This is a genomic window from Bacillus sp. FSL K6-1000 (assembly GCF_038630785.1).
Taxonomy (GTDB): domain Bacteria; phylum Bacillota; class Bacilli; order Bacillales; family Bacillaceae; genus Bacillus; species Bacillus safensis.
Window position 1 is genome coordinate 230,687 of the sequence record NZ_CP152042.1, and the last position, 57,671, is coordinate 288,357.

57 protein-coding genes (2 of these 57 running past the window's edge) are annotated in these 57,671 nt (G+C 42.7%); 34 read left to right on the top strand and 23 right to left on the bottom strand.

Going from position 1 to position 57,671, the window contains the following annotated elements; all coding sequences use genetic code 11:
- From MHI46_RS01320 to MHI46_RS01340, 5 genes are all read left to right on the top strand, one after another.
- Positions 1 to 50 carry the 3' end of a MarR family transcriptional regulator gene (locus tag MHI46_RS01320; protein WP_251181468.1) on the top strand. Its footprint begins 409 nt before the window's first position, so the window shows 50 of its 459 coding nt (coding positions 410–459); its start codon lies beyond the left edge, outside the window; the stop codon is at positions 48 to 50.
- Between the two features lie 111 nt (positions 51 to 161).
- Positions 162 to 392, top strand: coding sequence for a hypothetical protein (locus tag MHI46_RS01325; RefSeq protein WP_251181467.1), 231 nt, complete (start codon positions 162 to 164; stop codon positions 390 to 392).
- Complete coding sequence (locus MHI46_RS01330; RefSeq protein WP_251181466.1) at positions 389 to 850, top strand: DUF523 domain-containing protein; 462 nt, start codon at positions 389 to 391, stop codon at positions 848 to 850. Before MHI46_RS01325 ends, MHI46_RS01330 begins: the two co-directional genes overlap by 4 nt.
- A gap of 29 nt (positions 851 to 879) precedes the next feature.
- Positions 880 to 1,296 carry a DUF5301 domain-containing protein gene (locus MHI46_RS01335; RefSeq protein WP_251181465.1) on the top strand — a complete coding sequence of 139 codons (417 nt, stop codon included), beginning with the start codon at positions 880 to 882 and terminating at the stop codon, positions 1,294 to 1,296.
- Positions 1,297 to 1,377: 81 nt separating this feature from the next.
- The gene (locus MHI46_RS01340; RefSeq protein WP_251181464.1) at positions 1,378 to 2,205 is read left to right on the top strand and encodes an aldo/keto reductase; all 828 of its coding nucleotides are present in this window, start codon (positions 1,378 to 1,380) and stop codon (positions 2,203 to 2,205) included.
- Between the two features lie 36 nt (positions 2,206 to 2,241).
- Here MHI46_RS01340 and MHI46_RS01345 read toward each other — a convergent pair whose 3' ends face one another.
- Positions 2,242 to 3,339 (bottom strand): iron-containing alcohol dehydrogenase family protein, encoded by a 1,098-nt coding sequence (locus MHI46_RS01345; RefSeq protein ID WP_251181463.1) that lies wholly within the window; start codon positions 3,337 to 3,339, stop codon positions 2,242 to 2,244.
- Between the two features lie 195 nt (positions 3,340 to 3,534).
- Between MHI46_RS01345 and MHI46_RS01350 the strand changes: the two genes are divergently transcribed.
- Both MHI46_RS01350 and MHI46_RS01355 read left to right on the top strand, forming a co-directional pair.
- Complete coding sequence (locus MHI46_RS01350) at positions 3,535 to 4,503, top strand: rhodanese-related sulfurtransferase (RefSeq protein ID WP_039176148.1); 969 nt, start codon at positions 3,535 to 3,537, stop codon at positions 4,501 to 4,503.
- 343 nt (positions 4,504 to 4,846) lie between these two features.
- Positions 4,847 to 6,466 carry an APC family permease gene (locus MHI46_RS01355; protein ID WP_058837237.1) on the top strand — a complete coding sequence of 540 codons (1,620 nt, stop codon included), beginning with the start codon at positions 4,847 to 4,849 and terminating at the stop codon, positions 6,464 to 6,466.
- Between the two features lie 35 nt (positions 6,467 to 6,501).
- Here MHI46_RS01355 and MHI46_RS01360 read toward each other — a convergent pair whose 3' ends face one another.
- Positions 6,502 to 6,702 (bottom strand): hypothetical protein, encoded by a 201-nt coding sequence (locus tag MHI46_RS01360; protein ID WP_144490673.1) that lies wholly within the window; start codon positions 6,700 to 6,702, stop codon positions 6,502 to 6,504.
- A 186-nt stretch (positions 6,703 to 6,888) separates the two neighbouring features.
- Here MHI46_RS01360 and MHI46_RS01365 point away from each other — a divergent pair, with 186 nt between their 5' ends.
- The 5 genes from MHI46_RS01365 (at position 6,889) to arr (ending at position 12,155) form a co-directional block, all read left to right on the top strand.
- A complete protein-coding gene (locus MHI46_RS01365; RefSeq protein ID WP_048238207.1) occupies positions 6,889 to 7,725 on the top strand; it encodes a PRD domain-containing protein in 837 nt (278 codons plus the stop codon).
- A gap of 235 nt (positions 7,726 to 7,960) precedes the next feature.
- Positions 7,961 to 9,820: a beta-glucoside-specific PTS transporter subunit IIABC gene (locus MHI46_RS01370; protein WP_047204102.1), complete on the top strand. Its 1,860-nt coding sequence runs from the start codon at positions 7,961 to 7,963 to the stop codon at positions 9,818 to 9,820.
- Positions 9,821 to 9,839: 19 nt separating this feature from the next.
- Positions 9,840 to 11,261 carry a glycoside hydrolase family 1 protein gene (locus MHI46_RS01375; protein ID WP_039176157.1) on the top strand — a complete coding sequence of 474 codons (1,422 nt, stop codon included), beginning with the start codon at positions 9,840 to 9,842 and terminating at the stop codon, positions 11,259 to 11,261.
- Between the two features lie 153 nt (positions 11,262 to 11,414).
- The gene (locus MHI46_RS01380) at positions 11,415 to 11,627 is read left to right on the top strand and encodes a hypothetical protein (RefSeq protein ID WP_058837241.1); all 213 of its coding nucleotides are present in this window, start codon (positions 11,415 to 11,417) and stop codon (positions 11,625 to 11,627) included.
- A 111-nt stretch (positions 11,628 to 11,738) separates the two neighbouring features.
- Positions 11,739 to 12,155, top strand: coding sequence for an NAD(+)--rifampin ADP-ribosyltransferase (arr, locus tag MHI46_RS01385; protein WP_260775229.1), 417 nt, complete (start codon positions 11,739 to 11,741; stop codon positions 12,153 to 12,155).
- Positions 12,156 to 12,217: 62 nt separating this feature from the next.
- Here arr and MHI46_RS01390 read toward each other — a convergent pair whose 3' ends face one another.
- From MHI46_RS01390 to MHI46_RS01415, 6 genes are read right to left on the bottom strand one after another with little or no spacing between them, the layout of a single operon-like run.
- Positions 12,218 to 14,137, bottom strand: a complete 1,920-nt coding sequence (locus tag MHI46_RS01390; protein WP_260775230.1) for a BglG family transcription antiterminator — start codon at positions 14,135 to 14,137, stop codon at positions 12,218 to 12,220.
- Positions 14,134 to 15,018 carry an ROK family protein gene (locus MHI46_RS01395; RefSeq protein WP_260775231.1) on the bottom strand — a complete coding sequence of 295 codons (885 nt, stop codon included), beginning with the start codon at positions 15,016 to 15,018 and terminating at the stop codon, positions 14,134 to 14,136. Before MHI46_RS01395 ends, MHI46_RS01390 begins: the two co-directional genes overlap by 4 nt.
- A gap of 57 nt (positions 15,019 to 15,075) precedes the next feature.
- Positions 15,076 to 17,739 carry a mannosylglycerate hydrolase gene (gene mngB, locus MHI46_RS01400; protein ID WP_260775232.1) on the bottom strand — a complete coding sequence of 888 codons (2,664 nt, stop codon included), beginning with the start codon at positions 17,737 to 17,739 and terminating at the stop codon, positions 15,076 to 15,078.
- 28 nt (positions 17,740 to 17,767) lie between these two features.
- A complete protein-coding gene (locus tag MHI46_RS01405) occupies positions 17,768 to 18,886 on the bottom strand; it encodes a PTS fructose transporter subunit IIC (protein WP_024424401.1) in 1,119 nt (372 codons plus the stop codon).
- Positions 18,887 to 18,921: 35 nt separating this feature from the next.
- Positions 18,922 to 19,251: a fructose PTS transporter subunit IIB gene (locus tag MHI46_RS01410; RefSeq protein ID WP_024424400.1), complete on the bottom strand. Its 330-nt coding sequence runs from the start codon at positions 19,249 to 19,251 to the stop codon at positions 18,922 to 18,924.
- On the bottom strand, positions 19,248 to 19,769 hold the full coding sequence (locus MHI46_RS01415; RefSeq protein WP_260775233.1) for a PTS sugar transporter subunit IIA: 522 nt from the start codon (positions 19,767 to 19,769) through the stop codon (positions 19,248 to 19,250). Before MHI46_RS01415 ends, MHI46_RS01410 begins: the two co-directional genes overlap by 4 nt.
- 179 nt (positions 19,770 to 19,948) lie before the next feature.
- Between MHI46_RS01415 and MHI46_RS01420 the strand changes: the two genes are divergently transcribed.
- Positions 19,949 to 22,615, top strand: a complete 2,667-nt coding sequence (locus tag MHI46_RS01420) for a S8 family peptidase (RefSeq protein WP_260775234.1) — start codon at positions 19,949 to 19,951, stop codon at positions 22,613 to 22,615.
- Positions 22,616 to 22,723: 108 nt separating this feature from the next.
- On the top strand, positions 22,724 to 23,206 hold the full coding sequence (locus MHI46_RS01425) for an Ig-like domain-containing protein (protein WP_260775235.1): 483 nt from the start codon (positions 22,724 to 22,726) through the stop codon (positions 23,204 to 23,206).
- Between the two features lie 308 nt (positions 23,207 to 23,514).
- On the opposite strand, the gene MHI46_RS01430 is transcribed toward MHI46_RS01425, so the two are convergent.
- From MHI46_RS01430 to mmuM, 3 genes are all read right to left on the bottom strand, one after another.
- Positions 23,515 to 24,135 (bottom strand): hypothetical protein, encoded by a 621-nt coding sequence (locus MHI46_RS01430; RefSeq protein WP_039176173.1) that lies wholly within the window; start codon positions 24,133 to 24,135, stop codon positions 23,515 to 23,517.
- Between the two features lie 122 nt (positions 24,136 to 24,257).
- On the bottom strand, positions 24,258 to 25,661 hold the full coding sequence (mmuP, locus tag MHI46_RS01435; protein WP_059374532.1) for an S-methylmethionine permease: 1,404 nt from the start codon (positions 25,659 to 25,661) through the stop codon (positions 24,258 to 24,260).
- Between the two features lie 38 nt (positions 25,662 to 25,699).
- On the bottom strand, positions 25,700 to 26,638 hold the full coding sequence (mmuM, locus tag MHI46_RS01440) for a homocysteine S-methyltransferase (protein ID WP_039182957.1): 939 nt from the start codon (positions 26,636 to 26,638) through the stop codon (positions 25,700 to 25,702).
- Positions 26,639 to 26,973: 335 nt separating this feature from the next.
- Here mmuM and MHI46_RS01445 point away from each other — a divergent pair, with 335 nt between their 5' ends.
- The 4 genes from MHI46_RS01445 to MHI46_RS01460 all read left to right on the top strand — a co-directional run bounded on the left by MHI46_RS01445 (position 26,974) and on the right by MHI46_RS01460 (position 28,985).
- Positions 26,974 to 27,804 (top strand): YitT family protein, encoded by an 831-nt coding sequence (locus MHI46_RS01445; RefSeq protein ID WP_024424393.1) that lies wholly within the window; start codon positions 26,974 to 26,976, stop codon positions 27,802 to 27,804.
- 116 nt (positions 27,805 to 27,920) lie between these two features.
- On the top strand, positions 27,921 to 28,238 hold the full coding sequence (locus MHI46_RS01450; protein WP_039176181.1) for a PadR family transcriptional regulator: 318 nt from the start codon (positions 27,921 to 27,923) through the stop codon (positions 28,236 to 28,238).
- Positions 28,231 to 28,818, top strand: coding sequence for a DUF1700 domain-containing protein (locus tag MHI46_RS01455; RefSeq protein ID WP_251181454.1), 588 nt, complete (start codon positions 28,231 to 28,233; stop codon positions 28,816 to 28,818). The genes MHI46_RS01450 and MHI46_RS01455 overlap by 8 nt, the downstream gene beginning before the upstream one ends.
- A complete protein-coding gene (locus tag MHI46_RS01460; RefSeq protein WP_165585035.1) occupies positions 28,815 to 28,985 on the top strand; it encodes a hypothetical protein in 171 nt (56 codons plus the stop codon). Before MHI46_RS01455 ends, MHI46_RS01460 begins: the two co-directional genes overlap by 4 nt.
- 68 nt (positions 28,986 to 29,053) lie before the next feature.
- Here the strand turns inward: MHI46_RS01460 and MHI46_RS01465 are convergent, their stop codons facing one another.
- Positions 29,054 to 30,271 carry a multidrug effflux MFS transporter gene (locus tag MHI46_RS01465; protein ID WP_342503054.1) on the bottom strand — a complete coding sequence of 406 codons (1,218 nt, stop codon included), beginning with the start codon at positions 30,269 to 30,271 and terminating at the stop codon, positions 29,054 to 29,056.
- Between the two features lie 213 nt (positions 30,272 to 30,484).
- Here MHI46_RS01465 and MHI46_RS01470 point away from each other — a divergent pair, with 213 nt between their 5' ends.
- Positions 30,485 to 31,021, top strand: a complete 537-nt coding sequence (locus MHI46_RS01470; protein WP_058837250.1) for a GNAT family N-acetyltransferase — start codon at positions 30,485 to 30,487, stop codon at positions 31,019 to 31,021.
- A 58-nt stretch (positions 31,022 to 31,079) separates the two neighbouring features.
- Here MHI46_RS01470 and MHI46_RS01475 read toward each other — a convergent pair whose 3' ends face one another.
- On the bottom strand, positions 31,080 to 31,283 hold the full coding sequence (locus MHI46_RS01475; protein ID WP_039176190.1) for a hypothetical protein: 204 nt from the start codon (positions 31,281 to 31,283) through the stop codon (positions 31,080 to 31,082).
- Between the two features lie 111 nt (positions 31,284 to 31,394).
- Between MHI46_RS01475 and MHI46_RS01480 the strand changes: the two genes are divergently transcribed.
- Positions 31,395 to 31,931 carry a DUF402 domain-containing protein gene (locus tag MHI46_RS01480; RefSeq protein ID WP_342503055.1) on the top strand — a complete coding sequence of 179 codons (537 nt, stop codon included), beginning with the start codon at positions 31,395 to 31,397 and terminating at the stop codon, positions 31,929 to 31,931.
- A 37-nt stretch (positions 31,932 to 31,968) separates the two neighbouring features.
- Here MHI46_RS01480 and MHI46_RS01485 read toward each other — a convergent pair whose 3' ends face one another.
- Entirely contained in the window at positions 31,969 to 33,582 is a 1,614-nt protein-coding gene (locus MHI46_RS01485) for a S8 family peptidase (RefSeq protein WP_039176194.1), read from the bottom strand.
- Positions 33,583 to 33,769: 187 nt separating this feature from the next.
- On the opposite strand from MHI46_RS01485, the gene MHI46_RS01490 reads away from it, so the two are divergent.
- The 4 genes from MHI46_RS01490 (at position 33,770) to MHI46_RS01505 (ending at position 38,256) form a co-directional block, all read left to right on the top strand.
- Positions 33,770 to 35,251 carry an amidase gene (locus MHI46_RS01490; RefSeq protein WP_342503056.1) on the top strand — a complete coding sequence of 494 codons (1,482 nt, stop codon included), beginning with the start codon at positions 33,770 to 33,772 and terminating at the stop codon, positions 35,249 to 35,251.
- Positions 35,252 to 35,288: 37 nt separating this feature from the next.
- Positions 35,289 to 35,861, top strand: coding sequence for a TetR/AcrR family transcriptional regulator (locus MHI46_RS01495; RefSeq protein WP_342503057.1), 573 nt, complete (start codon positions 35,289 to 35,291; stop codon positions 35,859 to 35,861).
- Between the two features lie 80 nt (positions 35,862 to 35,941).
- Positions 35,942 to 36,964 (top strand): quercetin 2,3-dioxygenase, encoded by a 1,023-nt coding sequence (locus MHI46_RS01500; RefSeq protein ID WP_058837254.1) that lies wholly within the window; start codon positions 35,942 to 35,944, stop codon positions 36,962 to 36,964.
- Between the two features lie 158 nt (positions 36,965 to 37,122).
- Complete coding sequence (locus MHI46_RS01505; RefSeq protein ID WP_047203435.1) at positions 37,123 to 38,256, top strand: zinc-dependent alcohol dehydrogenase; 1,134 nt, start codon at positions 37,123 to 37,125, stop codon at positions 38,254 to 38,256.
- A 191-nt stretch (positions 38,257 to 38,447) separates the two neighbouring features.
- Here the strand turns inward: MHI46_RS01505 and MHI46_RS01510 are convergent, their stop codons facing one another.
- On the bottom strand, positions 38,448 to 38,885 hold the full coding sequence (locus MHI46_RS01510; protein ID WP_039176203.1) for a MarR family transcriptional regulator: 438 nt from the start codon (positions 38,883 to 38,885) through the stop codon (positions 38,448 to 38,450).
- Positions 38,886 to 39,147: 262 nt separating this feature from the next.
- Here MHI46_RS01510 and MHI46_RS01515 point away from each other — a divergent pair, with 262 nt between their 5' ends.
- The 4 genes from MHI46_RS01515 (at position 39,148) to MHI46_RS01530 (ending at position 43,544) form a co-directional block, all read left to right on the top strand.
- Positions 39,148 to 40,656, top strand: a complete 1,509-nt coding sequence (locus MHI46_RS01515; protein ID WP_058837255.1) for an AMP-binding protein — start codon at positions 39,148 to 39,150, stop codon at positions 40,654 to 40,656.
- 66 nt (positions 40,657 to 40,722) lie between these two features.
- Positions 40,723 to 42,105, top strand: a complete 1,383-nt coding sequence (locus tag MHI46_RS01520) for an amino acid permease (RefSeq protein WP_039176209.1) — start codon at positions 40,723 to 40,725, stop codon at positions 42,103 to 42,105.
- Positions 42,106 to 42,205: 100 nt separating this feature from the next.
- Complete coding sequence (locus tag MHI46_RS01525) at positions 42,206 to 42,571, top strand: VOC family protein (protein ID WP_025092526.1); 366 nt, start codon at positions 42,206 to 42,208, stop codon at positions 42,569 to 42,571.
- Positions 42,572 to 42,683: 112 nt separating this feature from the next.
- The gene (locus MHI46_RS01530; RefSeq protein ID WP_064498766.1) at positions 42,684 to 43,544 is read left to right on the top strand and encodes an alpha/beta hydrolase; all 861 of its coding nucleotides are present in this window, start codon (positions 42,684 to 42,686) and stop codon (positions 43,542 to 43,544) included.
- A gap of 40 nt (positions 43,545 to 43,584) precedes the next feature.
- Here MHI46_RS01530 and MHI46_RS01535 read toward each other — a convergent pair whose 3' ends face one another.
- On the bottom strand, positions 43,585 to 45,012 hold the full coding sequence (locus MHI46_RS01535; protein WP_024427211.1) for an alanine/glycine:cation symporter family protein: 1,428 nt from the start codon (positions 45,010 to 45,012) through the stop codon (positions 43,585 to 43,587).
- Between the two features lie 33 nt (positions 45,013 to 45,045).
- Positions 45,046 to 46,026, bottom strand: a complete 981-nt coding sequence (locus tag MHI46_RS01540; RefSeq protein WP_008342152.1) for a glutaminase — start codon at positions 46,024 to 46,026, stop codon at positions 45,046 to 45,048.
- Between the two features lie 517 nt (positions 46,027 to 46,543).
- Here MHI46_RS01540 and MHI46_RS01545 point away from each other — a divergent pair.
- From MHI46_RS01545 to MHI46_RS01555, 3 genes are all read left to right on the top strand, one after another.
- Entirely contained in the window at positions 46,544 to 47,830 is a 1,287-nt protein-coding gene (locus MHI46_RS01545; protein ID WP_064498767.1) for a sensor histidine kinase, read from the top strand.
- 4 nt (positions 47,831 to 47,834) lie between these two features.
- Positions 47,835 to 48,773, top strand: coding sequence for a response regulator (locus MHI46_RS01550; protein ID WP_064498768.1), 939 nt, complete (start codon positions 47,835 to 47,837; stop codon positions 48,771 to 48,773).
- 191 nt (positions 48,774 to 48,964) lie between these two features.
- Positions 48,965 to 50,050, top strand: a complete 1,086-nt coding sequence (locus MHI46_RS01555; protein WP_039176224.1) for an SEC-C metal-binding domain-containing protein — start codon at positions 48,965 to 48,967, stop codon at positions 50,048 to 50,050.
- A 48-nt stretch (positions 50,051 to 50,098) separates the two neighbouring features.
- On the opposite strand, the gene MHI46_RS01560 is transcribed toward MHI46_RS01555, so the two are convergent.
- The 4 genes from MHI46_RS01560 to MHI46_RS01575 form a co-directional block, all read right to left on the bottom strand.
- Complete coding sequence (locus MHI46_RS01560) at positions 50,099 to 51,139, bottom strand: DUF4352 domain-containing protein (protein WP_260775245.1); 1,041 nt, start codon at positions 51,137 to 51,139, stop codon at positions 50,099 to 50,101.
- Between the two features lie 314 nt (positions 51,140 to 51,453).
- Positions 51,454 to 52,110, bottom strand: coding sequence for a response regulator transcription factor (locus MHI46_RS01565; RefSeq protein ID WP_260775246.1), 657 nt, complete (start codon positions 52,108 to 52,110; stop codon positions 51,454 to 51,456).
- A complete protein-coding gene (locus tag MHI46_RS01570) occupies positions 52,107 to 53,321 on the bottom strand; it encodes a sensor histidine kinase (RefSeq protein ID WP_144491695.1) in 1,215 nt (404 codons plus the stop codon). Before MHI46_RS01570 ends, MHI46_RS01565 begins: the two co-directional genes overlap by 4 nt.
- A gap of 22 nt (positions 53,322 to 53,343) precedes the next feature.
- Positions 53,344 to 53,805: a DUF1453 domain-containing protein gene (locus tag MHI46_RS01575; RefSeq protein WP_228280332.1), complete on the bottom strand. Its 462-nt coding sequence runs from the start codon at positions 53,803 to 53,805 to the stop codon at positions 53,344 to 53,346.
- Between the two features lie 159 nt (positions 53,806 to 53,964).
- Between MHI46_RS01575 and MHI46_RS01580 the strand changes: the two genes are divergently transcribed.
- A complete protein-coding gene (locus tag MHI46_RS01580; protein ID WP_260776049.1) occupies positions 53,965 to 54,894 on the top strand; it encodes an aldo/keto reductase in 930 nt (309 codons plus the stop codon).
- 33 nt (positions 54,895 to 54,927) lie between these two features.
- Here MHI46_RS01580 and MHI46_RS01585 read toward each other — a convergent pair whose 3' ends face one another.
- Together MHI46_RS01585 and MHI46_RS01590 are read right to left on the bottom strand one after the other, a co-directional pair.
- Complete coding sequence (locus MHI46_RS01585; protein ID WP_260775247.1) at positions 54,928 to 55,893, bottom strand: GHKL domain-containing protein; 966 nt, start codon at positions 55,891 to 55,893, stop codon at positions 54,928 to 54,930.
- 11 nt (positions 55,894 to 55,904) lie between these two features.
- Positions 55,905 to 56,606 carry a LytTR family DNA-binding domain-containing protein gene (locus tag MHI46_RS01590; protein ID WP_260775248.1) on the bottom strand — a complete coding sequence of 234 codons (702 nt, stop codon included), beginning with the start codon at positions 56,604 to 56,606 and terminating at the stop codon, positions 55,905 to 55,907.
- Between the two features lie 166 nt (positions 56,607 to 56,772).
- On the opposite strand from MHI46_RS01590, the gene MHI46_RS01595 reads away from it, so the two are divergent.
- The gene (locus MHI46_RS01595; protein WP_039176238.1) at positions 56,773 to 57,513 is read left to right on the top strand and encodes an ATP-binding cassette domain-containing protein; all 741 of its coding nucleotides are present in this window, start codon (positions 56,773 to 56,775) and stop codon (positions 57,511 to 57,513) included.
- Positions 57,513 to 57,671: the beginning of an ABC transporter permease gene (locus tag MHI46_RS01600; RefSeq protein ID WP_039176241.1), read on the top strand. Its footprint extends 1,017 nt past the window's final position; 159 of the gene's 1,176 nt are visible here — the first part of the coding sequence; its start codon is at positions 57,513 to 57,515; its stop codon lies off the right edge, out of view. Before MHI46_RS01595 ends, MHI46_RS01600 begins: the two co-directional genes overlap by 1 nt.

The following is a 57,671-nucleotide window of genomic DNA, read 5'->3' on the forward strand; positions in this document are numbered from 1 at the left end:
AATTACAAGTGATTGAGCGTTTCTTAAAGGCTTGGAAAGAAAAGATATAGATAAAAGATCGAAACCATCTCATAAAAGGAGATGATGGTTTCGGTTTTTTTATGGTAAAATTAACATATATTAACGTTGTTCTTGGCCATGATGAAAGGGAGGGAGCCTCATTGGAGAAAGAAATGATAGAAAATTATAAAAAATACGCATTCATCATGCCATTCGTGGGATTGTTTGTCAGCTTGCTATTATTTGTTTACTTTTTTGGCATCACAGGAGTTGAAGGATCAATTTGGGCTGCTGCTTTGTATTGTGCTCTGCCCTTTTTAGTGAATATGATATGTTTCTTGCCTGTATTTATTTATTTTAAAGTCAGCAAAAAAAGTGAGGAACATACATGATTGTCGTCAGTGCTTGTCTTGCTGGGTTGAAGGTTCGTTATAATGGCAGCCATCGATTAGATCAGCGTATTGAAGAGCTTGTTCAAAAGGGAAAGGCAGTCACGGTTTGTCCTGAGCTCCTTGGCGGCTTCTCCACGCCAAGACCTCCCGCAGAAATCATTGGCGGAGACGGACATGATGTATTAAAGGGCCTCGCCTCCGTGATTGATGTACATGGAACTGATGTCACAGAGATGTATGTAAAAGGTGCGAAAGTGGCGCTGGAGCAGATTCAGTCTCTGAAAGCGACAGCGGTTGTGTTAAAAGAGTACAGTCCCTCCTGCGGCAGCCGGATGATTTATCGCGGAGATTTTAACGGCAGAACAAAAGCTGGAGATGGTGTGACATCCGCCTTGCTCAAACAGCACGGAATTCAGGTATTCTCTGAGGAGGATGATTGGACTTCGTTGTTTTTATAGGTGTGGTGTGAATAGAAGGAGGAGTTAGGTTGAAAAAGTGGATGATTGGTTTAGTCGTCATTATTTTATTAGGAATTGGTATTTATTTTCTAATCAATGCAAAAACATACTCTTTTGATGATGTGGCCTCAATTGATCATAACAAGGTGACTTCGATTCAAATTGAGCATGATAATGAGCGTGTTATGGTGGAAAAGAAAGAGGATATTCAAAAGCTGCTGAAGGAATTTTCAGGTGTGAAATTAAAGAAAACGAATGAGGTTAAAAAAGCCTCAAAAGAGTCTTATTGGATTAGAGTGTATGAGAACGAAAAAGAAATTTATGGATTTGTCTTTTATGATCAAAGCTTTTTAGAGATATATGATTTTTCTAAAACAAAAGATCAAACCAGCGAATATCAAATCGTTGACGCCAATCAAGTTGATATGGGAAAATATATCAAATAACTCAGTCAGAATGTCATGCATGATCAATAGAAAATTCGGGTATAGTGCTTGGTAAGTAAAAAGGAAGCGGAGGTTTGTTTGATGAGTGGATTAACAGATACAGTCACATTAGCAAACGGAGTAAAAATGCCGAAGCTAGGCTTTGGTGTATGGCAGGTAAAAGATGGGGATGAGGCTGTAAATGCCGTCAAAGACGCTCTTGAAGCGGGCTACCGCAGCATTGATACAGCAGCAGCCTATCAAAATGAAGAAGGGGTAGGCAAAGCCATTCAGCAATCAGGCATCTCTCGCGATGATCTATTCATTACGACAAAGGTCTGGAATAATGATCAAGGCTATGAATCAGCACTCGAAGCCTTTGAAACAAGTATGAACAAGCTGGGACTAGATGTATTAGACCTTTATTTAATTCATTGGCCTGTTGAAGGCAAATATAAAGAAACATGGAAAGCGCTAGAAAAACTATATAAGGATGGACGCGTTCGAGCGATCGGAGTGTGTAATTTCCATCAGCATCATTTAGAGGATTTATTGGAAGAGGCAGAAGTTGTGCCGTTGGTGAATCAAATCGAGCTGCATCCGAAGCTGACGCAGGAGCCTTTACGAGACTACTGCAAATCGAAAGGAATTCATGTAGAGGCGTGGTCGCCATTAGGAAGCGGGAAGCTTCTAAACCATCCTGTTCTTCAGGATATCGCGAAAAAACATGACAAGTCAGTAGCGCAAGTGATTCTTCGCTGGGACTTGCAGCATGGCATTATCACCATTCCAAAATCTGTGACGAAGAGCCGAATCATCGAAAACACACAAGTCTTCGATTTCGAGCTGTCCACACGTGAGATGGGTGTCATTGATCAGCTCAATGAAGATGAGCGCACAGGTCCAGATCCAGATAACTTTAATTTTTAATCGAAAGAAAAGCACAGGTACGATGCCTGTGCTTTTTTATTTGCCTTCATGTGTAGATATTTTTTGAGGTTGAAAGGTCTCAATGATTTGAATGGCGTCGATAATCTTTTCTTTATCATAGTCTCCAATCAAACAAAAGGTTTCATCTTTACGTGCAGCATGGTTTGCCACTGTAAGTGCCGCCTCGTCCAGCTGAGTTGTAATACCAAGATCGCGCATATTTTTAGGTAATCCGAGTGTTTGGTAGAGTTCAAGTAATTCCTCTACCTCGGACATTCGGTTTTCTGCGGCAAGCTGGACAAGGATGCCATAAGCCACTTTTTGTCCATGTAACACATGATGCGTTTCTTCAATAAATGTCAATCCATTATGAACGGCATGGGCTCCTGCCATTCTTCCATAACGTCCCCCATAGCCTCCGACTGTTCCGGCTAACGTAATAATCGTATCTGTCACATCTGCAAATGCTTGTGAAAATTGACCTGTTTTTAAGCTGTTCACCGCTTCTTCACTATGAGAAAGAAGAATGTCTCGAATATATACCGCCTGCTTTAATGCAGCATGCACCATGAGCGGCAAGGCGCTTTTTGTGTTACGAATAATCGCTTCCGCTTCATACCATTTTGCGAGCGTATCACCAATTCCGCTTTGAAGGTAGGAAAGAGGAGAGGAAAGCAAAAATGTATGATCAATTACGGTGAGGTAGCTGGATCGTTTATGATAATCTACTCTCATGAAATTGCCCTTTTCATCATAAATGACGCTGAGTGGTGTAGAAGCAGCACAGGTGCCGGGAATCGTTGGTACCATGATAACTTCGATTTGAAGAGCGTCTGCAACTGATTTGGCGGTATCTAAAATCGTCCCGCCTCCGATGCCGATAATCACATCTGATTCGTTAAGCTCTTCTGCGATCCGTGTGACCGCATTGGGTGAACTGTATCCTTTGTGCTGAATGACAGGCCACTCGGCCGGCAGCTTTGTGTATTGTGAAAAAGCTTGGTATGAATCATATCCTGTCACCACAGCAGGTGACTGAAAAGCAGATACAAGGGAATCTAGTTCATGATATATTCCCTTTTGAGAAATAAATTGGTTAGGACCGCTTCTGACAATATCCTCTGGCTGGATCATGGATCATCATTGCTCCTTTACTACATCATATTATTCATAAATCATCTCATTTTACAGAAAGTTCTGTCAAATAAATATGAGAAGAAAGGCCCTTCCGTTTTATGGAATTAAGCCGCCGACATTGCCTTTAGGTATGTATTTCCTGTATGATAAAGAACGGTATGTTTTGATTAAATTTAAGAGGTGTTTATATAGATGGAAAAACAATATCGCGTTTTACTTTACTATCAATATGTCCCCATTGAGGATCCAGAGACGTTTACAGCAGAGCATTTAGCATTCTGTAAGGAGCTTGGTTTGTTAGGCCGTATCCTCGTGTCAGCAGAAGGCTTGAACGGAACGGTTTCTGGAACCATTGAGCAAACGGACAAGTACATGCAAGCGTTAAAAGAAGATCCACGCTTTGCGTCTATGCCGATCAAAATTGACGAAGCAGATGGTCATGCATTTAAGAAAATGCACGTCCGCCATCGGAATGAATTAGTGAACCTTAGCCTTGAGGATGACGTGAATCCGTTAGAATTAACGGGGAAACATCTTAGCCCGGTCGAATTTTACGAGCAAATGCAATCACCTGATACTGTTGTGATTGATGCACGTAATGATTACGAGTTTGATGTGGGTCACTTCAGAGGGGCAGTCCGTCCTGATATTGAGACATTCCGTGAATTACCTGAGTGGATTCGTGACAATAAAGAGATTCTTGAAGGGAAAAAAATCCTGACGTATTGCACAGGCGGCGTACGCTGTGAAAAATTCTCCGGCTGGTTAAAGCGTGAAGGCTTTGAAGATGTCTCTCAGCTTGACGGCGGAATTGTCACTTACGGAAAAGACCCAGAAGTACAAGGAAAGCTATGGGACGGTCAATGCTATGTGTTTGATAATCGCTTAACAGTACCAGTGAATCAAACAGAGCATGTGGTTGTCGGAAAAGATTTCTTCACTGGTGAGCCTTGCGAGCGTTATGTGAACTGTGCGAATCCTGCATGTAACCGCAAGATGATTGCCACTGAAGAGAGTGAGCATAAGTATATGCGCAGCTGCAGTCATGAATGCCGCACAAGCGAACGGAACCTGTATGTGAAACAGCACAATTTATCTGAAGAGGAAGTTCAAGAAAGACTAGCTGTCATTGAAAAAGAACAAGCGATTTCACAAGGATAGAGGGAACCCCCCTCTATCCTTTTTTTCTATACATGGCGGGGTTTAGAAGGGAGAGGAAGTCATTTCCTCTATCTTTTTTGTTTTGTTTTTTTCAAAATAAGGGTAAAGGTAGTTATTCAGTCTAATAGATTGAACAGTTAAAAAAGCGCTTTCTTTTGAAATAAGCATGTTCGACTATTTCAGAAAATGAAGAATTGAGAGATAATATAACAGGCGAAAAAATGAACAAGGGTAAAGGTTCATTAGAAGAAATATTTGCCAGTGAAATGAAAAGTGAGCTGCTTTGAAAGAGAGATGCTTGCTTGACACATGCTCTGTATTTTAATCGAAAGGTGTTATGAACATGAATCATTTGCATCGTAGGATGGGAACTTTCGCTTTAATGATGGTAGGTCTTGGCTCAATCATTGGTTCAGGATGGCTCTTCGGTGCTTGGCGAGCGGCTCAAATCGCCGGCCCTGCTGCTATTTTATCCTGGCTGATTGGGATGGTTGTGATTTTATTTATCGCTTTGTCTTATAGTGAACTCGGATCGATGTTTCCAGAGGCAGGCGGAATGGTGAAATATACGCAATATTCACACGGATCTTTTATTGGGTTTATTGCAGCTTGGGCGAACTGGATTGCCATCGTTTCTGTCATTCCTGTTGAGGCGGTTGCTTCTGTCCAGTACATGAGCTCGTGGCCTTGGGAGTGGGCAAAGTGGACAACCCATTTGGTTACAAAAGGGGTGTTGACGACAGAAGGGCTTATGGTTGCCAGTGTGCTTCTTGTGATTTACTTTCTGCTGAATTATTGGACAGTTGGGTTATTTTCAAAAGCGAATACATTCATTACCGTGTTTAAAATTGTCATTCCAGGATTAACAATTGGTGCGCTCTTATTCGTAGGTTTTCATAGTGAGAATTTTACTTCTGGAACAAGTATTGCTCCTAACGGCTGGGCGAGTGTGCTGACGGCTGTTGCGACATCAGGGATTGTGTTTGCCTTCAATGGCTTCCAAAGCCCGATTAATATGGCCGGTGAGGCAAAAAATCCAGGCCGGTCGATTCCAATCGCCATTGTCGGATCGATTTTTATTGCAACTGTGATTTATGTCCTTTTACAAGTCGCCTTTATCGGTGCTGTTGATCCATCTATGATTGTGAATGGATGGAGCCATTTGAATTTTAACTCGCCATTTGCGGACCTTGCCATTGCGCTTGGGATTAACTGGCTTGTTCTGATTTTATATGCGGATGCATTTGTGTCACCTTCTGGTACAGGCATTACGTATACCGCAACGACGTCTCGTATGATTTATGGAATGGAAAAAAACAAATACATGCCAAGTGTGCTTGGCCGTCTGCACCCTATTTACGGCGTGCCTCGTCCAGCAATGTTTTTTAACTTAGCCGTATCGTTTATCTTTCTGTTTTTATTTAGAGGCTGGGGTGTACTTGCTGAAATTATCTCTGTCGCAACGCTCATTTCTTATTTGACTGGACCAGTGACCGTCATGACGCTGAGAAAGACAGGGACAGATTTATATCGACCGCTTCGAATAAAAGGACTCAGCATCATTGCTCCTCTCGGTTTTATCTTTGCCTCATTGACGCTGTATTGGGCAAGATGGCCGTTAACAGGTCAGGTGCTGTTCATTATTCTCATCGGTCTCCCTATCTATTTTTACTATCAAGCAAAAGCGAAGTGGAAAGGCTTCGGCCGCAACTTTAAGGCGGGTGCTTGGATGGTTGTGTACCTGCTTGTGATGATGACGATTTCCTGCCTTGGCAGTGACAAATTCGGGGGCTATAACGTCATTCATTATGGCTGGGACATGGCACTGATTACAGTGGTTGCTCTGCTATTTTATATGTGGGCACTCAAAAGTGGATATGAAACAGAATTTTTAGAAGATGCGAAAAAAATTAATGATGAGCTGCGTGCTTCTCAGAAAGAAGCTGCGGCAACCAAAGAATAAAGAAACGGCTGCCTGAACATTGCGGGCAGCCGTTTTTATTTGGATGAATGATGCATCACATGCTGCTTCAGCCAAGTGGTGACGCCGCGCAAAACGGCAGCTGTGACAAGTGAAATGAGCACATATCTCCAAAGCTGACTTAAGCCTTGTCCACTCAGCCAGAACACGATGCCTAGAATGATGAGGGTGAACATGAGAAAGAATAAAAATGATGCAGACCAGAAAAAAGCCTTCATAGAAGGTCACCTCCTCTGGAGTAATGTATGCAGGCTGATGCACGATCAGACCAGTAATGATGAGGTAGAATAATTTATGAATTATATTGCAAAAGTCAGATAAAAACACCAAGTGATTTGACAGTTGTGTTAAGATGAGAGCATATTTTGAGTAAAGTTGTTGGTGATAGACGGAGGTGTTTGGAAATGCAGATTCAAAAGGTTCTAAACAATAATGTCATTAGTGTCATAGATGAACAAGGGAAAGAAATCGTCGTCATGGGCAGAGGCATTGCTTTCAAGCGACGTCCCGGCGACCCGGTGGACGAAGCGTTAATTGATAAAGTCTTCCGCCTAGAGGATCATTCCGTTCACGAGCGGATGAAAATGCTGCTTCAAGAGGTTCCGTATGATGTGGTCAAGGTGACGGAGGAAATGATCCAATATGCACATACAAAGCTGAACCGAAGATTAAATGAAAGTCTGCATGTATCGCTGGCAGACCATATTCATTACGCCATCGAACGGTTGAAGAAAAATCATCTGATTGAGAATTCGCTGATTTGGGAGATTAAACGCTTATACAAAGATGAATTTCTTGTGGCAAAGGACTGTCTTGAGATGATTGAAGAGCGTCTTCATATTGAACTGCCTGAGGATGAAGCAGGATTTATTGCGATGCATATCATTAACGCAGAGCTCAATGAGGATATGAATACGACGGTCAATATTACAAAGGAAGTCAATGCTATTCTCACCATTGTGAAATATCATCTCAACATGGAATTTGATGAAGACTCACTCAACTTTTATCGTTTTCTCACGCATTTGCGCTTTTTCGTTCAGCGTTTGATTAATGAAACACTGCTTGTCAGCGAAGATCAGGACTTATATCAGCTGATCAAAGTGAAATATCCGAAAGCATACGATTGCGCAAAGAAAATCGCAGAATATGTCTATCAAACCTATCACCGAGATCTCACATCAGAGGAGATGCTGTATCTATCAATTCATTTGAATCGACTGATCAAACGAGAAAAATAATGATAGATTTTAAAAGAAAGCGTTGACATGAGAAAAGGTGAGTGGTACTATTTGCTCATAAACATAAAAGAATACGGTTTCACAATGATCGTCTTAGAGGATTGTGACTGTTCGGCAGGCAAAACCTAAACGTTCACTGAAAAAGCGCAACAGCAAGCTGCGACTATTTTTGGTGCCCGTTTAGGTTTTTATTTTGCCCAAAAACGTATTTTTTTCAAAAAAAGGGGGTTTTTGTATGAGTCATCGTCAATTAGCAGAAGACATTATCAAACACATTGGCACAGAGAAAAACGTTCATTCATTGGTGCATTGCGCCACAAGACTTCGCTTCACTTTAAATGACAGATCAAAAGCAGATAAAGCGGCCATTGAAAAGTTAAATGGTGTCGTCACAGTCATGGAAAGCGGCGGCCAGTTTCAAGTGGTCATTGGCAATACCGTACCAGAGGTTTATCGAGAAATTGGAGAGTTTACGAATCTATTAGAGGATTCCTCTGCTTCATCTGCAAAATCAGGTGAAGAGAGCACAAGCCTTTTCGGAAAATTCGTCGACATTGTATCAGGGATTTTCACACCACTTCTCGGTGTCATGGCGGGTGCAGGTATTTTAAAAGGTCTCTTAGGCATTTGCATCAATGCAAAATGGTTATCTCCTGAAGATACGTCGTATCAAATTTTATTTGCTGCGTCTGACAGCTTGTTCTACTTCCTGCCATTATTGCTCGCATTCACTTCTGCCAGGAAGTTTAAAGCGAATCCGTTTGTCGCTGTGACGATTGCAGGTGCACTGATTTACCCAACTATTCAAGAATTGTCAAAAGGCGGCGGAGATGTGACCTTCTTCGGAATTCCAGTCGTCTTAATGTCTTATACATCTACGGTCATCCCAATCATTTTGGCAGTGTTTGTCATGGGATATATCGAACGTTTCTTTAACAAAGTCATTCATGAAAGTGTCAAAAACTTTATTACACCACTCATTTTACTTGTCACGGTTGTTCCGCTGACACTCATCGTATTTGGACCATTTGGTGTGTATGCAGGGAATGGCATTGCAGCTGTTTTGCTGAAAGTATTCTCCTTTAGTCCTACACTTGCAGGTGCTTTAATTGCGATGGCTTGGCAGATTCTTGTCATCTTCGGTATCCATTGGGGACTTGTGCCAGTGATTTTAAATAATATCGCAGTCCATGGGAAAGATCATATCAAGCCGGCAACTGCGCCAGCTGTATTCTCACAAGCAGGTGCTTCCATCGGTGTTATGCTGAAAACAAAGAATAAAAAGCTGAAATCCTTGGCTGGATCAACAGCAGTTTCTGCCGTGTTTGGGATCACAGAGCCAGCTGTATACGGGGTCACGCTTCGTTTGAAAAAACCATTTATTGCAGCTGTTATCTCTGCCGGAGTCGGTGGTGCAATCATCGGTTATTCACAAAGTATTGCGATTGCGTCAGGTCTTCCAAGTTTACTGACACTTCCGATCTTCTACGGTCAAGGCTTTACAGGGTTCATCATCGGAATCTCGGTCTCGTTCGTCCTTTCTATCATCCTAACCTATTTGATTGGATTTAAAGATCCGGTAGATGAAGATGAAACGCCGGCAGCAGGTACTGTGCCAGTTATTGAAAACGAACATGGAGTCAAAGCCGCTCATGTGAAAAGTCCTTTAAAGGGAGAGGTCATCAAGCTTGAGGAAGTACAGGATAAAGCATTCTCATCTGGAGCACTAGGAAAGGGCGCAGCCATCATTCCATCAGAAGGCAAGCTGTTTGCACCAGTGTCAGGAGTCGTGACAACGGTGTTCCCAACTGGACATGCGTACGGTCTTACCTCTGAAAGCGGAGCAGAAGTACTCATTCACATTGGGCTGGATACCGTACAATTAGGCGGAAAGCATTTTACCCCGAAGGTTACTCAGGGGCAAACCGTAACAGAAGGTGAACTGCTTGCTGAGTTTGATATTGAAGCTATCCAAGCAGCCGGTTTGTTAGTCACAACACCAGTGATTATTACCAATTCCGGTGAGTTTAGCGATATTATTGAAACAGAGGAGAAGCAAATTGCTCCGGGCCAGTCATTTTTACATCTAGTTTAATTATGAGGAGGAAGAAATTATGAGATATTCAACACTAGCACCATTTCCAAAGGACTTTTTCTGGGGCGGATCGACTTCCGCCTATCAAGTAGAAGGTGCGTGGAATGAGGATGGCAAAGGGCCTTCTGTCATTGACATGAGAGCCAGTTATCCTGAAGGTACAACGGATTTTAAAGTCGCAAGCGATCACTATCACCGCTATAAAGAGGACGTGAAGATGTTTGCAGAAATGGGCTTGAAGGCTTATCGCTTTTCCATTGCATGGACACGGATCATTCCAGATGGAGATGGGGAGATCAATCAAAAGGGGATTGAATTCTATCATTCACTCATCGATGAATTGCGCCGCTATGACATTGAACCAATCGTGACAATGTATCATTTTGATCTGCCTCATGCGCTTCAAGTAAAGGGCGGGTGGTCTAACCGCGGGACAGTGGATGCGTTTGAACGCTATGCAGAGGTGCTATTCAAGGAGTATGGTCAGAAGGTGAAATATTGGCTGACCATTAATGAACAAAACATGATGATCTTACATGGATCAGCGCTTGGTACACTTGATCCAAATTTAGAAAATCCAAAAAAAGAACTGTATCAGCAGAATCACCATATGCTCGTTGCACAGGCAAAAGCCATGACGCTCTGTCATCAAATGCTGCCTGAAGCGAAAATTGGACCAGCGCCAAACATCGCGCTCATTTATCCGGCTTCTCCAAAGCCTGAAGATGTGCTTGCTGCGGCGAATTACAATGCGATCCGCAACTGGCTTTATCTTGATATGGCGGTGTTCGGGCGTTATAACAACCTTGCTTGGGCGTACATGAAAGAAAAAGACATTCTTCCTGTCATCGAAGAGGGAGATATGGATATTTTGAAAAGCGCGAAGCCAGACTTTATTGCCTTTAACTACTATACCTCTCAAACGGTTGAAGCGAGTAAAGGAGATGGCAACGACGAATTTGCACGCGGCGGAGATCAGCATTTGAAATCCGGTGAAGATGGCGTCTACAAAGGCGGTAACAACCCATTCTTAAGCAAAAATGCGTTTGGCTGGGAGATTGACCCTGTCGGCTTCCGTTCAACGATGCGCGAGATTTATGACCGCTATCAGCTGCCGCTTATTATCACGGAAAACGGACTGGGTGCTTTCGACAAGTTAGAAGAAGATGGTTCAATCCAAGATGATTATCGAATTGATTATTTAGAAAAGCATATCGAACAAATCAAATGGGCGATCACAGATGGCGTCGAGGTATTCGGATACTGCCCGTGGTCAGCTATCGACTTAATCAGCACACACCAAGGATGCTCCAAGCGCTACGGGTTCATCTACGTCAATCGCGACGAATTTGACCTAAAAGACCTCAAGAGAATTCGCAAAAAGAGCTCTTATTGGTATGAAACCTTGATACAGCAAAATGGAGACAACATCGGGAAATAACGATAAAAAAGCCAATCACCTTATGCGGGTGTTTGGCTTTTTTTTGTTCACTTTATTGGCAAGATCATATTGTTCGAGTTGTTCTAACATGATAGTCTGATGATATATTGTAAAAATTGGTTAAATATCCATTATAAGAAAGGGGTTGTTTATATGATGACGATTCTTTATATGTTCTTCCTATTGTTTTTCATTTTTTATGGTTTGAATTATATAGGACAGAAATTAATTGCGAAGGAATATCCAATGAACCATGGAGTGATTGTGACTCTGTCAGCTGTGGAAGGTATTCTTGTTTTCGTCATTGTTGGTGTGAATGCGAAATTCCCATTTTTATTTACAGTATTTATGTCCGTTCACATCTAACTCTCTACTATCATTATACCCCGAATTTAATGAAATTTATAGACTGTTTTCCCCCCATATCTAGCCGTATACTGTTATACGCAAGTCAAAAATGATAAGGGGTGTGGCTGTATGAATGACAAGCAAAAGGTGTTAGATCCTGGGCCATTTTTTCATGGGACAAAAGCGGAATTGAAGATTGGGGATCTGCTTGAACCGCTGCATTTATCCAATTATCAGGATAAAAAATCGAACCATATTTATTTCACCGGAACACTAAACGCAGCCAAATGGGGTGCTGAATTAGCTAGGTCTGATGCAAAAGAAAGAATTTATATTGTAGAACCGTTAGGCGAGTTTGAAAATGATCCAAATGTGACGGAAAAAAGATTTCCCGGCAACCCAACACGTTCTTATCGATCGAAATCTCCGTTGAAAATAGTCGCAGAATTAGGTTCATGGGAAAGACATTCCGATGAAGAAATCAATCATATGCTAAGCTCCTTAAAAAAATTAAGTGAAGAAGGAAAAAATATCATCTACGATTGATGTTACGTATATCTAAATAACACAAAAGCCGCCTCATGAACTGGGCGGCCTTTTATTTGATCTTAATGGAACAACGCATCCATCAGCTCATCAAATGTTTTGGCTTGCTTGAGGGCGCGAATGCGGTCTGGATTGTCTAGTAAATCGACGGCCTGTTCAAAGAATTGGTTCATGCAGGCAGCGTCATCCTTATGAATCGCTAATAAAAAGACAATTGATACTTGGTCTCCCTGCCAGTCAATCGGCTGTTTTAAGTGTGCGATGGCTACAGAGGAAGTCCCTTCATTTGTGATGAGCGGATGCGGCATTGCAATACCGCTGCCAAGATAGGTAGACGACATTTGCTCACGCTCAAGCACCGAAGGCCGAAATGAAGACGATACTAGCTGATGCGCCTCTAAACGGCTGCATAATATATTTAATACCTCATCCTTGCTGCTTAGGTCAGCATTCATTAAAGTCAATCGCTCTTGAAAAAACGCCATCAGCTCTTTTGAGGGTGCCCCGTGTCCATTTAATAAATGAATGACTTCATTCACACGCTGTATATCATGCTGTTCAAAAAAGGCACTGACCTGAATGACTGGTTTCCCCTTTGATGTGAGTGGAACAGTTGTGATGATGACGTCACACGGCAAAGAGGAGCTCATGAGATAATCCTGATAGGAATAGAGCTCAACGATGTCAAGCTCGTGCTGAAAGGCTGACTTCAATTTAATTTCAAGGAGCCTTGCCGTCCCTAGTCCAGACCCGCACACGATAATGGCTTTCTTTTTTTGCGAGGTGTCGAGCTGACTTCTTTCAAATGAAGCAGCGATATGCAAGGCAACATATGCGGCCTCGTCTTCATTTGGTGTACGCACCAGCTGTAAGGCATTGAGTCCGCTGACAGCCAAATCAAACGGGTAAGGATAGGACGCTTTGATCTCATGCAAAAGCGGATTTTGTAAGGATACGCCATATTGGATTCGATTTAATAGCGGCTTCATATGAAGCATCAAGTCTTGCTGCAGAATGCTGTCATCAGCAAAACGATGGCCGCTTGTTTTTTCAATGTGCTGTAGAAAGACTGTAACCGCCTGTTGAACTTCCACTGTCGTTTGATGCTGGGCGGCTTCTTTCCACGTTTGATTTGCCAATAGATGCATGACTAAGTAATCTGTTTCATCCTCTGATAAGGTCACATAAAAAGTGTCACTCACCTGCTGTATGATTTTTTGTGCAATTCTCATTAAAACTGGTGATCTTTGTGTGCGGACAGTACTAGCGGATACCCGCTGGTTTTTTCGTGTTTGCTGAATCGCAATGGCTAAGTGAATGACTAAATTTTTTAAGGCAATGTCTTTAATGAGCAATGACTCTTGATGCAGGTTCGTCAACACAATAGATCGAATGGTTTCAAGAGAAATATCAGGAAAATGGAGCTGCTCCCGCTCGGTGATATGAGAGAGAGCAGGCTCTTCTTCAAGAAGTAAGTCTGCATAGCACGTTCTTTTTTGCAGCTCGTCTCCTTCAATCTTTAAACCAAATCCAGGCTTTGATACAAGGGTCATGCCGTAACGGGCTAACATCTCTCGTCCTTTTTTCAAATCACTGCTGACCGTCATGCGGCTGATAAACAGTTCTTCAGCCAGCTGGTCAATTTTTAAGTAATCTGATTGAAGCAGCAGCTTTCTCATTATAAATCGTACACGCTCTTCTGGCATGACGGGGACAAGAGAGCGGGCAGGAAGTTTTTGTTGATGAAGCCAAAGTAAGAAAGCGTCTTGGTCACTCGTTAAAAGAGTATATCCCTTTCCGCGAATCGTTTTAATCATGGCTCCAGCTTCCTTTAAATACTCATTTGCTTCCTTGATTAAATTGCGGATAGAGCGGTCAGATAAGCGAAAAGAGGCAGTGAGCTCCTCCAGCTTCACGAACCCCTTCGTTTCAAATAGCCGCTGAATCAGCTGATAGGTTCGAGGATCTGCCGTCATCATCATTGCGCGGCTCCTTGCGCCTGTAAGGCATCCGTTCCAAGAGCGATGGCGCCCATTAAACCAGATAATCCATCAAAGGATGGTTTTGTGATAATTTCATGTAAAGGCTTTGGCAGCTGCAAATAGCCGCGAAGCCGCTTGTCTGTTTCATCAAGAATAAGTGGCAGCATAGCTTGCTGTTTCATTACGCCTCCACCTAAAATGATGCGTTCTGGTGAAAGGGTGAGCAGCAGGTTAGCAGTCATCTGCCCGAGATAGTAAGCATGAAGTGACCAGGCAGGATGATCCTCTGGCAGCATCGGTGCCAGTGTATGATAGCGTCCTTCTATGGCAGGTCCAGATGCCAGTCCCTCTAAACAGTCATGATGTATAGGGCAGCAGCCTCCGTATGTGTCGTGAGGATGGCGCTGAACCGTGATATGACCCATTTCTGGATGCAGCAATCCGTGAATGAGGCGATGTTCAATATAGGCACCGCCGCCTATTCCAGTCCCAACGGTGATATAGATCAAGGAGGCAGGTTTTTCTGCTTCAGTTGAAAAACGAGCTTCCCCGAGTGCTGCACAGTTTACATCGGTATCAAGCTTCATCGGGATCCCGAGGGCTTGTTTTAAGGTAGAGAGGAAAGGGAATTGACGCCAGGCCGTTTTTGGTGTGTCTAAAATCGTCCCATAGCTTGGGCTTTGCTCTTTCACATCGACAGGACCGAATGCCCCAATTCCAATTGCATCGACAGGATGCTTTGTAAAATAATCGATCACTTGCCGGCATGTTTCATCTGGATTTCCTGTTGCAAAGGAAGTCATGTGTTCAATCGTTCCGTCTGTTGTTCCGTAGCCGCAGACAAATTTCGTTCCGCCTGCTTCAATGCCTCCAATTCTCATGATCAATGCCCTCCATTAAAGAGGGGCGGAATCCAAATGGATCCCGCCCCTACATGTTCATTTTTTCTTTACAATGTAGGTTTGTACCTGACAAGGTGTGAGCGGTTCAATGTGTAATGATCCATGCTGTGCTTTGAGTATATGTCCTTCAGGTGTTTCGCCTAAATTCGCTGTTTCTCCGTGTTGTAGAGATGAACTATTGATTGAAGCGGCTGTTTGACGCGTTAAATATGGATTGAAGAGACGAATAACAATGCCTGTTCCATGCTCCTCTTTTTTCAGAGCGCTTAGAATGGCTCCATCTGTCTCGATGTCAAGCAGGCTATAAGTAGATTGTAAGTCTTCTTTTTCATCTCGGAAAGAGAAAATTAAACGACCGTTTAAAAAATCTGCGCGCTCGTAGCATTGGACAGGGGTTGTATACCGTTTGGCAAGCTGCGCTAAGTGTCCCTCGCTGACTGCATCCTTGCTATAGTGCATACCAAATGAGAATGACAATGCACCTTGCAGCTGAGCGTCAGGTGTTTCCACAATTTTTTCCCCAGATGCGCGTCCTGGACGATAAAGGAGATTTTCTTTCCCCATTTTTCCGAAACAGCGGAAGAGCGTATACGCAATCGTTGTGTAACCTTCTCCTGTGATTTGGTATTCTCTCACGCAGTCGGTCAACAGTGCGGCACCATATGCTTCATCACGAAGTGCGACAAAGGATTGCATCGGTTCAATGGTGATCGGTTTTTCTTCCCAATGTTCATTGTTCCACCATTCAAGCTCTTGCGTGAGCTCTGTTGAGCGTTCGATTGTACCAAACTGTTGATCGCTTAGTGATACGTTTGATGCAATGCCTGTATCAAAAAGAACACGAAGGCGGTGATCTAATGCATGGTTATCGACATCTACATGAAAACGGATGACAGCATCGTTTTTGTTTAATGCCACCTTCGCTGTGATCGGAAGTGAAGTCGCAGCCGATTGCTGAGAGCGCGCCTCTAGGTCATAAGGGACAGTGAGCTGAAGCTTGATGGTCAGCTCCTCTTGCAGACCGCTTTTAGACACTGAGATGTCCGCTGATGAAAGATCTTTTGATGACACATACAGATCCTCACGCGGTGGTGAATAGTTGTAAGAATCCCCATCGTCTCCGTTGTCTTCAAAGATCATTTGCTCAGAGAAGGTCTTTCCTGTTTGTTTGTCTGTGATGTCCAGTGATCCGTTGTCATTTGCCGCAATGCGGTAATGCTTATTTTCGATCACGCGTCCTTCTGTTTGTTCCCATAGAGATTCGCTTGATTCATCGAAGACCATGCTGACCTGTGTATAACCAACTGACGGTAAATCGATGGCTTCAATCAGCAGCACGGCTTTCCATACTTGCTTTGGCATGTACACTTCTTTACTTGGATTAAGAGAAATTTGCTGTGCCAGCACATAATCTGTGACATCGGTTTTACTTTTCACTGTGTACTGAAGCGTTCGTCCATTTGCATCCTTTAGCGTAAATGGACGTTCCGTGATAAACGTCTCGACTTCAATGACTTCAGAACGCTTTGAAGGCAGTGTATTGAACAACGTGAACGTGATTTCCTGCTCTGTTTGCAGTCGAATAGCGATGAGACGCATGTGTAAGTCTACAAGATTCTCGGCGATTTCCTTTGCCTGTTTGTAGCGGAAGAAGACATCTTGGTTTGTCGTGTCACTATTACAGCCGCCAATGCTGTCATGCGCTGCATTTTCAAACATGAGGTACCAAATATCACGAACCGTGTCATGAGGGTAGTCATGTCCGAGTGAATAGCTGATCGTTAAGATTGGCTCCATCACATTGACGAGATAGTTTTCAATTTGATTGTTTAAGATTTTTAAATCAGCTCGTGTTGAAAAGATCGATTTGTGAATCCGCATATGCTTCGCGTGAATAAGCTCTCCTTGTAACGTCTCAAAAGATGTCCGCTCTTTTTTCACGGCTGCAATATAATCTTCTAAACTACTGATTTGATAGTGATGCTCGTCAAGCTCATTGGCTTTTTCTAATAAGTCAGGCAGGTTTTTACGGATCGGTGCCTGGTCAAAGCCATTTGGGAAATAGACATTCTTTGTGGTGGCCTTTGCTTGCAGCGCACCAATTTTTTCAGATAAAAAGGCTTGTAGGTCCTCATCTTTCTCAGGAATATTTCCGCCGTAGTAGTAGCCAAATGGCAGGTTCACAGCAAAGACTTCACTGCCGTCAGCGCCGCGCCAATTGAATTCAGTATGATTCGTCATATGGTCAGAAACACCGCGCCAAAATGCTGTATCGACAATACCGAAGCCGCGATAAATTTGAGGCATTTGCGCGGATTGACCGAAGGAATCAGGGACATAGCCGACTTTCATCACGTGGCCGAACTGCTGACAGCGTTCAATTCCATATTGCAGGTTCCGCACAATCGATTCACCTGAAATGACGAGCTGGTCGGTTTGGGTATACCATGGGCCGATGATGAGACGTTTCGCTGTGACGAGCTTCTTGATTCGATTCTCATCCTCTGGACGCCATTTCAAATAATCATCTAATAAGGAAGCCTGGGCATCGAGCATGAAGTAATGGAACCTTTCGTCTGTTTCAAGGGTATCTAAAATGTCCATTACGCTTTTCATTAAGTAGATACGGGAGCGGGAGGTGGTGAAATACCATTCCCGGTCCCAGTGAGTATGTGGAATCACATGTACATTGACAGTCATTGATCAACGACACCTTTCTTCGTTCAAATTATCCTTCTAGCACAAGGTCAAAATCGTCTTCTTCTTTTTGCTTCTGATCATGTTCCGGCGTTTTTGGCTCTTTTTTCTCAGAGAAATTCACAAGCAGGTTGGCGCCAATACCGATGACGAGTGCGCCAGTAAGGGCTCCGATTAAATAAGCCCACCAGTTTCCGACTGAGAAGAAGCCGTATAGCCCGCCAATTGGCGGCATGATGTCATGAACTCCTAATAATGCAGCAACCCCGCTTCCAACAGCACATGCGACAACATTGAGCGGAATCAATTTCAAAGGATTGACGAGGGTAAAAGGGATCGCCCCTTCCGTAATACCGATAATGCCCATAACAAGTCCGCCTCGTCCGGCTTCTCTAAAGGTTGGAGAGAAGTTGCGTTTTCGAATCAATGTCGCAAGCCCGTATCCAAGCGGTGGAATGACAATCGCAATATTGACAAGAATGGCAGGGAGGTAGACGCCTGATAGGAAGAGCGCGTTACCAGCCATCCACGCTGATTTATTCACCGGTCCGCCAAGATCGAAGCCAATCATCGCACCTAAAATGAGAGCGAGCGCGAGTGTGCTTGTTCCATCAGCGACCATGCCTTTAATCCATTCAATTAATGCCGTGTTCAAAGCGCCTAATGGTCCGCCTAGAAGAACTGACATTAGAAGTCCGGTTAAGCCAACGGTAATCAGCGGCAGGATGAGCAGAGGGACGAGCCCAGCTGCAGAGCCTTGAATTTGAATTTTTCTTTTCACAAAAAGAGCAACATATCCTGCGAAGAAGCCTGCAATGACGGCACCTATAAATCCGGCATTTGTTGAGCTGGCAAGGGCACCGCCGATAAAACCAGCCGCAAGACCTGATTTATCTGCAATGGAATAGGCGATAAATCCAGCGAGCAGGACGTTCATTAAGCCAATGCCTGTCCAGCCAACCTGCTCCATTAAATAGGCACCGTGCAGTATGCCGCCAGCATCCTTATAGGTGTTTAAATCTGAAACACCAAACCCTAACCCGACCAATTTTGCTAAACCAACGATAAGTGAAGCACCGATGATTACCGGAAGAATATAAGAAATACCGGTCATGAGATGGCCTTCAATGACTTTTAATTTTGCTTTCATTTTCTTTGCTCCTTTCTATATGGCATTGCTCATGTTTATTGAGATTCAGATTTTTTCTTTTCTACAAGTGCTACGGCTTTGGTGATAATTTGTTCAGCATTTTTTAAGGCACGTCCGATTTCGACACGTACAGTGGGAATGCCTGAGAAGCGTTCTGCATCGTTGATATGCTGATTTGAGGCAATGATGCAGAGGTCTGCCTGCTGTGCTTCTTCTGCTGTAATGCCGTTCACCTGTCCCATAATCCCTTGCTGTTCGATTTTGATCTCGTGTCCGAGCTGTTTACCCGCATTTTCTAACGCTTTTGCTGCCATTGGTGTATGAGCTAACCCTGCTGGACATGAAGTGACACCGACAATTTTCATTGTGTAATCCCCTCTTTCAATTGTTGTTCAATGACTTCGTAATAGTAATCAGCTGTTTGACCTGGTTGAATCTTTTCGATAAAAGCAGGTTCCATTAGGCTTGTCGCAATACCTGACAGTAATTTCAGATGTGTGACATTTGCTTCTTCTAGTGGAACAAGCAGTGTAAATAAATAGCTTGTGGGCAAATCATCGAAGCTTCCCCATTCAATGGGTTGTTCAAGTTCTAAAAAAAGAAGTGAAGCCGTTTTTACAGCGGAGCTTTTTGTATGTGGAATGGCGAAGCCTTGTTGAAGTCCTGTTGAGACTTCGTCTTCGCGTGTCAACAAATCTGCTAATAGCCCCGGCTGATCGTTTGTAATCTGAAGGTCTTCAGCTTTCTCGGAAATGTATTGTAAAATCTCATTCTTTGATCGTCCGTTTACTTGTGTGAAAACATGATCTTTTTGGAACAAGCTGATCCCTTCTCTCTTGTTTGTTAAGCGCTTACAAGTTGATTGTAATGTACTTTTCAGCATGGTTAAATAGCATCATTTTCCGTTTGAAATGGCAAAAAGTTTATGAAGCTACCCGTCTTGCTGACTGAATATCTCAAATCCTAGCTTAAAACGAGTTTAATTATATAAAAAACAGATTCTACTAAATGTATTTCTGTGATATTCTTCCAAGGTATCATAAAAGATAAGGGGGTCTTTTCATGTTCAAAAAGCAGGTCAAATCCTGTGTGGTCGTACTCATGGCCATCATTCTATGTATGGCAGCATTACCTGGATACGAGGCAGCAGCTGCCAGTCATGGAACAAGTGTCAATGAAGCCATTGGGTTAAAAAATGGTGAAGTCATCTCAGGTACATTACAGAATGAAAAGGAAGAGACATGGTATCAAATCACGCCATCTGCACAAGAAGTGGCAAAACATACACATATGCAAATTTCTGTGAAAAGTAAACAAGTGCTGTCCGTATCGGTCTATCCAAGTAAGGACAGAGCGATGAAGGATGACACCTATTCAAGGTATCGCGTGGACACAGCAAGCGGAGAGACAGAGATCAACTTCCCGCACGCATGGTCAGGTCCCTATTATGTCAAAGTGCTCTATTTAGGGTCAGAGGAAGACAGCCGTGATGAGGAAGAGGATGCAGCATATACAATCGGATATAAAGGAGCTAACCTTCCGCCTTCTGAACCCGTTTTCCCTGAAGAAGATGAGCCTGAAATCATCATTATTGAGAAAAAGTACGGGCGTGAAATTCTTCAATCGATTCGTACAATCGAAGATAAACGATTCAATGAAACAGCAGAAGGTCGGAAGCTTTCGCGTCTGCTCCAAAAAACAAAACCGTTTCTCAAATCGAAGCTCATCAAACATCAAAAAGAGCAGCAAAAGGTATACAACCATCTGCTCACATTAAAAACACTGCTAAGTAACGTAGAGAAAAATGGTGCATTTAGCGGTCATATCGTAACAGAAAAAGAACAGCAGGCGATCGGTTCCCTTTTTGATATGCTCAAAGAAGCAAGTCCGGCATATTTAAAAAAGGAATTAGAAGCTGTCAGTCAAAAAATTGGCATTGATCAGCTTGAAGGAAAATCAGCTGGTTATGTATTAGAGAAACAAAAGCTTGTAAAAGAAGAGAAGGTTAAAACGAATAAGATCATTTTTAAATTAAAGGATGGCCAAACACTTCAATCTGCGAAAAAGAAGATGAAAAGCTACGGTATCCAAGAAAACCGTGTGACATCACAGTCAGTCAGTCCTTTATTCAAAGGCATGTATGTCTATGATGTACCAGCAGGGCAAGAATCAGCTGGAAAGACACTAAAAGCAGGCAAAGCGGCCATCAAGAGCACGGCAAGAAAGCTCTCCAGCATGCCGAATGTTGAATTTGCAGAGCCTGTTCAAACCTATCGTGCGCTAAGCAACGACGCGCAGTATGATTATCAGTGGCCGCTGAAAAACAGTGCGCAAAACAGTGGGAAAAAAGGCGCTGACGTCAAATTTGAACAAATGAATACACTAATTGGCACAAGCAAAATGAAGCAAACATTAATTGCTGTTGTGGATACAGGTGTAGACAGCCGTTTGACAGATTTAAGCGGGACTGTTCGTACAGACTTAGGTGCGAATCTCATTGGACGCAACAAAGATGCGATTGATGACAATGGACACGGTACGCATGTGGCAGGCATCATTGCCGCAAAATCCGATAACCATTACTCAATGGCAGGTCTCAACCAACATACGGGTATCATTCCAGTGAAGGTGCTGGATGCTTATGGATTTGGAGATACAGAGCATATTGCACTTGGCATCAAGCATGCAGTGGACAAAGGTGCAAAGGTGATCAACATGAGCCTTGGCGGCTACTACAGCAGAGTGATTGAATATGCAATGAATTATGCTGCACAAAGAAATGTACTAGTCGTCGTGGCAAGTGGAAATGATGGCGTACCAGAAATGGGTTACCCTGCGACGTCAAAATACGCAATGGCGGTTGGCGCAAGCAACCGTATGGATATTGCCGCTGAGTTCTCAAGTTATGGCAAAGGACTGAGCATGTCAGCACCAGGTTCTGATATTCCGAGCTTAATGCCTGATGGGAACGTCTCATACCTTAGCGGGACTTCAATGGCGACACCATATGTGGCAGCAGCAGCAGGATTACTGCTTTCTAAAAATCCATCCTTGAAGCCAAATCAAGTGAGAAATCTTTTGCAAAGTACAGCAGATGACATCTCATTTAAATCTATTGATGGAAAAGACGACGTTTTCTATGATGAAAACGATGAACCAATTGTTGATCCGAAAATTCCAGGTGTCGATTGGATGACAGGACACGGCAGACTGAATGCATTTGCTGCATTAAGTGCTGTCGAATTGAATGCATCTGTGAGCAAAGTGGAGGATCAGCATCAAAAGGTGACAGGTAAAGCAAAAGCTGGCGCTGCTATTTCTGTGTATAGAGGAAAAACCCTGCTTGGAAAAGGCACAGCAGGCAAAAAAGGAACCTTTAGTGTGAAGATTAAACATCAGAACAAAAACAAGGTCCTTCACATTAAAATTTCAAAAGGAAAGGCCGCAACGACGCTCAAAACCGTCGTGAAAAAAGGCAAAGCACCAGCTAAGCCGAAAGTGAGCAAAGTAACAGTCAAAAGTAAAGCGGTCAAAGGGACTGCGGGTGCAGGCTTGACCATTAAAGTGAAAAACAAATCAAAGAAAGTCATCAAAACAGTCAAAACCAATAGCAAGGGCGCATTTACTGCCCAAATTAAACCACAAAAAGCCAAAACGGTTTTGTATGTGACCGCTTCAGATGTGAGAAAAAGAGAAAGCAAAGCAGTAAAAGTGGTTGTGAAAAAATAAAAGAAGAACTTCCCTTTCTAAAAAAAGGGAAGTTCTTTTGTTTTATACTGGAAAAATACCAATTCCTGTCGATAGTAATATAGTAGGAAATAAAAGGAGGATTTATCGATGAAAAAAATCATGTTTGCTTTCTTTCTATCATTGCTTCTCGTATTCCCAAGCTTTGCACATGCTGAAGAAACAGGTGCAGTACCAGCATCCGTACAAGTAACAAGTGTCACAGCGGCCGATAGTGGGATAGTGAATTACGGCTATGGCAGTAAATATCGCGTGGGATCTTATTATCCAGCTACGTTTAAAGGGACACTAAAAGATGCAAGCGGAAACCTCATGCCTAATCAGCCGATCCAGCTTTATTTTGAAGCAGCAATCAAATCATATGCTCAAACAGCGACAGGCTCAACAGACGAGAATGGACAGTTTTCACTCACGTTTCAAGTTCCTGCAGGTGCAGGCTACCAATCATACAATAATGCAGGCTGGTCAACACATTACTACGATATCGTTCCAGTGACGTTCACGTCAAACGACATCAAACTATCTTCAAATGTCACAAGTGTGTACCATTTGGCGTATACATCACGTTACTAATCTCATAGAAAAAAAGGATGTCATCAGGTGACATCCTTTTCTTTTTGTTAGCAAACCTGCTGGGCGGCAACCGAAAGAGTCAATAAACAAACACTCATCAGCCGTTACTCCCAGATTCGATCGAGCGTTTAACTTTTAATCTTAAGCTTTGATGGATAAGAACTTTTACACTTGAACTTTGATCCTTGAACGTTCAGCTTTGAGCTTTTATCAAGGATCATCCTAAGATGATCATCAGATGAGGAGGGAATGACCTTTCCCTCGGAGGTGTTTAGTTCTATCGATTTTCGGCTCACTAACAAAATCAATTAATCGATCTGTATTTTCGTCAGTGTATTGCTTTCAGACAAGGAAAAATCAACTTCCATTTGGAAATCTTCAATTTCTTTCGAAAGCTGTTCAATTTTTACTCGAAGGCGAAGCGGATCGATGATCACTGCCTCATTTTCAGCTAGAAAAGACTTCACGATCTCTTGGTTGGCAGCCGCTTGTGTCTTTCCATCTTTCCCAAACAAGGTTTCTAAATGCTGATCAAGTCTCCTTTTCACATCTTCATTCGTTTGTTCTGCTTTGTCGACCAGCTCTTTGTACACTTGTTTCATTTTCCGTAAATAACGAATATCGTAGTCTATCGACGTCTTACGTTCAATCGCCTCTGCCACCGTCATACGGACACCTGCCACATCAATCATTGTGGTTGCATTTGATACAACGATGGCTGATTTGATGGCATTCCGGCGTTTGATTAAAGCTTGAATCGATTGATCATCAGCCTTCGCCTTTTTTTCAACTTCTTCTTGATTCTGAAATCCGTGCTGTATATGTTTCCCGATCATCAATCCACCAAGTACGGCGTCATCAACGGTTCGGTTGATTCTTTTATCTAACATTTTCAGTTCACTTAATGCTCTTGTAATGGTCATTTCCATATTCACGACAACTCCCTTGGTTCATCCTGAAAATCATAGATTCCTATCATATACCAAAGTGTGCTTATTTTACTAGTGATATCCTTTTTTGTCAGCGGCTTTATATAGAAAAAACCTGATGTTTATACACCAGGTTTTTCTCGTTTTTTCTGAATCCAAGCTGTCGCATAATAGGCAGCATAGCAGAGCGCAATGAAAGGAATACCGCAGATGAGGGCAATCCGCTGATTTGGGTCAAAGGCAATGCCAATGACAGATGCAAGACATAGGAGGAAGGCAGCAATCGGAACCACTGGATAGAGCGGGGTTCGAAAGGATAAATCATGAAGCTGTCCGCCTTCCTGTAAAAATCTTTTCCGAAACATCAACTGTGAGGCAGCAATTCCCATCCATACAACCACAACGGCCAGTCCGGAGATTGACACAAGTACAAGGTATACTGTTTCTGGTGCGATCACACTGGATAGCAATGAAAGAATACCACCGATCATACTTAAAATGAGTGCATTCAAAGGAATTCCTTTTGATGTCAGTTTCGCCAGTTTTTTAGGAAGTGTCCGTTCTTCAGAAAGCGACCAAAGCATACGAGATGACGCGTATAATCCTGAGTTTGCGGCAGATAAGATCGCGGTCAGGATGACAAAATTCATGAAATCTGCAGCATAAGGAATTCCGATACGATCAAATACCACGACAAATGGGCTTTTGATCACCCCGGCTTCTTCTACTGGAATCAAGCCAGCCAAAACAACGATCGTTCCAACGAAAAACAGGACGAGACGCAGGACGGTTGTGCGAATGGCTCTTGGGATGGTCTCGTCAGGATTGACGCTTTCACCCGCAGCAATCCCAATCAACTCCGTCCCTGAAAAAGCAAAATTGACAGCAAGCATCGTCATTAAAATGGGTAAAAAGCCGTTTGGGAAAAGTCCGCCTTCGCCAGTGAAATTAGAAAAGAACGGAGCGGCCTCACCGCCCTTTAATGGAATCAAACCAAACATTGCTGCTCCACCAAGAATAATAAAGAGAATAATAGCCATCACTTTAATACTGGAAAACCAAAACTCTGATTCTGCAAAAAATTTGACTGTAAATGCATTCAGTAAAAAGATGAGAAGAGCAAAAACACCACTCCACATCCAAACCGAAGTGTCTGGAAACCAGCGCTGCATTAATAATCCTGCCGCTGTAAATTCCGAACCGAGAGCCACTGTCCATGTCAGCCAGTATAGCCAAGCGACCGTATAGCCTGTACCAGGTCCAATGTATTTTGTTGCGTACGTATGAAAAGCCCCTGTGACCGGCATAGCGACAGACAGCTCACCTAAACAAAGCATCACGAGGTAGACAATTAATGCCCCCACAAGATAGGCAAGAATGGTTCCCGCAGGTCCAGCCTGATTAATGGTATACCCAGAGCTTAAAAAGAGCCCTGTCCCAATGACGCCGCCTAGAGAAAGCATGAACAGGTGCCGGCTCGTCATTTTTCGTTGATATTGTTGTGACTGATCTTTTGCTTGTTCCATGTCTTCCCGCCCTTTTGCTTAGAAGTGTGTGTGATGATTCATGATGTGGTTCGTTTTAAGATGTCATTGATATCTTCTGGAGTCGTGCGGCAGCAGCCGCCGATGATATGCGCTCCGTCTTTGTACCATTGATACGCACATTCGCCAAAAGTAAGATGTGACGTATCACCGCTCCATACCTTTTCTTCAGGATCATATACTTCACCTGAGTTTGGATACACCACAATCGGTTTGCTTGTTCCTTTTTTCATCTCTTGAATGAGAGAAGTGATAAATTGCGGCGGCGTACAGTTCACGCCGACAGCAGCAATTTGTTCATAAGGCTCAAGCGCCTGTACACATTCCCGTATGGAGTCACCTTCACTAATGTGCAGGCCATCCTTTGCGCTGAATGTGATCCAAGCTGATACCCCGCTGAATTCATCCCGCAGCAGCTTTGCGATGGCTGTTGCTTCAATCAAACAAGGAATCGTTTCACATGCAAGGATATCTGCTCCCGCTTCTACTAATGCCTGAATTCTTGGTCTGTGAAAATCAATGAGAGCCTGCTCAGAGAGTCCGTAATTTCCCTTATATTCTGAACCATCAGACAAATAAGCGCCGAATGGCCCCACAGATCCAGCGACAAATGGTTTTGTCCGCCCTTCACGACGCGCTTCATCCTGCCAAAAAAGATCGCGTGCCTCTTTCGCTAAAGTGACAGAGCGTTTCATGAGTTCAAGCGCTTCTTCTTTTGTATAGCCTTTTTCAGCAAAGCCTTCAATCGTTGTTTGGTAGCTGGCGGTTGTGGCGCAGTCAGCACCTGATTGGAAGTAGTCCAAGTGTACTTGCTGAATCAATTGTGGCTGTTCAATAAGTATTTTGGCTGACCATAAACTGTCATTTAAGTTACAGCCCTTTCGTTCAAGCTCTGTTGCTAATGCACCGTCTAAAATCAAAGGTGCGTGAGCCTGTAAACGGCTTTGAATAGGATTCATCGGAATCAAACAGCCTCCTTTTTAGATCGGATTTGATGGGTATGATATGAGGCAGTAGTTTAAATGACTAAAGCGTTTTTGTCAAGGAGAGGAAAAAGCATATTAGGGCGCGAAAACCCTGAAAACATGCGGGTTTTGATGCATAAAAATGCAGTCAAAATAATAGAAAACCAAGTCATTGACAGCCTCTAAAAAGAGATATATATTATGGAAAGATTGATTTCAGAAAGCTTCATCAAAAGGCGCTGTCTTTTGATTTTTATGTTGTCCAACGACTGTCTTCTTTCGTGCAGAAAGAGGGTTTTTTATATGCTTAAAAAAGGAGGAAAGAAGAATTGAAAAAATGTGTAAAAGATATAGCGATGATTTTAGTTGGTTCTTTTTTATTTGCCGCAGCAGTGAACATGTTTGTCATTCCGCTTGAATTTGGTGAAGGCGGCGTAACGGGGCTGTCCATCATTTTTTATTATTTGTTTGAGATTGCACCGTGGCTGACGAACCTTGTGTTGAATGCGATCTTATTACTTGTGGGATATAAATACTTGGACAAGAAGACCACGATTTATACGGTGGTTGCCGTCGCAAGTAACTCTCTATTTTTACACTTGACCACAACATGGGTCGTGAATGTTCATGAATTGATCATTGGAGCGATTTTTGCAGGAATTATCATCGGTATTGGGATTGGTCTAGTGCTAAGAGCAGGTGGAACAACGGCGGGCTCTGCCATTCTCGGAAGAATTGCCAACAAGTATTTAGACTGGAACGTGAGCTATGCCATCTTGTTCTTTGATCTGATCGTTGTATTTGCTTCCTACTTTATTATTGGTGCGGAAAAATTAATGTTTACCATTGTGATGCTGTACGTGGCGACAAAGGTGATGGACTTCGTGATAGAAGGACTTAACACGAAAAAGGCAGTGACGATTATTTCTTCATGCAAAGATGATATTGCGGAAGAAATCAATCACACCTTGGACCGAGGCGTAACGATTTTAAACGGACGCGGTCATTATTCAAAGGAATCGAAGGAAATTCTTTACGCAGTCATTCAAAAGCAAGAGCTCATGCGCCTCAAGAAAATTATTAAGAAAATTGATCGAGACGCATTTGTGGTTGTCCATGACGTGCGCGATGTGTTCGGAGAAGGATTTGTGAATATATAAAAATGAAAAGAAGACAAAGAGCTAAAAGACCCTAAAAAGGGTCTTTTTTTATTCTCTATACCTCTTGTCACACAATACTATGTAATGTATAGTATAAAGAGTTAGGAGTTGTAAACATGAATGCACAATTAAAAAAAGGATTACTGGAATTTTGTGTACTGGCGGTATTAAAGAAAGGCGATTCCTATGGTTATCAAATCATTAAAGATATGTCCCGTTGTATTGAGATTTCAGAATCGACATTGTATCCGATTTTAAAGCGTTTAGAGCAAAACAATTATGTGGAGACCTATTCCCAGGAACATAACAGTCGATTAAGAAAATACTACCGCATGACAGAAAGCGGGCGGGAGCATATGGCGCAGTTTTTAGAGGAATGGGATCAGGTGATGGCGATTTACGACTTTATTTCTGGAGGACAGGGCAATGAATAAAAAAGAATTTTTAAGCAGCCTAAAGAAGCATCTGCATCTTCTAGGCGACAAAGATAGTGATCGGTTTATCGAATACTACGATGAAATGATTGAGGATTATCAGGAAGATGGCTACAGTGAACAGGAAGCGGTTCAACAAGTCGGGCAGCCTGCTATGATCGCTGAAGGGATTATGAAGGAACAAGGAATAAAAACCGTTCAGGTGCCGACGTTTGGAGAAAAAGCCACAAGACTCTCCATTCTCATTTTAGGCTTTCCGTTATGGGGCAGTATTCTAGCAACAGTCTTTCTGTTGATTCTTTCTGTGTATATGGTGATTTGGTGTATTCCACTCGTGACAGGTACAGTGACGCTGGTTGGTCTGCTAGGAGGTTTTTGGAGCATCATTGGTTCTCCATTTATCTTTCAGGACGGTTTACATGTGGTGGTGACGCAGATTGGCGTTGGTATTTTTTTATTAGGTGTCGGATTATTAAGCGGCATAGCCACGGCGTATTTGACAAAGCTATTTGTGCAAATAACTATTCAAACCACTAAGGCATTCATGGGAATGTTTAAAAAGAAGGTCGTGAGAGTATGAATGTGAACGATTTAAAAAAGCAAGTCATCAAATGGGGAATCATCTTCACCGTTGCCGGAGGAATTGTCATGGCAATTGGTTTTGGCATATCAGGCTTTGATCTAGATGCATATCACAACAATGACCAGAGCAACGTGTTCCGCACCATCAATTGGAGTAAGCCATAATAAATGAAAAAAGACAAAGAGCTAAAATCAAGATCATTTTAGCCCTTTGTCAACAGTCTGAAACCCGCTTATGCGGGTCTTTTTTTCGCTCGGGCCACAAAGAAGAAATAACAGCAAAGTGCGCCTAGATCACAAAGCATAATGATCAGACCCATTGGAAAGGCCGTTTGGCTTCCGGCTAGTCCGACAAGAGGTGTCATGCAAGCGCCTAGCAGCATTTGCGCCACACCGATCAGTGCAGCAGCACTTCCTGCATGTGCCCCGTGATGCTGCATCGCAAGAGACGGTGCAGAGGTGCCGACAATTCCAACGCTTGATACCACAAAAAACAGCGGAATGAGAATACCGTACAATCCTGCATCAATCGAGATCATGAAAAATAAAGTCACTCCCCCTAATGCAGCTGTCAGCAATCCAATGCGAAGGACTTTCTCTTCACCGATTTTCGCAGCGACTCGGGCAAATACTTGTCCAGCCGTGATGATTCCAAGACTATTTACCGCAAATGCTGCACTAAAGCCTTGTGGAGAAAGGTTAAAAATATCCTGGAGCACAAACGGTGAACCTGAAATATACGCAAACATCGCTGCGAATACAAGACCTTGTGAGAGTGCATATCCAACAAAGAGACGATCACTGGCTAAAATTTTCATCGCGCTTGCAATCTGTTGAAAGCCCCCGGTCTGTCTACGCTCCGCAGGTAAGCTTTCTTGCAGTGAAAAGATGGATCTCAGCAGCATCAATGCCCCGAGAATTCCGAGTAGGACAAATACCCCCTGCCATGTCGTGAAGCGTAAAATCTGTCCGCCCGCAATAGGTGCTGCTGCCGGAGCCACCCCGTTGACTAACATCAGAAGTGCGAAGAATTTCGTCATTTCTGCCCCTTCATAATGATCTCGCACGATAGCTCGTGCAATGACAATGCCTGCTGAACCAGCAAGTCCTTGAATCAATCTAAGAAGAATGAATGTCCAAATCGATGTGACTACTGTACAAAGAAGTGAAGCAGCTATAAAGATAATCAAGCCAATCATCAGCGGTTTTCTTCTGCCGATCGTATCGCTGATCGGGCCTGCAATCAGCTGGCCAAGCGCCAGTCCAATGAGACAAGCCATGAGACTTAATTGGGACAACGCCGTACTTGCCTCAAAATCACGAGCAATATGAGGCAATGCAGGTAAATACATATCCATTGCCAGCGGAGCAAGGGCTGTTAAAGATCCAAGCAATGCGGCAAGGAGAAATCGATTTTTTTTCGATTCTTGGGGATAAGATAAAGAACTCATATGATGACAACACTCCTCGTATACTTCCTCAACACAGCATAATGAATCAAGCGTTCCTTTTCAATGAAAAATTTTCAAAGATGTTTCCGTGCAAAATGATTGATCTTTCGAATGAGACTCTTTACATTGAATGAGTAGAGAAAAGAGTAAGGCTATCACATGCAGTGATTGCATGATACGTATATCCACTAATAGAGAGCAGGAGGTGCTGACATGAAGCAGCAAGAGCTAATCATTCGTCAAGCAGTCAAAGAAGATCATGAGGCCATCAGGAGCGTGCTGATCAAATCCTATGCACAGTATGCGCCTCAATTTACAGAGGAAGGCTGGCAAGATTATTCTGCCGCGCTTGCAGCAGCTGTAGATAATCCGAACATGGAGCTGATGCTGGTGGCGGAGCTTGATGGCAAGGTTGTGGGGACGCTTCAAATGTTCCGTTCATCAGAGCAAGCATATGACAATCCAGAAATGGGCATTACATCAGCCATCGTCCGGTTTTTAGGAGTAGATCCCGATGTGAGGGGAAAAGGAATTGCAGAGTCCTTGCTGCGTAAAAGTATTGAACTAACGCAATCATGGGGCGAAAATGTCCTGTATCTGCATACATCTGATAAAATGCAGGCCGCCATTCGCCTATATGAAAGAATGGGCTTTGAGCGTGCGCTTGATAAAGATTTTGTGAGCTCGAGTGGGACGCATGTCAAGAGCTATCAATATGTGATCAAGAAAGAACAGCCAGCAGGTTCATAATATAACGTGCAGCAAAAGGAAGAGCTTACGTCCATGGGCAGCTCTTCCTTTTTTCAATTTACGCCCATAGTGCCAGCGCCCAATATGATACCCCCCATGAGATGAAACCGAACATGACAAAGAATTTTAACATGCGCTCATAAGGAGACAGCTTTCGTTCTCTCTTCGTTTTCACTAGCTGCCAATAAAGGGCAAAGCCGCAAATCATGAGGATAATTTGTCCAAGCTGTGTAAAGTTTTCAAGAATCGTGATTCCGTTCATTTCTTTTCACCTCATTATTCATCTTCCAGAAGTAAAAGCGCAATCCTTTATTTCTTCAAAAAAAATCGGTGTATACTAGAAAGAAACGAGTGTTAGAGGGAGTTGTGCATATTGTTTTCGCAGCATGCGGATCGTTGGGATGAAGTCATCGAGAGAAAAATCAAATACGATCAAAAAGTTGTGGAACATACCTGTCAGCTGTTAGACGCACAGAAGCAGCAGGCTGTGCTGTTTCACAAGATTGAAGACCCGTTTACGATGAGGGCAGGTGATGGTACTCTGACCATTCCAAAAGGGAGCTATACGACCGCTTATTATTGGAAGGATCGTCCTTACAACATATATTTCTGGAGAGATGATCAAGGAAAGGAACTAGGGTCTTATCTTAATATGGTGGGAGACACTCAATTCAACGGCCAGCTGGTCATGTTTGAAGACCTCATTATTGATCTCCTCGTTCTTCCGAATGGTGATGTCTTTGTGCTGGATGAAGATGAATTGCCGGAGAGTTTAGCGGATTTTGAACACGGTTCGGTGCATCGGGCATTAAAGGGCGTGATGGCTTCGTTAGAAAGCATTCTCGATCAAGTGAGGGCAGATGCCGAAGGAAAATATCATCACAGTTTGTTTGAGCCGATGTTGAAATAGAAAAAACGATTCCTCGCTGAAAGGAATCGTTTTTTTGTTAAACCTTAATACGGTTTAATCGTTTTTGTAAATTGGTTTTTGTTTTGGAGGCTTTTAGCTGTTTGACAGCGCTTTGGGCCGCTGCTTTTGTTTTCTTTGTTCGTTTCGCTTCCGCTTTTTTGACCTTTTGTTTAGCGTCTGTCACTTTCTTTTGATAAGCGACTTGTTTTTTGACTTTGTCGAGCCGGTTTTGCAGGCTTGTTTTTTCTTTGCCTTTGTTTAGTTTTTTGATGGCCGTTTGAGCACTTTTAATAGCGCCCTGTGTTTTGTTTTTTTCGGCTGTTTTGACCTTTGCACGTGCCGAGCGGATATCAATGGCTGCTTGGACTTTCTTCACCCGTTCTGTGAGTGCTGTTTTTTGTTTGCTTGCAGTGAGCCGGCCAATTCTTGTTTTGGCTTGATTGACATCTTCCTGCTTTTTAGATGTTTCGGCTTTTTTAACAGCACTGGCAGCAGCCTTTAAAAAGGAGGATTGCGGCACATATTGCACGCGGCCATAGCCGAATTGTGGATCCCTCCCTTTTGCACCAAGATCCACTGTATAGCTGCGCAATAAAGTGCGAAGCTGTGCATTTGTTTTCTTCGGATGAAGCTGCTTTAACAGTGCCAGCATTCCTGTGACATGCGGTGCAGCTTGTGATGTACCCGTTGCATACCAATATTCATTTTTTAAATAAGTGCTGATGACGTTCTGGCCAGGGGCAGAAAATTCAATCCCTTTCCCTGTATTCGAGATAGACGCGAGTTTGTCTTTGTCAGTCGTTGCAGATACGGCAATGACGCTATTGTAAGCGGCAGGGTAGCTAATATGATTCTTTTTCCCATCATTTCCGCTTGCAGCGACTACAAGTAGTCCTTTTTTATAGGCTTCATCCACTGCTGAACGCAAGATGGGGATATTGTCTTCAAAGCCTAAACTTAAATTAATAATGTCCATCTTGTTGGTAATCGCCCAATCGATGCCTCGAAGCAGACTATATAGATCGCCTTCTCCCGTTTTATCTAACACTTTCACAGCATACAGCTTCACACCAGAAGCGACGCCAACTGTTCCATAATCGTTATTAAGCGCACCAATCGTGCCGGCGACATGTGTGCCATGTCCTTCATCATCTTTATAAGAGGATGTGTAGTTCACGAATGATTTACCGCCGGCTACCTTTAAATCCTCGTGTGAGAAAATGCCAGTATCTAAAACGGCTACTTTTACATTTTTACCAGTGACGCCTTCTTTTATTGCTTGTTTTATATTGAGTTTTTGCAGGTTGTAAGATTTTTGTACCAATGCATCCTGATTAGTAGCAGCGGCTGTTTTCTTCACAGTAGAAGCTGCGAGTTTAACCTTTACGTTTTTTGAGACGTAAGCGATGTTTGGGTCTTTTTTGAGTGAGGTGACCGCTTGTTCATCTGCTGTCACAGCGACCGCGGGAAGATGTATGTACTGTGCGTTCACTTTCTCACTTTCCTCAATAGCTGTTTGTTTCCCTTTTTGATTTTTATAGACGATGATAACATCTGTTTCTTTTGACGGTGCAGCTGCCTGCGAATGGAAGGGCAAAGCAGTTGTCAGCGCAAGAAGAAACGCGATGACGATCAATATTTTCCTTTTCAAGGCGTGGCTCCTCTCATCCGATGATCTCGGTCTTTTTTTCTCTATTATATCGGAGAAAGCAGAGGGATGGGATAGTAGAATTGTCGTCTTGTTGAGAAAGTTATTTTTACTAGTAACCTGAAATTGAAATTCATAGAATTCTAGTAGACAATAGAGACATCAAGATAAGAGAAAGAAGGACATGCTGATGAACGTAAAAGAGTATATGACATATGATGCGACTGGCTTAGCAGCACTTGTGCGGAATAGGCAGGTAACGCCCGAGGAGCTTATGCAGGCTGCATTTAATAGATTGAATGAGGTCAATCCAGAACTAAACGCTGTGATACAGACGAGACAAGATCAAGTTTTAAAAGATATCAAGGAGTTACATGAGTATCAGCCATTTGCAGGCGTTCCGTTTGTGCTGAAAAATATATCACAAGGGATTAAAAACGAACCGCTGACAGCAGGCGCTTTGCTGTTAAAGGATGTAAAAGCCAACTCGGATTCGCACTTTGTTGATCGATTGAAGCAGGCTGGTTTTCTCATGATTGGGCATACAAATACACCGGAATTCGGTTTAAGAAATGTGACGGAACCTGCGTTACATGGGCCAACGAGAAATCCTTGGAATACGGACTATTCTCCAGGCGGCTCAAGCGGCGGGACAGCAGCAGCTGTTGCAAGCGGCATTGTACCTGCTGGGGGAGCAAGTGATGGCGGTGGTTCCATTCGGATTCCAGCCTCCTTTACCGGTTTGTTCGGTCTTAAGCCTACGCGGGGAAGAACGCCGGTAGGCCCAGGCGCAGGAAGGCAGTGGCAAGGGGCTTCCATCGACTTTACACTCACAAAAACCGTGCGGGACAGTGCAGCCCTTCTTGATCTTCTTCAAGTCATTCAGCCCGAAGCTGCTTTCCAAACTCCGTTATACGAGGGCAGTTACCAAGAGGATCTGGTGAAACGTACATCTTCTATGCGAATTGCTTACAGTGTAGAATCTCCAGTTGGCACGAAGGTCAGTGAGGAAGCGAAGCAGGCGGTTCAGCAAACAGTGAAATGGCTGAGTGAGCAAGGTCATCAAGTAGAAGAAGCCAAGCCGGAAATTGATGGGGTTCATCTCATGCAGCAATATTACGTGATGAACAGTGGAGAAATGTCTGCGTTATTCACTTCCTTGGCTCGTTCCTTAGGGCGTCCAGTAAAGCCGGAGGAAACGGACATCGTGGCATGGGTGCTGGCGGAGGCTGGCAAGAATGTGACCGCAGCTGCTTATACAGAAAGTCTTGATGCGTGGGATCGGGCTGCTGCACAAATGGCGTCATTTCATCAAACCTACGATCTCTATGTGACACCAGCTACTGCCTATTCAGCTCCAAAGGTTGGTGAGCTTATGCATTCAGATCAGGAAACAGCCGAACTTTTACGTGTGTCATCTCTTTCAATGCAAGCGCAGCAGGATCTTATTTATGATATGTTCCTCAAGAGCTTGACCTACACCCCATTTACACAGCTTGCCAACTTAACAGGTCAGCCATCAATGAGTGTACCTGTTCATCTCACTAGCGCGGGCATGCCTTTAGGGGTACAGGTGACAGCGCCTAAAGGGAAAGAGGACTGGCTGCTCAGGCTTGCGGCGGAAATGGAGACATCCTCGATTTGGAAAGGAACTAGTCAATTAAATCGATAACGCATGATAAGCGACTTTGGTCTATGGAGGGAAAAGAGTGTCACACGTGAGTACGAAGGATAAAATCATTCAAACGGCAGCACTTCTTTTACGTAAACAGGGATACCATGCGACAGGATTGAATCAAATTATCAGAGAGAGCGGCACACCTAAAGGCTCTCTTTATTATTACTTTCCAAATGGAAAAGAAGAGCTGGCCATTGCATCTGTTGAATACATTAGTCAAAAGGTCATCAATCAAATTGAAGAAGGCTTTGCTTATTCGGATGATCCGTATATCGCCATCGATCGTTTTATGACAAACATCATTCGAGGATTTATGGAGAAAGAAAGTGAAAGAGGGATTCCAATTGTCTTGCTGGCGGCAGAGTCAATGCCGGAAAACACGCAGCTCCATGCCGCATGCAAACAAGAAATGATCCGCTGGCAGGAGCTTGTAAAAGAAAAGCTAATGAACAGCGGGTATGAAGAAAACAAAGCGGATGAGCTGGCTTCTCTCCTTCACTCAATGGTAATCGGTGGTCTATCGATGACCACTGCACTCAAACAAACGACCCCTTTAGAACACGTAAAAAGTTACCTTAGACACTTATTTATGCGAGAAGAGTAAAATCTCTCGCATATTGTCTATCTATTATATCAATTGGTCTATATAATATAGATAGTCAATTCGTCATGAGGAGTGATGGGATGTCGGAGCAACCGCAATCGATCAAGCAATCCGAAGGTACCTCTTTTTATACCATGTCTGGTTCAGGAAAACTGTATGGGCTGGAGAATCAGCTTGTTCAAATGCTGGCAGAAGCAAATCAAACGAATCAGCTGTTTGAGCTTGCCTTAATCACAGGTGGGAAAGGAGCTTATTTCCCGCTGCACTGTCATGAGCACTTATTTGAAACCATTTTTGTGCTGGAAGGAAAGCTTGAAGTGATGCTGGACGGTAAAAAATACATGGTAACTGCCTTTGATTATATTCATATCCCGCCCAAAACGATTCATGGCTACAGAATGCATAGTCATAAAACAAGATTTATTTCATATACGCTGGGCGGAAAAATGACAGATGTCTATCAGCAAATTGGGAAGAGGCTTTTTCAGAATGAATGTTCTATGATGAATCATGCTTTCGATGCAGCCAGTTTTCAGCAGGCTGAAAAAGAAAGCGATATCATCCTGATGCATGGAATCAGAGAACTGTCCAATACAACGAGGCCCTCCGTTTTATTTCATAGTCAGCTCCCTCAAAAGGTGCAGCCTTATGTATTAGAGGCTGGTGAAGGGAAGCAATACATCATTGATGGTCAGATTCATGAGCTGATTGCAACAGTAGAAACAACAGGGGGCGGATTCAGTCATTTTGTGATTGAAGGAGCGAAGGAGAAATATTTCCCGCCGCATTATCATCAAGTTCATACTGAAGCGCTCTATTGTGTTGAAGGGAAAATGAACCTTCATTTGAATGGAGAAGATATTTGCTTGATGCCGGGTGACTTTGCCTATATCCCGCCTGATACGATTCACTCTTATGAATTTATGTCTCATTCAAATAAAATGTTGGTTTTGCTGCTACCAGGAGAAATTGAGCAGGTGTATGAGCAGTTTGAAGAATCTCCAAGACAAAGTATATGTCCCTATTTTATTCAAGAAGGGAATTTCATGTTCAATCGGGAGACTTCAACTCAATATGATTTGTTTTTTGTCGAAAAGGAATAAGTGTGTAACGCGTTACACAACATTATGAGTCTGTCGAAACAATCGACAGGCTTTTTTTGTTTTTTGCCTCCTCCACATAAATTTCTCATTTGATGAATGAAGCATTCATTCAAGGTGAAGCTATGTAAAGATGACTTGAGCTAAAGGAGGAAATGCATGTGAGAGCCGTTACTTATCAAGGGAAAAATAGCATTGCAGTGAAAAAAGTAGATGCACCGTCGATTCAAGATCGAGAAGATGTGATTATACGGATAACATCGACATCAATTTGTGGATCAGATTTACATTTGTATCAGGGGAATTTCCCGCTTCCAATCGGCTATGTGATTGGGCATGAACCAATGGGGATTGTGGAGGAAGTTGGCCCGGATGTCACAGCTGTAAAAAAGGGAGACCGTGTCGTCATTCCATTTACAGTTGCATGTGGTAAATGCCAATATTGCGATCATCACTTAGAAAGCCAATGCGACAACTCAAACCCGCACTACGACTCGGGTGGACTTTTTGGCTATAGCGAGAAATATGGGAATTATCCCGGAGGACAGGCAGAGTATTTACGCGTACCTTTTGGAAATTACACCCCGTTTAAGATCCCAGAGGATTGTGAGCTGGAGGATGAACAATTACTGTTCTTATCAGATGTCCTGCCAACCGCCTATTGGAGCGTAGAGCACGCAGGTGTGAAAAAAGGCGATACGGTCATCGTGCTAGGCTGCGGACCTGTTGGGTTAATGGCACAGCAATTTGCTTGGCAAAAAGGGGCGGAACGTGTGATAGCTGTGGATTACATCGATTACCGCCTGCGGCATGCAAAACGGATGAGCGGCGTGGAGGTTTTTGACTTTACAGAAGATCCCGACATGGGAGAAACGTTAAAGGAGCTCACCAAGGGCGGGGCCGATGTTGTGATTGATTGTGTGGGAATGGACGGGAAGAAGTCGCCGCTTGAAAAAATTGAGCAAAAGCTCAAGCTGCAAGGCGGAACGATCGGACCCATTCAAATTGCCACAAAAGCCGTTCGCAAGTGCGGAACAGTGCAGATGACGGGTGTGTACGGCGGCCTGTACAATATGTTCCCATTAGGTGCTTTTTTCGCAAGAAACGTCACCTTGAAAATGGGCCAAGCCCCTGCTCGAGGATACATGTCAAAACTCTATCAAAAAGTGACAAGCGGTGAAATCGATCCAAGAGCCATTATCACACACAAATTGCCATTAGATGAAGCTGCTCATGCGTACCACATCTTCAATGACAAACAGGATGATTGTATAAAGGTCGTCTTAAAGCCATAAAAAGAAGGCTTAGGACGTATAGACAAACCCTCGCATTCGGTGTCAGGTCTGCGTGCCGGTGCTCACGAATGTTTAATTCGCTCCGCTCCAGTACTCGTCCTTCCTAGGGCTGCAAAGGTTTTCTATGACGCTGAAAAGAAGACAAAGGGCTTTTAGCCCTTTGTCAAAAATCTAAAGGCTTAGGAGTATTCCTAAGCCTTTAATGTGTGCTCGTCCATCATTTTTTCGATTAATTCAAAAAATGTTTTTTTATCTTCCTCTGAAAGGTGGTTGAACAATTGATTCACAAGCAGCTGGCGATTGTCGATCATTTGTTTAGCAATTTGTTCACCCAATTCAGAGAGTTCAATCCATACAGTACGGCGGTCATTATTATTTCGAGAGCGGATAATCAGCCCTTCGTCTTCTAAGTGATTGAGAGCGGTGGTTGTTGCAGAGGGAGATAATGAAACTTCCTGAAGAATATTTTTCACAGTACATGATTGATGGCGGTAGATGATACGTAAAATAAATCCTTTAACATTCGTGACGTTTTTCGGAATATTTTCTTCATCTAATTGTTTCGTCGCCTTTAAATACTTTGTCAGTGCATGGTCTAACAAACTTGCCTCTAGCTCGAAATGTTGCATTCTCCATACCTCTTTTCCTATTGCATTCGCATTTTCCGATCAATTACTAGGTCTATCTTATCATAATAATCATCATGATTTAAACCAAAATGGAAGACGGCTATAAAATTACCTATATTATCAATTAATAAAAAGAACAATTCCAAAATGAAATGATTTTACTTTCAGCTGTTTTTATTTTAGAATGTGAATGAGATAAAATCTGCCAACCCAATTCGCTGGAAATTGGCTATTGGAAATCAAACGTTTGGAGATGAAGATATTGAATACTTTACAGGCATTACTAAACGACAGAATGGAACGCTCTTCACAAATTGAGGCGGTAACTGGCGGAGGTGTGTCTTATACATTTGAAGAATATGCAAAACGCATCGACCAGCTCGCTCATTACTTACATCAAAAAGGAATTCGAAAAGGCGATCGCGTTTGCTTTATTTGTCAAAACCATCATCACTTTTCAACGATTATGCTGGCAGCCATTAAAGCAGGTGCAGTCGCAGTTCCGCTTAGCTGGCAGCTTACTTCTTTTGAGCTGGAAGGGATTTTGAAAAAAGCAGAGCCAAAGGCTTTATTCTTTGACCGAGAATTCCGTGACATTATTGCTGCGGTGGATGTGTCTTTAGACAACTGTCTCATGGTAGAATCTGGTGTGAATGCAAAAACAACGCAGCTGTTTGAAGATATATTGGCTTCAAATGATGGCAGTGATCTTGCAGAAGAGGTATCAGAGGAGGATCTAGCGATGATCTTATTTACCTCTGGGACAACGGGTAATCCAAAAGGCTGTATGGTTGGACATGGACGAATCTATCAATTTTTAACAAGACGTGGGAATCGAGGATTTGACTTGAAAGGAAAGCGGTACTTAGCGAGTCACCCTCTGTATCATATGAGTTCAATTAATCACCTGATCGCCGCTGCGATTGAAGGGTATACGCTTGTTTTCTTACATGAGGCAACACCGAAGCGCATTTTAGAAACAATTGAAAAAGAAAGAATTACGTTCATGATGGCTTTCCCTTCAGCTTATACGTACATGTTGGAAGAAATGAAGCGTGGTTCGTATGATCTTTCATCCTTTGAAATTGCGATTTCTGGCGGTACGAAGGTGCCGGTCCGTTTGATTAAGGACTACAAAGAAGCAGGCATTCAGATGATGCATGGCTACGGAAGCACGGAAGCATGGGTTGTCAGTGCGTGGCATCCTGCGATGGGCGAGGATAAAATGGGCTCTGCTGGTAAAGTGGATCCAGATGTAGAAGTGAAAATCGTTCATCCTGAGACAGAGGAAACACTGCCAGCTGGAGAAATTGGCGAAGTCGTCATGAGAAGTCCGTTTTATTTCTTAGGCTATTATCATCAGCCTGACGCAACTGCGAAGGTACTCAAAGATGGATGGTTCCATATGGGAGATGCAGGCTATCTAGACGAAGACGGTTTTCTATTTATCACAGGCAGATACAAAGATGTGATTTTATACGGCGGAGATAATATCTACCCAGATCAAGTAGAAGAAGTCATTGAACAAATTCCGGGTGTGATTGAATCAGCTGTCATCGGGGTGCCGGACGAATTATATGGTGAAGTACCAAGTGCATATATCATAAAAGACGAATCCGCAGATTTCTGCGAAGAAGATGTGGTGAACTATTGTCAGGAACGTTTGGCAGATTACAAAGTGCCATCCATTCATTTCATCAGTGAACTGCCAAAAAACAAGCTTGGTAAAATCATGAAGAAAGATTTACGTGAATTGGTTGTGAATGCTTAGTACCTATTCTGCTATAATGAAATTTGAATGATTTTTTGTTTTTCTAACGTTTTGGAGGGAAAGGGTTTGCGACATATTCTTCGTAAGAAACACATTCACGATTTGTTGGAACAGAGCAGACAGCAAAAGGTAAAGAAAACGCTGGGCGGGCTTGATCTCACGCTTCTTGGTATAGGGGCGGTGATTGGTACAGGGGTTATGGTATTAACTGGAATTACAGCAGCTAAGGATGCTGGACCGGCTGTCATTTTCTCTTTTGCGATTGCAGCCATTGTGTGCAGTTTGGCAGCACTTTGCTATGCAGAAATGGCGTCAGCGCTCCCTGTATTCGGCAGTGCATACATTTATTCATATACAACCATGGGCGAGCTTGTAGGCCATTTGATGGGCTGGACCTTATTATCTGTTTATATGCTGACAGCTTCAGCTGTCGCCAGCGGCTGGTCGAGTTATTTCAACAGCCTGCTTGAGGGATTTGGAATTTCGATTCCGCATCAATTCTTAGCGGGGCCAGAGCAAGGCGGGTATATGAATCTGCCGGCGATTATCATTGCTTTACTGATTGCGTGGATCTTATCTAGAGGAACGAAGGAAAGTAAAAAATTTAATAATATCATGGTGTTTGTGAAACTCGGTATTATTGTTCTTTTCATTGTAGTAGGCGGCTTTTATGTACAGCCAGCCAATTGGCAGCCATTTATGCCGTTTGGCGCAGAAGGCGTTATTGCCGGTGCTGCTGCTGTATTTTTTGCCTTTTTAGGATTTGATGCGATTTCTGCTTCAGCAGAAGAGGTGAAAAATCCGCAGCGGAACCTGCCAATTGGGATCATAGGTTCATTACTTATTTGTACGGTCATTTACATTGTCGTTTGTTTGGTCATGACAGGCATGGTGCATTATACAAAGCTTAATGTTACAGAAGCTATGTCCTATGTCCTGCAAAGTGTACATCAAAATAGCGTGGCTGGTATTATTTCTGTTGGTGCGGTCATTGGATTGATGGCTGTGATTTTCGCCAATAATTATGCGGCAACTCGAATTGCCTATGCGATGGGCCGAGACGGACTTTTGCCTAAAGTGTTTTCAAAAACAAACAAAAGCGATACGCCTGTTGCTAGCATATGGATGATTGGCGGAATGACAGCTGTTATTTCAGGCTTTATTGATTTGAAGGATCTGTCCAACTTAGCGAATATCGGTGCGTTATTAACGTTTGCCATGGTCAGTTTATCTGTGCTTATTTTGAGAAAGACACATCAGCAGCTTGAGAGGGGCTTCAGGGTTCCTTTTGTGCCGGTTCTGCCGATTATATCAATGGGCTGCTGCTTGTTCCTTATGCTCAACTTACCAGGCAGGACATGGCTTTACTTTGGGGTTTGGCTGTTAATCGGCGTCGTCATGTACGCAGCGTATTCAAACAAACACAGTGAATTAGCGAAATCTTCATGAGAAAAAGGTGCAAATCCGTTGACGATTTGTGCCTTTTTTCATACGATTTGGGATAAGCTATAAAAGAGATAATGGACGGAACAAGAGGAGGATGAGGGATATGATTAGTGTTAGTCCTTATATTGTTGTAGAAGATGTGAAAGAATCTCTTCAATATTATCAAGGGATTTTTGGTGGGGATATTCAAATCTTAAATGAACATCAAGACCGTGTCCTGCATGCTGAATTGCATCTTGGGGAATCGCTGCTTCATTTTTCAGATACGTTTGGACGCACGCCAAAGCCAGAGAATCTCAGATTGATCATGCAGTTTGACAATGAAGAAGAACTAAAGGCTGTCTATGAAGCACTGGAAGCTGATGGAGATGTACTGGTTGAATTACAGGATACCTTCTTTGGCGCACTTCACGGACAAGTACAGGACCGGAAAAACGGGTTAATCTGGGTTCTGAATTATATGAAATAGACTAAGACCTTCACCAGTGTGAAGGTTTTTTTGTGAGTGTTTTTATTTTCTGAAAAATGGAAAATATGCTATGTTGGAAGAATAAAAGGACAAGGAGAAGGGTGGCAAAGGAATGGAACAAATTGAGTTTCAATCAATCCAAACAAATGGTATAACACTTCATACAGCAATGGCTGGACCGGAAAATGGCCCGCTGCTTGTACTGCTCCACGGGTTTCCTGAGTTTTGGTACGGCTGGAAAAATCAAATCATCCCCTTGGCTAAGGCGGGCTATCGTGTTGTCGTTCCTGATCAAAGAGGCTACCACCTAAGTGACAAGCCAGAAGGAGTCGAATCCTACGTATTAGATAAATTGAGAGATGATATTGTGGGTTTGATCAAGACGCTGAGCCCGAACCAAAAGGCGATTGTCGGAGGACATGACTGGGGCGGGGCTGTTGCTTGGCATTTGGCTTCGACCCGTTCTCAATATGTCGAGAAATTAATCATTGTGAATATGCCGCATCCGCGGGTGATGATGAGGGTTCTTCCTTTTTATCCGCCGCAGTGGAAGAAAAGCTCTTATATCGCTTTTTTTCAGCTCCCAAATGTTCCAGAGGCAGCACTTCAAGAAAATCACTTTCAAAAGCTGGATGAAGCCATTGGGCTGACTGCAAGACCACATTTGTTCACGAAGGAAGATGTCTCAAGCTACAAGCTCGCTTGGACGCAGCCAGGCGCCTTGACCTCAATGCTGAATTGGTACCGAGCCATTAAAAAAGGCGGCTTTGAAAAGCCAATTTCAAAACGAATTCTCGTTCCTGTTCGCATGATCTGGGGGATGGAGGACAAATTTTTAAGCAGAAAGCTGGCGAAGGAAACGATTAAGATCTGTCCAAATGGCCAGCTGATCTTTGTCGATGATGCCTCTCATTGGATCAATCATGAAAAACCAGAAGTCGTCAACAAACTCATACTCGAATTCTTGACATAAAGAAAAAAGCTCTGATCAGAGGACCAGAGCTTTTTTTGATTTATCCAATTTGATTCTTTTTCAATGCAGCAGGTTCGTCGTCCCAGCATTCAATTTTCTCATTGTTTGGAACGGCATTTTTATAGAAAACAGGATCTTTGCCTTCTTTTTTCTGTCTCGTGTAATCCTTCAGTGCTGCGAAGGCGACCTTAGACAGCATGGTAATAGCGATGAGGTTGACGATGACCATGAGTCCCATAAAGAGATCGGCTAGACCCCAAACAAGAGGAACAGTGGCAACCGCACCGAACAGAACCATTCCAATAACGGCAATTCGATAGATGTTAAGCCAAATTTTGTTCGCTCCAAGGAATTCAATGTTCGTTTCCCCATAGTAATAGTTACCAATCAATGTACTAAACGCGAATAGGAAAATCATGATGGCAAGGAATCCAGATGCCCATGGTCCAATGTGCTGACTGAGAGAAGCCTGTGTTAATTCAATTCCTTGCAAATTTGTTGTTTTATACGCATCAGAAAACAGAACAAGGAAGGCTGTGCTTGTACAAATAATTAACGTATCTGTTAACACGCCGAATGCTTGGATTAATCCTTGTTTAACAGGGTGGCTCGTGACAGCCGTTGCTGCTGCGTTAGGTGCACTACCCATACCAGCCTCATTCGAGAAGAGACCGCGTTTAATCCCTTGTAATAAAGCACCGCCCAGCGTACCGCCAGCGAACTGTTCAAACCCGAAGGCGTGTTTCACAATCGTGCTGATGACACCAGGAAGTTCCGTGATATTTGTGACAATGACAAAGAACGCAATACCGATGTAAGCAACTGCAAGCACAACAACAATGTATTCAGAAGCCTTTGCAATCGCTTGGATACCTTTGAAAATGATCGCTGCAAAAATGACTGCCATCACAATACCGACGGTTAAACGGTCTAAACCAAAGGAATTTTTAAAAGCGACAGTGATCGTATTGGATTGAACCGCGTTAAAGACGATTCCAAAAGAAATCGTAATCAGGATCGCAAATAAAATCCCCATCCAGCGCTTGTTTAACCCTTTTTCCATGTAATAAGCAGGTCCACCTCGGAAGCCTGTTTTGTCTTTTACTTTATATACTTGAGCTAGTGTACTTTCAACGAAACTTGAAGCAGATCCGATAATGGCTACGATCCACATCCAAAAGATGGCACCAGGGCCACCAATGGCAATAGCGATGGCAATCCCTGTGATATTCCCTGTTCCTACGCGTGCTGCCATACTGATCGCAAATGCTTGGAACGGTGATATTCCCTCTTTTTCTTTTCTTCCTTCTTTCAGGACACGCAGCATTTCTTTGATCATTCTCACTTGCAGGAAGCGTGTTCTATATGTGAAGTACACCCCAACACCAAGTAACAGAGCAATCACAATATAAGTCCAAATAAAATCATTTGTATGTGTTAAATAAGATAGCAAAGCTTTTTCGTTCATAACATCACCTCTTCGAATTCATCACTGTTCTTTTTAAAAAATACTGAGATCCCACTCTTTAGCGAGCTTTTTCAGCATCATGACACCGGTAATACTATTTCCACAATCGTCAATGGCAGGACCGTAAATGCCAATACCACAGCCTGTCTGAAACGGGAACTCTCTTCTTGCGCTTGGCGGAACGCAAGCCATAATTCCTCCAGACACACCACTTTTGGCTGGAACGCCTACGAAAGCAGCAAAATTCCCAGACGCATTATACATGCCGCATGTCAGCATCAATGCCTTTGTTAGTCTGGCGATATCCTTTGGGATGACTTGGACTTGTTTAAAGGGATGGTAGCCATCACTTGATATAATCAGTCCAATCAAGGCGATGTCCTCTGTTGTGACCTCGATGGAACATTGCTTTAAATACACTTCTAACGTGTCCTCGACATCCGATTCTAAATAATTGGTTTCTTTTAAATAATAAGCAAGTGCCCGGTTGCGATGCGCAGTTGCCCATTCTGATTGATAAACCTCTTCATTAACAGAAGGACGCTTACCTATTAAGTTTTCGATTAAATCGAAAATATATGCTAGCTTTTCTGTAGAAGTCTTTCCGGGAAGGATGGAGGATACGGTAATAGCTCCAGCATTAATCATTGGATTAAAGGGCTTCCCTGGTTTATGCATCTCAAGACGGTAGATGGAATTAAATGCATCACCAGTTGGCTCTACATCTACCCGATCCAAGACGTAAGGTACGCCTCTTCCTAAACAGGCAGCTATAAAGCTGATGACTTTTGAGATACTTTGCAGGGTAAAGGGAACGTCCCAATCACCATATCGTACAGATGATCCATCTGGGCCTATCACGCTGATACCAAGTTGAGAGGAATTCACTTTTCCGAGTGCTGGAATGTAGCCAGCATTCTGCCCGTTCTTGTAATACGGACGTATTTCTTCTGCCCATTGATCAACAGAAGACTGGCATGCGTGTTGTGTATTATTAGAAATTGCTGTTTTCATACGATTCCTCCAATCAAAAATCAAAAAGTACCCTATTGAATTGGCGGATGACAAAAAATGCGATCAAATAGGCACGAAAACATGTTACACATCTTCAAAGAACTTGTCATGCGCTGCTTGCACCACTCCTTTACACCTAAATATATGTACAAATGAAGGCATTGTCGGCGGAAAAACAAAAAGGGTTTTTAGTGAAAATTAAGAAAACGCTTACATCTAGTTTCACTAAAATTATTCATTCAATTTATCTTGGAAACTACACAATCTGACGTAAATCTACAGAAAAACTTACAAATAAAAATCAGTCTGTCGACTTTTGTCTAAACAATTCCTATTATTGTCGTCAATGATCAAAACACTGAATAGCTGAAAGGTCACCTTGCTGCCCCGGAGAATAGTCATAAAAAAGGATTTTGGAGATAAAAAGAGCGGTGAAAATTATTTTTTTGCACATTGTGGAGAAAAGAGTCTCCTTGTATACTGTGGCTATGCAAACAGGGGAAGGGATGTCAGTCATTTGAGTTTAAATCAGCTTGTCAAAAAGGACGCATTCATTTTAATTTTTATGATGGTCATTGTGCCGCTTGCAGGAGAGCTGAAGTTTTATCCTGTGAATGAGACGTTTCGCATCAGCTTTGGTGCGCCTGCGTTTTTCTTTTGTTTATTACTCTTAAGAAAATCTAGACCGCTATTGCCAGGATTTTTAACAGGCGCAGCCATTGTGCTTTTTCGGGTAGGCCTAGATTTGGTTCAGCAGAATGCTGATCTGGCTTCATCATTTTATCAGCAATTCCCAAGCTTCTTTTTCTATTTCACGTATGCGTTCCTGTTTTTTGCCGTCCGTACGGGTCGCTTTAAACAGCGCTCTATTTTCATTGGGATCATCGGTCTGATGATCGAATTAGTTGCTGATTTTGTCGAGCTGTTTGTACAATTTCTAGTGTTTGATACAACGATGACTTTATCAAAGCTGAGCGATATGGTCCTCATTGCGTTTGCTCACAGCTTTGTGGTGATCAGTTTTTTTAATATGATGAAGCTGTATGAGGCGCAATCAAGAGAGAAGCAGATCATGAAACAAAATGAGCATATGATGATGGTCATTTCGAATTTATATGAAGAAACGGTGCACTTAAAGAAAACATTAAAACATACAGAGCATATTACGCAGGAATCATACCGGCTTTATCGTCTGCTGCATGAACACGAAGCAGGGCAAAAAGTGAGTCAGGAGCTGTTAAAGCTCGCAGGAGAAATTCATGAAGTGAAAAAGGACAATCAGCGTATTTATGCTGGGCTTTCAAAGCTGATTTCGAAGGAAAATATGCAAGATTACATGAAGGCGGAAGAACTCGTTCAAATTGTGATCCGTATTCAAGAGAAGTATGCTCTATCTCTTGGGAAAAACATCTCCTTTACCTCTGATATAAGGGGCATTCATCTACATGATTATCATGTGTTTATTTTCTTATCGCTGATTAATAATTTAATGGCCAATGCAGTGGAAGCTATAAAGGATACCGGCATGATCTCACTCGAATTGAAAGGAAGTCATGATAAAATAGAGATTCGGATTGAAGATGATGGACCGGGGATTCCTAAAAAAATGAGAGAGATTGTGTTTGATCCAGGCTATACCTCCAAATTTGATGCATTTGGAACACCGTCTACTGGGATAGGCTTATCCTATGTGAGAGAGCTGGTTCAAGAGCTAGGCGGTCATATTCAAATCGAACCAAAAGAAACAAAAGGGACAGCTTTTCTGCTTGTCCTTCCTATACAAAATTTAATACAGAGAGGGTGAGTGTATGCGATTCTTCATTGCAGATGATGATCGTGCAATACGCTCGATTTTAGGTCAAATCATAGAGGATGAGGATTTGGGAGAGGTCGTAGATGAAGCGGGTGACGGAGTTGGATTAGAGGCACATTCACTGAACCTCAAGAAAGTAGACATCCTTTTGATTGATCTTTTAATGCCTGCTAGAGATGGCATTCAAACCATCCGCCATATTCATCCTGAATTCAAAGGCAAGGTCATTATGATTTCCCAAGTAGAGGCGAAAGAGATGATGGCAGAAGCCTATGAACTAGGGATTGAATATTATATTCATAAGCCCGTCAATCGCATTGAAATCGTCAGTGTGATTCGAAAAGTCATGGAGCGTATCAAACTGGAAAAATCGATTTATGATATACAAGCCTCCCTTCGCCACGTACTGCCATTAGAGCCTGTGTTTTCTCAAGGTGCCGGTGCTGGAGCGAAGAGAAGAACGATGAAAGAGGCTGGGGAATTCCTCTTATCTGAGCTGGGAATTGTCGGTGAGAACGGCTCTAAGGATTTACTGGAGATACTTCTCTATTTACATGAAACTCAGTCAGCCAATTCTCATGAGGTCAATTTCCCGCCGCTAAAGCAGCTGTTTATCAAAACCGCAGAAAGAAAGCTGGATCATGGTGCAACCGATGTAGAGGTGATGCGGGAAGTGAAAGCGGCGGAGCAGCGGATTAGACGATCTATTCATCATTCCTTGAATCATTTTGCCTCACTTGGATTAACAGATTTCTCAAATCCTAAGTTCGAGCACTACGCGTCGAAGTTTTTCGATTTTACCGATGTCAGCCAAAGAATGAAAGAAATGCAGAAGACATCTTCTCCCGCAGGATCAACGGGCAGAGTCAATACAAAAAAATTCGTTCAAATCTTTTATTTTGAAGCAAAGCAGTTATTCGAAGAAATGAGCTGAGGAAAATCTGTTGGTATGATTGGAGAAAATAAACAGAGAAAGTCTGCTTTTCCTATGATCTGTCTTGATCTTCAGGTGTCTTTATCATTTAACTGATCATTCTGATTTTTCTTTTTTCTTGAAAATAAAACCCTCCTGTGCAATCGTTTGTTAAAATAGTGAGGTTAGACTAGAATGTCGGAGGTTTTATTTTGGGAAAAATTAAACGAAATGCGCTCTGCCCATGCGGAAGCGGAAAAAAATATAAACATTGCTGTGGTCAAAAATCAGGCGGAGAACAAACGTCTGAGCTTGTGTTTAAGGAAGCTGTACAAGTTCAAAAGGATTTAATGAATTATGCTTTTTCTAAACATCAAAGAGCGATCAATCAATTCATTAATGAGTTTTCTTTCCTTGCAGATATGGATAAAGAAACGCAACAAATCTCAGTTTTTCATTTGAGTGTATGGGGCATCTTCTTCCGTCCATTAACTGATCAGAAAGAAACCATTTTCCAAGAATTCCTGACAAAGAAAGCAGAAGATATTACCCGTCCGAAAACAAGACAAGTGGTCCAATCTTGGACAGACATGGAACCATCTTTGCTTTTATTAAATGAAAAAACGGACGAGTCTCTTTACTTTGAAGATATGGTAACAGCTGAGAAGGTTGAAGTAGATGTAAAACCGGATCAAACGGTACTGCCTGAAAAGGGAAGTCTCGTACTTGGTTTTCCTGTTCAATTTGAAGAAAAAGCAGAGTTTTTCATTCAGTATACGATGTTTGCGAAAGAGTTCACAGATACTCTTCTTCTTCAGGTCCGCCAGCTTGTTGACGCATATGAAGCAAATGGAGGAGCGCGCAGCACATTTATGAGAGAATCATTCCCTGATGTGCTGAAGTGTATGTTTGCGAAGCAAGAAGTAGAAGAATCAGAAACACCTGCTCAAACAGAAGGCGATGCAGGTCTATCAGCAGATCGTATGGACTGGGCAAGTGACGTCCAGCTGGAAACAGCTAAGCTGATTGAAGACGGAATGAAGGAGCACGGTGACCAAAGCCTGACAGATGGTGCTTTAACGGTTTGGAAAGCCTACTGTGATCAGAAATCACCTGTGATCCGTAAAGCAGCGTCATTTGCTGCAGGAATCGAATACTATATTCATTCACTTGCAAGCGATGCTCCGCTTTCTCAAGCACAAGTAGCGAAGAAGTATGGCATTAGTGCGTCGACTGTATCGAGCCGTTTTAAAGATATCGAAAAAGCGGTGAAAGAAGAGCAAGAAGCGACAGTATAATCTAAAAAAGACGCGGCATCTTAAGAGGCCAGCGTCTTTTTTTTTAGATTATCTTGTTTTAATAAAACCACTCATGTACTGCTCTGTATTATAATCGTTTAGGTCGATTTTCCATTGACCATCCCCATTACGTTTCATTTTCACTTCATATTCAGTTGGGCTGGAGACGGGAGGAAGCTTTTCGAATTCAGATGCGTACATGTTTAAGCTTTTTTTATACAATTCTTCTTTAGAACGGATCTTTCCGTTGTAAAACTCGTCTCTTTTCTTGTCTAGTTTGTCTTTTAAGTTAGAAGCATCAATGCCTGTTACTTGAGCGACAACCTTTGCTTCGTCATCAGAGATGGTTTTTACACTTGTTTCTACTTTGGCTTTATCCTTCATAGTGTTTTGAATGCGTTTGTACATCGACAGAATATCACGGTCACTCACTTCATTACCGTATATTCCTGCACTTCTTTTGAAGTCTTTAACAAACATTTCATGGTATTTATTGACGACATCCGATTGGTTGTCACCCGTTAAATCTGCGAATTGATCGTTCTTTTTGTCAAAAACAATAATATCGGTATATGCTGATAACGCTTTTGCTGGGTTATCCAGCTTTTTTGCTGAATCGAGTATTTTGTTTCCATCTAGATCGATTTGGATGGAATCACTGTTTTTCTTGATGCTGTCCTGATACACGAACTGATATTTTTTCCCTTTGTCTACTAGGAAATAAAGAGCTCCTGAAAGTGACTTGCCTTTGTTCAGTGAACCAAGGTCAAGACGGTCTTTACTGCCGTAGAATTTTAAATCAGATACTTTGGCATCGTCCTGATAAAGGGAGAAGTCAGAGTTATATAATGAAAGGGCTTTGTCACCTTTGTTTGTGATCGTTAGGTTGACTTTTAGTACCAATTCATTGTCTCTCAGGGTAGTTGTTGAGTCTTCTGGTAACGTATATTCGTAGCTATTGACTTTTACCTCTGCTGTTTTCGTTGACTTTTGGTCAGTGTCTGTTGATTTGGCTGAGCTCTGGCAGGCTGCAGAGATGATCATCACGAATGAAATCATGAGAAGGGCACTTATTTTTTTAAGATTCACAGTTGATGCTCCTTTGCTTTTCTTTCGTCATTTCATTCCCGCTATCTGACTATGAAAAAAGAAACAGATAGAATGGTATATTCGGGTGTTAAAGGGGAAAATATCCTAATGACGATTTGCACTATTCATTCTATCGAAATTCATTCATGATGAGGAATAGGTTTTAGTCCCTATTTTTAATAGTTTTTAACACAATTACCTATAAAATAAGGAATTAAATAAGCATAATATACTGGTTAATAAGTATTGATTTATAGATTTGTTTTGGGTTTTAAATGTTTTTTGTATAAAAATCTTGAAATAAAGGTAGTTTTTTATTTGACGAGGCGGTGCCGGATGGCGAAGACGACAGCCTGTGTGCGGTCTTGTGCATTGAGCTTTTGTAATATACGGTGCACATGCGTTTTTACTGTACTTTTGCTGATAAATAATTGATCAGCGATGTCTTCATTCTTTAAACCATAGGCCATTTGCTGTAAAACATCGCGTTCACGTTCTGTAAATGATTCGTGAAGCAGATGAGTGTGATATGTATCATTTGCTTGCTGAAGAGCTCGTGCCATCATGTGCTCAGAGGCTGCCGTTCGAAAGACAGATTCACCAGCAAAGGCGGTGCGGATGGCCTGAATTAATTCCTCAGGCATTGTATCCTTCAGCAAATAACCGACTGCCCCTGCACGAATCCCGTCAAAGACGTATTCTTCCGTATCAAAGGTCGTGAGAATCACAACTTTTACATCTGGGTGCTTTTTTAAAATGTGCTCTGTTGCCGTGATGCCATCCATTCCAGGCATTTGTACATCCATGAGCAGTACGTCGGGTTTGTTGGTCAAGCAAAGCTCAACCGCCTCCTGACCGTCTGACGCCTCCCATATGACGTCAATATCCTCTTGAGCGCTTGCAATATAACGAAATCCTTGGCGGATCAGCGGCTGATCATCAATAATGCCAATCTTAATAGGGGTTGTCATGTCTCAGAGTCCTCCTTGATAGGAATTTGAACATGGATACAAAAGCCGTGCGGCTCGCGTATGGACGTCTTGAGGGAACCGCCTGCTGCGTCACACCGTGCTTTCATGCCTGACAGTCCAAATCCAAATGAAATATCTTTTTCGCTGGTCAAATTTCCATCGTCTTCAATGTTCATCATCAGCTCATGCTGGTGGTTATAGAGTGTAATGGTCATCGCGGTCGCCTTGGCATGGCGAATTGTATTGGTGATCGCTTCTTGTAAAATGCGGTAAAGCAGTTCAGATACGGAGAGCGGCCATTTTTTATACGTAAGCTGCTCTGTATGAAACTGAATATCTAGCTCTCCTGATATCTCTCCTTGCTTGATGAGACTGCGAAGTCCGGCAAGTCCGAGACCTGCATCATCTGACGCCATATGATGAACCACAGAACGAACTTCGGTGAGACAATTTTTAGAAATATTGATCAGCTCCTGAAACGTCTGCGCCATCTGCTCTGGTTCTTCCTGTTTTAAACGATAGGGCAAAGACTGCAGCTGGACAATCATTGAGGTTAATTGGTGACCGATGCTGTCATGCAGGTCACGTGCAATTCTGCTCCGCTCCTCCAGCACAGCAAATTGGAGTGACTGAACGGTCGCTTCTTCAAGCTCTATATGCGCCTTTTTTAATTGTTCATGGGCATCTGATAATTCCTTGTGAACCAATTGCAGTTCTCCGAAGTGTTCATCCTTTAATTCCTGTTCACGCCGGCGCATTCTAGAGATCAAGACAAGTGTATACACAAGCAGCTGGAATAGCGGGAGAGTGATCACCATGTTCCAAGAAAAATCATTTACATAATAACTGACCCCACTAGTGAAAAAGATGATAGCAAATAGATAGGGATGATGCGCCTCTGAAAAACGAAAAGCGATAAAGCCAATCATAAAAAAGGTCAGCCCAATACTGTCTTGAATCTGACCTGTCACCATCCACAAGAGATGTGTCAGAATCCACATCGAGAGGAGCATAGAAATTTGCTTTTTAGGTGACAGCTTGCTTTTTGGAAAAAGACAAAGGAGAAACACTAAATAGACGAAGGTGCGAAACACCAATTCGCCTATTGAAAGGGGCTCATACATTTGAATATACATATAGGTCAATACAAGGCCTAATACGAATTTTCGCCTTATTTGACCTAAAAGCTTGAGTGGCTGCTGAAGGTTCATATCAAAAACTCCTGTCTGTCAGTTAAATAGCAGCAGATGCCTTGATGTTCATATATCTTTTTAAAAGAATAAAACGTAATCCGATCATACTGCCAATTGGAAGGAATGTCAGGCCATTTGCGAAAATGATCAGGGAATGACCGCCATCCTGTACAACTGAACCTACTGTCATCCGGATAAGAATGATTCCGATGAAAAAAAGTGTTCCATAGAGTGAGCTGGCGGCGGTGATACGTCCCGACTGTTGATCATATGTTACTTTGTATAGTTTACCTCTCCAAAGCCCGATTGCAAAACCTGCGAATGCAAAGCCAGTCATCACAAGCAGGCTCATCGCCGTGATTTCAATATGCTGGGTAAAGGAATAAGAGAGAGTGCCTAATAAAATGAGCGGCCCTATGAGAAGCCTGAAGGGGCGGATTTCTTTTTCCTTGCCTGTTCTTAAAAGCAGAATAATGATAATGATGACAATTTGAATGGTCATAACAAGATCTCCTTTTCGCTTTAGTCTATCTTCATCATACGCATCTACTATTTTCTCGGCGTCCACCTGCAGGTTGATTTTCAGAGAGCGGGATACTTGAATGTTGGAATTGATTCATGGGAAAATAAGGATGATTACGTAGATAAGGGAGATGAGCTTTTGAAAAAGGTAACGCTTGGACGAACTGAATTACAGGTGAATCCGATAGGGCTTGGTACGAATGCAGTAGGTGGACATAATTTATTCCCGAATCTTAGTGAGGATGCTGGACGGGAGCTTGTGGAGACGGCTCTTGATCAAGGTGTCAATTTCTTAGATTCTGCTTTTATTTATGGGCTGGGCCGTTCAGAGGAATTAATCGGTGAGATCATTGCCAAAAGAGGCGGCAGAGAAAAGCTTGTCCTTGCGACAAAAGGAGCTCATAAGGAAGTAAACGGGCAAATTGAACTTGATAACAGTCGTGATTTCTTAAGAGAGCAGGTCGAAAATAGCCTGAAACGACTGCAAACAGATTATATTGACTTGTACTATATGCATTTCCCGGATGGGCGAACGCCGCTCGAGGAAGTAGCAGGCACATTAAAGGAATTGAAGGATGAAGGGAAAATCAAGGCGATCGGTGCATCCAACCTTGATTTTGAACAGCTTCAAGCCTTTAACCGAGATGGCTACTTAGACGTGCTTCAGTCGGAGTATTCTCTGCTGAAACGTCAGGCGGAGCAGGATCTTCTTCCATACTGCGTCGAGCATGGTATTTCCTTTATTCCTTATTTCCCATTGGCATCAGGCTTGTTGACTGGGAAATTTACAAAGGATGCGACATTTGATGATATTCGGGCAAAAGACCCGCTTTTCCAAGGTGATGCATTCCTTTCAAATCTCGAAAAAGTAGACAAGCTGAAGGCGATTGCCCAATCAAAGAATGCAGAAACGGCACACGTCGCACTCGCTTGGCTCTTAGCTCAGGATGGTATTGATGCTATTATTCCAGGGGCAAAACGAGCAGACCAAGTGCTGCAAAATTTAAAAACAAACGATGTTCAACTAACTGAAGAGGAAATTAATCAAATCGACAAGATTTTCTCTTAACACGAAAAAAAGGTGCAGCTATGCACCTTTTTTTTATGACATTGTAAGAGGGATTTTGAAGACGAGCCGTAAATTTGGAGAACGGTAAGTGAAATCCAGTGTACCGTCTGCCTTTTCAACAAGCTGATGAATGATATACGTCCCCATGCCTTGATGATCGCCGCCTTTTGTCGAGCGGCCAAAAGTTTTGAATAAATGATCTAACACATGTTTTTCCATACCCTTTGTGCTGTTTTCACAATGGATTAAAAATAGCCCGCTCCGAATAGAGGTTGTGACCGAAATGCTGCCCTCTTTTCCAGCTTTCTTTGCTTCAATCGCTGCATCTAGGGCATTATCAAGCAGGTTGCCAGTAAAACTAACCTGATCCGCCTTTGAAAAGGGAAGCGATGAAAAGGGAGCTTGAAGGTCTAGTGAAAGTGCAATGTTCTCTTTCTCAGCCCGCTCCAAAAAGAGGTGAAGGGTAGAGGCTAAATATGCATTTTCTCCTTTCATCCATGGGAAATGTTTGACGTATTGCTGAATCAAATCTTTGATCTCATACTCGTCGTTCGACGCCGAAAAGGCATTTAAATGTCTGGCTGTTTCATGATGTTTACTCCGCAGCTCAAGAAGTAATTCGTTGGTTCTAGCTTCTGCGTTTATAAGCTCTTGAAGCCGTCCATTTAACTGTTTCTCTGTCTGCATCACCTTCAATGAGAGGTTATCGACTGTCACCATCATGATGATTACTAAAAGACAGCTCAGCCCATTCTCTTGCGTTAAAAACAGCAAAAAGCCTGCACAGGTGATGAGTATAAAAGCACCTAATATCACATAACCACTCGTATGAGGTAAAAATCTTTTGTACATGAAGAATGTATAAACACACATCGCGCAAAAGGTAAGAATCCACAACACAATTGATGATAGCGGCAGGAAAGCTTCAGCAGCTGCATGAAACGCAAGACCCAGCCATATGAGGGCATAAATGCGAAATCCAAGATAGAAAGCGTTCACGTTCGTTCTCCTTAAAAATAGTATTTCTTAAAGAATTCTAATTGCTGCTTGGTCATCATGGCTTTTTTATCTGTCCCTTCAAAAGACACGATAAACGAATTTTTAGCATACGCCGAGAAATTCTTAATGTAATGAATATTGATGATAAACGATCGATGGGAGCGGATAAAATCCTTTTCAGCCAGATCACCCTTTAACTCGTTTAAAGTTTGATATGTCTGGATTTCTCCTGATGTTGTCACGATAGTTGTTGACCGGCCCGTTCGCTCAACAAAAATGACATCCTTTTTCTGCAGCACATGAATATCTGACTGCTGTTTAATGAGAAGCCGTCCATGAATGCTTTTCTCCTGCTTGGTGGACATATAGCGCTCTAAGCATTTGGCAATTCGATCAGCTTGGTAGGGCTTCATAATATAATCATGTACATTCAAATCAAACGCATGGACCGCATATCCACTGTTTCCTGTCACAAAGACCACATCGACATTCAGTGCGTGAGAGTGAATGAGGTCCGCTAATTCATAGCCGGACATTCCAGGCATTTCAATGTCAGCGAACAACAGATCAATGTCTCCTTGTTTGACCTTCTCATATGCATCCTCTGCTGACTGCGTGACAAAGACAATGTTCACAGCCTCCATTCTGCCCACAATGGCGTGCAGCTTTTCTAAATCTACTCGGTAATCATCGACGAGACCTACTTTTATCATAAAAATCACCTATGACTCTTCTTATTATTTGTCTATTTTACCATTTGTTTTTTTGAAATAGATCATTTCAAGACAGAAAAAGGACGTTTCGCGACATTTTTATATCAGGCAGGCATTATTTTTTCTATCATAGACTTAGAAAGTAAAGTTGAAAGGGGCGAACCAAATGATTACTCTCAGCGATTGCAGCTGCTGGTTTAAAGATAAGAAAAAAGTCGTGAAAGCGATGAAACACATGACGTTCTCCGTGAAGGAAGGGGAAGTCGTTGGCATCCTAGGAGAAAATGGTGCAGGAAAAACGACATTATTGCGCGCCGTAGCCACATTATTAGAGCCTACGCACGGGTCAGTCACTGTCGCAGGCTTTGATACGGTGAAAGAATCAACGGAAGTGAAAAAGCGAATTGGTGTCTTGTTTGGCGGTGAGACGGGGCTTTACGATCGTTTGACGGCACGAGAAAACCTTGAATACTTTGGCAAATTGTATGGCTTAGATCAGCATGAAATCAAAGCAAGAATAGAGGATTTGGCAAAGCGTTTTGGAATGAGACAATATATGGATCGCAAGGTGAAAGGATTCTCAAGAGGGATGAAACAAAAGGTGGCGATTGCCAGAACGTTAATTCATGATCCTGACATTATCTTATTTGATGAGCCGACAACAGGCTTAGATATCACGTCGAGTAATATTTTCAGAGATTTTATCCATCAGCTCAAGCAGCAAAATAAAACGATCCTCTTTTCAAGCCACATCATGGAAGAAGTCAGCCAGCTTTGTGACAGTGTCATGATGATTCATCAAGGAGAGCTTGTGTACAAAGGGACACTTTCAGAATTATATACTCAGGAACAAAGTGATGACTTGAACTATATCTTTATGTCGAAGCTCGCTAGGGGGATTTCATAATGTGGAAAACCGTCTTTTTGAAAGAAATGACAGATGCGCTGAGAGATCGAAAAACGTTGCTCTTAACCGTGCTGATTCCTCTTTTGACCATGCTTGGACTGGTGTTCTTTTATGAAAGCATGATTGCAGATCCAGGGGATGAAGCCTATACAGTCGCC

Coding starts and splice junctions, on each gene's coding strand:
- MHI46_RS01330 (WP_251181466.1), top strand. CDS start 389: ATGATTGTCGTCAGTGCTTGTCTTGCTGGGTTGAAGGTTCGTTATAAT.
- MHI46_RS01410 (WP_024424400.1), bottom strand. CDS start 19,251: ATGAAAATTGTCGGTGTCACTTCATGTCCAGCAGGGTTAGCTCATACA.
- MHI46_RS01395 (WP_260775231.1), bottom strand. CDS start 15,018: ATGAGAATTGGAGGCATTGAAGCAGGCGGAACGAAATTTGTCTGCGGC.
- mmuM (WP_039182957.1), bottom strand. CDS start 26,638: ATGAATCCTATTCAAAGCCGTTTACAGGCTCACGCACCTTTGATTTTA.
- MHI46_RS01510 (WP_039176203.1), bottom strand. CDS start 38,885: ATGCAACATTTCGAGCTAGAGGCAAGTTTGTTAGACCATGCACTGACA.
- MHI46_RS01360 (WP_144490673.1), bottom strand. CDS start 6,702: ATGAAGGCTTTTTTCTGGTCTGCATCATTTTTATTCTTTCTCATGTTC.
- MHI46_RS01450 (WP_039176181.1), top strand. CDS start 27,921: ATGAATGCACAATTAAAAAAAGGATTACTGGAATTTTGTGTACTGGCG.
- MHI46_RS01365 (WP_048238207.1), top strand. CDS start 6,889: ATGCAGATTCAAAAGGTTCTAAACAATAATGTCATTAGTGTCATAGAT.
- MHI46_RS01355 (WP_058837237.1), top strand. CDS start 4,847: ATGAATCATTTGCATCGTAGGATGGGAACTTTCGCTTTAATGATGGTA.
- arr (WP_260775229.1), top strand. CDS start 11,739: ATGAATGACAAGCAAAAGGTGTTAGATCCTGGGCCATTTTTTCATGGG.
- MHI46_RS01370 (WP_047204102.1), top strand. CDS start 7,961: ATGAGTCATCGTCAATTAGCAGAAGACATTATCAAACACATTGGCACA.
- mngB (WP_260775232.1), bottom strand. CDS start 17,739: ATGACTGTCAATGTACATGTGATTCCACATACTCACTGGGACCGGGAA.
- MHI46_RS01490 (WP_342503056.1), top strand. CDS start 33,770: ATGAACGTAAAAGAGTATATGACATATGATGCGACTGGCTTAGCAGCA.
- MHI46_RS01425 (WP_260775235.1), top strand. CDS start 22,724: ATGAAAAAAATCATGTTTGCTTTCTTTCTATCATTGCTTCTCGTATTC.
- MHI46_RS01405 (WP_024424401.1), bottom strand. CDS start 18,886: ATGAAAGCAAAATTAAAAGTCATTGAAGGCCATCTCATGACCGGTATT.
- MHI46_RS01460 (WP_165585035.1), top strand. CDS start 28,815: ATGAATGTGAACGATTTAAAAAAGCAAGTCATCAAATGGGGAATCATC.
- MHI46_RS01415 (WP_260775233.1), bottom strand. CDS start 19,769: ATGCTGAAAAGTACATTACAATCAACTTGTAAGCGCTTAACAAACAAG.
- MHI46_RS01455 (WP_251181454.1), top strand. CDS start 28,231: ATGAATAAAAAAGAATTTTTAAGCAGCCTAAAGAAGCATCTGCATCTT.
- MHI46_RS01590 (WP_260775248.1), bottom strand. CDS start 56,606: ATGATAAAAGTAGGTCTCGTCGATGATTACCGAGTAGATTTAGAAAAG.
- mmuP (WP_059374532.1), bottom strand. CDS start 25,661: ATGGAACAAGCAAAAGATCAGTCACAACAATATCAACGAAAAATGACG.
- MHI46_RS01420 (WP_260775234.1), top strand. CDS start 19,949: ATGTTCAAAAAGCAGGTCAAATCCTGTGTGGTCGTACTCATGGCCATC.
- MHI46_RS01565 (WP_260775246.1), bottom strand. CDS start 52,110: ATGACAACCCCTATTAAGATTGGCATTATTGATGATCAGCCGCTGATC.
- MHI46_RS01530 (WP_064498766.1), top strand. CDS start 42,684: ATGGAACAAATTGAGTTTCAATCAATCCAAACAAATGGTATAACACTT.
- MHI46_RS01475 (WP_039176190.1), bottom strand. CDS start 31,283: ATGAACGGAATCACGATTCTTGAAAACTTTACACAGCTTGGACAAATT.
- MHI46_RS01465 (WP_342503054.1), bottom strand. CDS start 30,271: ATGAGTTCTTTATCTTATCCCCAAGAATCGAAAAAAAATCGATTTCTC.
- MHI46_RS01350 (WP_039176148.1), top strand. CDS start 3,535: ATGGAAAAACAATATCGCGTTTTACTTTACTATCAATATGTCCCCATT.
- MHI46_RS01550 (WP_064498768.1), top strand. CDS start 47,835: ATGCGATTCTTCATTGCAGATGATGATCGTGCAATACGCTCGATTTTA.
- MHI46_RS01595 (WP_039176238.1), top strand. CDS start 56,773: ATGATTACTCTCAGCGATTGCAGCTGCTGGTTTAAAGATAAGAAAAAA.
- MHI46_RS01525 (WP_025092526.1), top strand. CDS start 42,206: ATGATTAGTGTTAGTCCTTATATTGTTGTAGAAGATGTGAAAGAATCT.
- MHI46_RS01430 (WP_039176173.1), bottom strand. CDS start 24,135: ATGGAAATGACCATTACAAGAGCATTAAGTGAACTGAAAATGTTAGAT.
- MHI46_RS01575 (WP_228280332.1), bottom strand. CDS start 53,805: ATGACCATTCAAATTGTCATCATTATCATTATTCTGCTTTTAAGAACA.
- MHI46_RS01375 (WP_039176157.1), top strand. CDS start 9,840: ATGAGATATTCAACACTAGCACCATTTCCAAAGGACTTTTTCTGGGGC.
- MHI46_RS01340 (WP_251181464.1), top strand. CDS start 1,378: ATGAGTGGATTAACAGATACAGTCACATTAGCAAACGGAGTAAAAATG.
- MHI46_RS01470 (WP_058837250.1), top strand. CDS start 30,485: ATGAAGCAGCAAGAGCTAATCATTCGTCAAGCAGTCAAAGAAGATCAT.
- MHI46_RS01380 (WP_058837241.1), top strand. CDS start 11,415: ATGATGACGATTCTTTATATGTTCTTCCTATTGTTTTTCATTTTTTAT.
- MHI46_RS01345 (WP_251181463.1), bottom strand. CDS start 3,339: ATGATCCAGCCAGAGGATATTGTCAGAAGCGGTCCTAACCAATTTATT.
- MHI46_RS01500 (WP_058837254.1), top strand. CDS start 35,942: ATGTCGGAGCAACCGCAATCGATCAAGCAATCCGAAGGTACCTCTTTT.
- MHI46_RS01390 (WP_260775230.1), bottom strand. CDS start 14,137: ATGATGATGACGGCAGATCCTCGAACCTATCAGCTGATTCAGCGGCTA.
- MHI46_RS01535 (WP_024427211.1), bottom strand. CDS start 45,012: ATGAACGAAAAAGCTTTGCTATCTTATTTAACACATACAAATGATTTT.
- MHI46_RS01540 (WP_008342152.1), bottom strand. CDS start 46,026: ATGAAAACAGCAATTTCTAATAATACACAACACGCATGCCAGTCTTCT.
- MHI46_RS01570 (WP_144491695.1), bottom strand. CDS start 53,321: ATGAACCTTCAGCAGCCACTCAAGCTTTTAGGTCAAATAAGGCGAAAA.